The organism is Niveispirillum fermenti (assembly GCF_048066175.1).
GTDB lineage: Bacteria > Pseudomonadota > Alphaproteobacteria > Azospirillales > Azospirillaceae > Niveispirillum > Niveispirillum fermenti.
Map to the genome: position 1 here is coordinate 1 of NZ_JBLTXA010000024.1, position 57,671 is coordinate 57,671.

The following is a 57,671-nucleotide window of genomic DNA, read 5'->3' on the forward strand; positions in this document are numbered from 1 at the left end:
ATAAAGCCCGCTGATCAGGCCCAGCTGACCATCCGTGACGCCCAGATCGTCCTGGATGGGCTTGGCCAGGATCGACAGCAACTGCCGGTCCAGGAAGTTCAGCACATAGACGAAACACAGCATGCCCAGAACATACCAGGCGCGGGCATCAGGGGGCGGGGCCGTGGCGGACGGCGGCGAGGTCGGGGAGACGGTGGTCATGGCTTGACGCTCTTGGCTGCTGCGGAGATCCGGGGTCCCGGCCGCTTCCCATCCCCCATGCGGAAAGACGGGTAGCAGCCGGTGTCCCCGACATAAGACCAGAAATCCGGTCAGAAGGATTTGCGCAGGTTGAGGGCCACGAACCGGCCGATGGGATTATAGGTGCCGCCGATCCCGTCGGTGGCGGGGAAGAAGGGTGGCTTCTTGTCGAAAAGATCGTTCACCTGCAAGGTCAACTGCGTGCCCGCGGTCATGCCGTCGTCCGGCAAGGTCCAGGACACCCGCAGATCGACCGTGGTATAGGGATCGGCCTTGTATTCGCCGAAGCCCGTGGGGGTATTGTAGGTGCTTCGGACACCGGCGCGGTGATTGACGAAGCCGATCACACCGACCGGCCCGGCCGAAGCGCCCAGCGATGCCCGCGCCGTGTAGCGCGGCAGGCCCAGATGCAGGCTGTCCGCCACGGGTGCGCCCGGCGACAATTGCGTGTCGAACTTCAGGATGTAATTGCCGGCCAGACCCGCGAACACCGCACCGAAATCGGTCGCCCGCCGCCAGCCGAGATCGAAATCCAGGCCATTGGTCTCACGGATGCCGAAATTGCCCAGGCGCTGATCCAGCACGTTGCCGATCGACGGCAGTGGCGTGGGCAGGTTGACCGGCGTCGCCTGCGCCAGCAGGGCGGCAAGCTGCGCCGCGGACGGATTGCGATAGACGATCGAGGCGAGCGTCGGATCGGTGAACATGAGATCGGCGGCGGGAACCCCGATCGCGTCGGTGAAACGGATGTCATAGAAGGTGGCGCTGGCACGCATATCCGGCAGGAAATCGGGCAGCCAGTCCACGCCGACCGAGTATGTCCGGGCCTTTTCAGGCTGCAGGCCGCGATTGCCGCCCCGGAAATAGATGGTGTTCACCTGGCCGGCACCGCGCGTCGGATCGCGGGCGACCACGGCCGCCGACGCCGCGTCGAGATAGTAGGCGCCAACGGTCGCCCCGACCTGACGCATGCCCGGCGCCCGGAACGAACGGCCATAGGTGCCGCGGATGGTCAGCCCCGCAACCGGGTCCCAGTTGAAGCCGACCTTCGGATTGGTCGTGGACCCGAAATCACTGTAATGGTCATAGCGCCCGGACAGGGACAGCGACAGGCGATGCAGCAAGGGCGCCTCGTTCTCCGGTCCGACGATCGGCGCGAAGATCTCGCCGAACACCGACTGGATATTGCGGCCCAGATCCTCGGGCACAGGGAACGATCCGACAAAGCCCTGCTGTTCGAACGTCTCCCGGCGATATTCCGCACCGACCGCGAATTTCAGTTCACCGCCCGGCAGGTCGAACAGCGGCCCGTCGATCTTCAGCGCCCCCAGCGATGTCCGCTGCTTGACCGTGACGCTGGTCGAATAATCGGTGATGGCCGCGGCGACCGCCGGTGCCGTGCGCGTACCGAACGGATCGAGCGCCGTGGCCGGCGTGGTCCCGGCCGCCGCAATGGCCAACGCCACAGGGTTGATGTCGGGTATGAAGGCGGTATTGGTCGTCCAGCCGAACGTGCCATAAGCGCTCAGATTGAGCCCCCGCGGCAGTTCCACATCGGCGCCGATCGACGAATTGCCCACCTTCGCCCGGTCGCGGTTGATCACATGGTCGCTGCCATAGAGATTGTCGGTGCGGAACAGAACCGTCGCCTGGGTCGCACCCGTGCCGGCCGGCGCCACGAAGAACGGATTGGTATTGTTGATCGTCACCGCCTGGATGGCCGGCGCGGCCTGGATCTTGTCCTTGCGGTCCGAATAGAGCAGTTCGCCCCATACCGTGACCAGTTCGCCCAGCCTTTGCCGGCCGGTCACGAAGCCGCTATGCATGCGGGTCCTGGGGAACAGGTCGACCGTCGCCCCATTGTCGCAATAATTCGTGGTGTTCGGCGCGAAGCCCGGCGCGGCATAGGTGACGGCACCGGTCTGCGGGATCACCAGATTGGGCGACGGGCAATTGATCAGCCTGCTGTCGACGCCGCCGAAGGGCCGGAAATCCTGGACCCGGTAGTCCCGGTCACTGCCGGTGATGTTGTCGTTCTGAGTATATTGATAGGCTGCCAGGATGGACCCGCTGCCCCAATCCTCCCCGATCAGGCCGCCGGCATACGTGGAATGGTAGCCATCGCCCACACCATAGCGCACATCGGCTTCCGCACCGGAAAAGCGTTGACGGGTGACGAAGTTGACCACGCCCGCGATGGCGTCGGAGCCATAGACCGACGACGCCCCGTCGGCCACAACCTCCACACGCTCGATCGCCAGGCCCGGAATATGGGGATAATCGGGGTTGGTGTCATTGGCGGCGGCGCCGACCAGCCGGTGCCCGTTCATCAGTACCAGGGTCGCGCTTGCCGGCAGGGCGCGCAGGCCCGGCGCGAAGGGGCCGAAGCCGGCACTGCTGGCCCGCGGTGCCGTGTTGAAGCTGTTCAGTTGCGGCACGCTGGCCAGCAGGTCCGGTGTGGTGGCCGCACCGACGGCGTCGATATCGGCCCGCGAGACATTGATGAGATTCGAACCCGTCGGCGGCACGCCCCGGATTCTCGACCCCGTCACGATGATTTCTTCCAGCAGCTCGCCCGATGCCACCGGCGCCTGCACCTGCGCCGATGCCGGCCCGGCCACGGCGAGCATCACCGCCACAAGCGACGTTCCGGACAGCGCGAGCCGCCTCGCGGTCTGCAAGGTCTTCAGCATTCAACTTCCTCCCTGGGGTTTATTTCTGGCTTTCTCAAAGCGATACCGCGGGTCGGACCGCCCGTCAAGTTCATTCATTTAGCAGTAAATGAAAATTCTGCACACGGAACCTCCTCACTTGACCGGACGGGGCCGACGCCCCATCGTCCCTGCTGAATGATCGGATGGGGCGTCCTGCCCGGACGCTTTCGATCGGGAAGGCCGGAGGTTATGGCAGCGAAGCCGAAAATCGAGGGGCGCCGCACGCGCGCGGAGCAGCGGGCGGCAACCGTGAAACTGATCCTCGACACGAGCGAAGACCTGTTCTCGCAGCTCGGTTATTTCGGGGTGACGATCAAGGACGTCGCCGACAAGATGGGCATCCACCCTGCCCTGATCCATTATTATTTCGACGGCAAGCAGGCGCTGTTCGATGCCGTCTTCGAACGCCGCGTCGAATATGCGGTCACCACCCGGACCGCGGCCCTGGATGAATATGAGGCGGCGGTCGGGGATCACCCGACGGTCGAGGGGGTGCTGCGCGCCTTTTACGAGGGGGCGTTCGACATCTACATCAATGGTGGTGACGGCTGGCGCAATTTCGGCCGCATCTTCGCACAGGTGAACAACGCGCCCGGCTATGGCGCGGAGAAGATGGACACCTATTTCGACCCACTGGTCCTGCGCCTGCTGAAGATCCTGAACAAGGCGTTGCCCGACGCGACGCAGGAGGATCTCTTCTGGTGTTTCCAGTTCACGTCAGGCGCTTATACACTGATCCTGTCCCGCACGGGCCGCATCGACCGGCTGTCGGACAACCTGTGCTCGTCCGATGATTTCGAGGCGGCGCGCCAACGGTTCGTGACCTTCATGGCGGGCGGGTTCGAGGCGTTGTACAGGCATCGCAAGCAACAGGCCGGATAGGACCCGGCCTGTTTGTGTTGATCATGCCCGTGGAACCGGTGGCCGGCGCTGTCCGTTGCCGGTCCGGTCCCATGGAGATGGATGGCAGTGTTCCCCTATCTCTTCCTATTCTTCCCTTCTTCCCGTAGTGCAGGAGCACAGGCATGACAGACCAGAGCCAGCGCGGCCCCACCCTGGCACGCACCGTCAACCTGCCGCAGCTGGCGCTCTATGGCCTGGGCAGCATGCTGGGTGCGGGCATTTACGGGCTGATCGGCAAGGCCGCGGGGGAGATGGGCAATGCGGTCTGGCTGGCCTTCCTGGTCTCCATGGTCGCGGCCCTGCTGACCGGCCTGTCCTATGCCTCGCTGGGATCACGCTATCCGCGGGCCGGCGGGGCGGCCTATGTCACCCAGCGGGCCTATGGGCTGCCGCTGCTCACATATCTGGTGGGGTTGACGGTGATGGCATCGGGCCTGACCTCCGTGGCCACGCAAAGCCGGGTGGTGGCGGAAGCCCTGACCCGGCTGCCGCTGTTCGACGGCACGCCCGTGCTGCCCCTGGCGCTTGGCTTCCTGCTGCTGATTGCCGGCATCGTCTATCGCGGCATCAGGGAGAGCATGTGGGTCAACATTCTGTGTACGGTGATGGAGGCGGGCGGCCTGCTGATCGTCATTGCCGTCGGCCTGCCCTATTGGGGCGGGGTGAACCTGCTGGAGGTGCCGCCCGCGTCGGGCGGCATCGGCCCCACCCTGCTTCTGCAGGGTGCCGTGCTGACCTTCTTCAGCTTCATCGGGTTCGAGGATACGTACAATGTGGCCGAGGAGGTGAAGGACCCGCAGCGCACCCTGCCCTGGGCCATCATCATCGCCATGGCCTGCGCCACCGTCATCTATCTGGCCGTGGCCGTCACTGCCGTGTCCGTGGTGCCCTGGCAGGAACTGGCAACGGCGTCGGCACCACTGGTGGAAGTGGCGCATCGCGCCGCCCCGTGGATACCGGGTGCCGTCTTCGTCGTCATCACCGTCTTCGCAGTGTCCAATACGGCCCTGCTGAATTACATCATGGCCTCGCGCCTGGCCTATGGCATGGCGCGGCTGGACCTGCTGCCCCGCGCGCTGGGCCGGGTGCATGCCCGGCGGCGCACGCCGCACGTGGCCATCGCGGTCCTGTTGGCCATCGTGACGGCGCTGATGCTGTCGGGTGACATCGCCCAGTTGGCGTCGGCCACCGTGCTGCTGCTGCTGGCCGTCTTCACCATCGTCAATGTGGCGCTGCTGGTGCTGCAGCGACGCACGGCGGAGGTCAAGGGCGCCTTCGAGGTGCCGTCCTTCGTGCCGGCGGCTGGTGCCGCCATCTGCGCGCTGCTGTTCTGCAACCGGCTTTTCACCGGCGACTGGCAGGCCCCGGCGCTTGCCATCGGGCTGCTGGCCGGTATCGTCGTGCTGTATCTGGTCATGCGCCCGAAATGCGTCGACAAGCTGGACGAGGCCGAAAGCCTGCCGCTGGAATGAAGCAACACCCCGTTCCAGCGGCGTCCGGTCATCCCCGCCCCGTGGCCAGCGCGGCCGGGTCGGCCGTCATCAGGAAGGCGGTCAACTGGACGAACATGGCCACCTGCCGGCAGAACGATCGGGCATCGAACCGGTCCAGCCGTCCGGAAAAGGCCCAATAGGCACCCAGGTCGCCCTGCACGCCGTATGTCGGCAGGCCCAATGCCGGCCCCTCCTTGGACATGCCGTACCATCGCCCCTGCGAGGCGCCGCGCCGGCCAGGCCGGCCGGGCGAGCGGATCACGGCCGAGCGCACCTGGTTTTCCGCCGCGGCCCGGCAAGCCTGATCGATCATGGTCCGGTTGGCGCTGGCATAGATCCAGGTGGGCAGCGACCGGCCGCTGGGCCGGATCTCCTCCCCGTCGGCCACATATTCGATCTGGCCCATATGCTCCATGGCGACCAGTGCCATGACCTTGTCGCGGGCACCGGGATTCTTCACGAAATAATCCTGCTGTTCCCAGCGCTTTTCCGCCCCCGGCATGAAGTGCCGGCAGTCAAGCTCCAGGAAAAGCGTCCGGGGCCGGTCCTGCCGGGGAATGTTCGCCATATAGCCGACAACGCCCAGCAACCCCAGCGCCCCGTCATCCTGGCTGATCGACGGGCCGTCGGTATGGGTGCGGAACTGGATTTGCTGGTCCCGGCCGGTGCCATAATCCCGGCCCGGCAGGAAGGCGACGAGCTGATAGGCCTCCGATTGCTGCTCCACGCCTTCCACCCGGACCGTCGCCGCCCGGTTCGCCCGCGCCGCAGCGACAAGCGCGTCGCCGTTGGCGCGATCCAGATAGATCGCCGGGAAATCATAATGGTCGGGCACGGGAAAGGTGTGCAGGCCGGCCGTCGCCGCCCGGTTCAGGTTCATGGCGAAGACCACACCGGCCGGCCGGCCGGTGGCGATCTCGGCGATGAAGGCCGAGGTCGCGGTCATCTCATCCCATACAGCGGCGGAGATGGACCCGGTTCCATCCTGGGCCTGCGGTACCGGCTGCCCTTCGACCGGGTGGCTGTCAAAGGGGGTCGCGCATTCGTAATCGCTATCGACGAAGGCGGATCGCAATTCCGCCCGCGGCACGGGGCGGAAAACCACGATCCGGCCCGTCACGTCCGGCCGGGCCACGGGGTCCCACAGGACCAGCGGAGCCGTGACACCCTGCGGCCCGGTGAGGGCACAACTGGCACCGACACTGGCCACCGGCACGGGCCGGCCGTCCAGGACCAGTCCCCATTTGGAGGTATCCGGCCAGATCCCGCTCTCCCGCCGCGCGAAGTGCCAGGAAGAGCGATGGATATCGACACAGCCAAGCCCTTCCAGCGCCGTTTCCAGAAAGCCCATGAAATGGTGCCAGGAGGCGTTGCCGGTCAGGGCCGGTCCCGGCTCATCCTTGATCCGGTGCCAGCGGGTGGCTTCGGCTTCCGAAACGATCCAGTCCCGCCTGACCCGGTCCAGCCCGGCGACAGCACCGGCACCGGCTCCGGCGGGAAAGACCGGAAGGGCGGCGGCACCCAGACCCAGCATGAGGCCCCGTCTCGTCGGCCCTCTCATGCCCCGTGCTCCACCGGCATATGCCGGGATCGCCGGCTCAAGGCCACGATGCTGAAGAAGGAAACGGCGCACATGGCGAACAGATACCAGGAGATCGACAGAGTCGACTGATAGTGCGCATAAAGCGCCGTGGCGATGATGGGGGCGAAACCGCCACCAACCACGGAGCCGACCTGATAGCCCAGCGATGCCCCGGAATAGCGGACATCCGCCGGGAAAAGCTCGGCGAACAGCGCCGCCTGCGGCCCGTACATCATGCTGATGAACAGCATCTTGACGGCGATGGCCAGGGTGATGAGCAGCGGCGACCCGGTCTCCACCAACGGGAACAGCGCGAAGGCCCACAGCCCGCTCAACACGGCGCCGATCATGAAGATGCCCCGCCGGCCGTACCGGTCGGAAATGCCGCCGCAGATGATCAGAACCGGCAGCATCATGCCACTGGCAGTCATCACTGCCATCAGCATCGTTTCCTGCGCGATGCCCAGCGTGGCCGTGCCATAGGCGACGATATAGGTGATGGCGATGTAAAAGCAGGTATTGTTGGCGACGAAGGCGCCACCGGCCAGCAGCACATCCGCCCAATGCTCCCGCAGGACCTTGGTCAGCGGCAACTCCCTGGCCTTGCCAGCCGCCTCCGGCTTGGCCCCCACCGCCCCCGGCTTGGGCCCCACCGCCTCCGGCTTGGCCCCCACCGCCTCCGGCTTGGGCCCGAACGCCTCGGGCCGCACCTTCCTGAACTCTTCCGGTTCTTCCAGGCGGCGATGCACATAGGAGCCGATCAGGACCAGGACCACGGAAAGCAGGAAGGGAACCCGCCAGCCCCAGGATTGGAATGCCGCCGGCGAAACCGCCTCGCTGACCAGCAGGAAGACGGTATTGGCCAGGACAAGGCCGACCGGCACGCCGATCTGGACGAAGCTGCCGTAATAGCCGCGCCTGTTTGCGGGCGCACTTTCGATGGCCATCAGCGCGGCCCCACCCCACTGCCCGCCCACGGCCAGCCCCTGGGCGAAGCGCAGCAGCACCAGGGCCAGCGGCGCCAGCAGCCCCGCCTGATCATAGGTCGGCAACAGGCCGATACAGGTCGTGGATATCCCCATGATCAGCAGCGCGGTCGACAGGGCCCGCTTGCGGCCGAACATGTCACCCAGATGGCCGAACAGGATGCCACCCAGCGGCCGGACGATGAAGCCGACAGCAAAGGTGCTGAAGGCCGCGATCTGCGCCATGAGGGGCGGCAGGTCTGCCGGGAAGAACTTGGCCGGGAACACCAGTGCCGCAGCCGTACCGTAGATGAAGAAATCATACCACTCTATGGCCGCCGCGGCCCCTGCCGTGGTCGCCACCTTGGTGGTGGACGCCGTTTTTTTCCCCGCCGTCATGGCTGGTCCCCTTCAATTCTTCCGCATCCGCGGCAAAGGCTCAACGCTGCGCGGCGACGTAGGCCGCACCCTGGCGGCCGACGATCCCGACCAGGTCACCGATGGCCAGGTGCATGTCGATGCGATGCAGGCCCCAATCGGAAAACCGGCGCCCGTTCACGACCACGTCGCCGGGAATGTCGTGCGTGCGCACATCATCCGGTGCCGCGTGTATATGCACGGCAAGGTAGCTGCCATCCGCCGTCGTCACGCATTGGGCGCTGAGCATGCCGGGCATGGACACGAAAGGCGTGTCGATATGCTGCCCGTTGCGTGTCCAGGCAAAGCCGGCATCCGCCCAGGGCCCGAGATCGGTCTGGAAATAGCTGTCCAGCGGCGCCGGGCCACCGGCCAGGCTGGCGGGATTGGTGCAGAGGCCACGGGCATCGGGGAAGGCGCGCATCGTCGTCGGCTCCACCCCCCGGCCGAACAGGCTGCTGTCCGACGGCGGGGCCGTGTCCCGGAACGCCGCATAGGAGATGACGCAGCCCGTCTGGTCCGCTGCGCGGCAGGCCGGAATATGCTTCAGCGAAGCGCCGACATCGGCCCCTTTCGGCACGACGATGTTGGTGCCCGGCAGGATGGCCGACACAAGCTGCTTCTGCACCGGCTTGCCATCGATTTCCGCCTGGATCAGGGCCAGCAGCACGGCCGCCCCCTGGCTGTGGCCGATCAGCACGACGCCGCGGCCCTTATTGTCATGCGCCATGTAGTGGCGCCAGGCCGCCAGGACATCGCCATAGGCCAGGTCACGGTCGGCCACGGGTCCGGCCCTGCCGCCCATGCGGGCATGCAGCGAGGTCAGCGTCGCCTGCCGGTAGAGCGGTGCGAAGGTCCGGCACTGCGCCCCGAAACGGGCGAACTGCACCTGCGCCACGAATGTTTCCTCGCGCCCCGCCACCAGATCGCTGTTGCCGCCGGGATCGGTCGATACGGTGGGATAGACATAGAAGCAGTCCACGGCCGGGTCGGTGGCCGGGACGAAGGCTTCCCGCGTCACCGTCCCGTCGGCGGCAATGGAAGTGCTGGTCAGGTCGTGGGCGCAGGCATCATCGCGGCCGGGACGGCACAGCCAGTTGGCATCGATGCTGTAATCGGCCGCCGGCACCGCCTCCTGGGCCTGTACCGGCAGCGGAAGCCAGAGTGCGGCCGCCAGCAGCCCCCCTTTCCACAATCCAGTCATGTCATCCTCCCTCGTTCTTGTCGTTACGGCCGATGGTGCCGACGGGCAATCGCCGTTCCTCTCCCGTCGGGACGGGAGAGGAACGGCGCCGATGGTCAGCGGGACGGAGCGGCGCCGGTGCCGATATCTGCTCGCACCGGGACCTCTGCAACGCCGCCGTACTCCGCGTGCAGCCGCGCCTTGTCGATCTTGCCCGTGGCCGCCACGGGCATGGCGGGCACCCGCACCACGGCGTCGGGCAGCCACCAGGAGGGGACACGGGCACGCAGCGTATCCAGCAAGGCCGCGTCGGCGATATCCGCCCCCATGCTGGCCTCGATGATCAGAATGGGCCGCTCACCCCATTTGGGATCGGCCCGGCCCACGACGGCCACCTGGGCCACCTGCGGCAGGGCGCCCACGATGGCTTCGATCTCGCCGGGATTGATCCACTCGCCACCCGATTTGATCAGGTCCTTGGCACGGCCCGTGATGGTGATGTTGCCCTGGGCGTCGATGCTGGCCAGGTCGCCCGTATCGAACCAGCCATCGGCATCCACGGCCGGTTCCTCCCGCCCGAAATAACGCTGGACGACGGCGGCGCCCCGCACCCGCAGCCTTCCTTCCCGGTCCCGCTGTTCGGGCAGCGGCACCCCGTCGGCATCGGTCAGAAGCAGGTCGACGCCGATGGGCGGGCGGCCGGATTGAGAGGCCCTGCGCACCGCCGCCGTCGGGGGAGAGGCGGTGCCCAGCGGCGACAGTTCCGTCATGCCCCAACTGGTCTGGATAATGACGCCCAGCCGCCGTTCCAGCCGCTCCATCAGCGCCTGCGGCACCGACGCGCCGCCGATCATCACCCGCCGCAGCGATGGCGTCTCACCACCCGTCCGGTCGAGATGGTCGGCCAGCCCCAGCCAGACCGTCGCCACGCCGGCCGCCACGGTCACGCCCTCCCGGTTGATCAGGTGGGCCAGGCTGGCCCCGTCCTGGTAGCGGCCGGGCAGCACCAGTGCCGCCCCCGCCGCCGGCGCGGAAAAGGGAAAGCCCCAGCCATTGGCATGGAACATGGGCACGGCGACCAGGACGCGGTCGGCGGATGTCAGGCCGCAGGCATCGGCCTGCAATTGATGGACAGTATGCAGATAATTGGACCGGTGGGTATAGGTGACCCCCTTGGGGGCGCCCGTGGTGCCCGAGGTGAAACAGAGGCCGGCGGGTGCATTCTCGTCGAACCCGCCCCAGCCGGCTGCCCGGCCATGGCTGGCCAGAAGATCCCCGTACCGCCAGACGCGGGCCGGACCGCAGTCGGAAAGGTCCGGTGCGTGGCCCGGCTCGTCCAGCACCACGACATGCCCGATGCCGGGACAGGCAGCCACCAGGGTCCGCGCCACCCCCACCAGATCGGGACTGACGGCCAGCACCCGGTTGCCGGCCTGACGGATCATCGCGGCCAGATGGTCCGGCGACAGGCGGGGGTTCAGCGTGTGGCAGACGATCCCGACGCCGACGGCCCCGTACCAGCATTCCATGTGCGTCTGGCTGTTCCAGGCGAGCAGGCCCAGATTGTCACCCGCCCGCAGGCCCAGCGCCTGCAGGGCGCCGGACAGAAGACGGGCACGGTCGCGCAGGTCCGCATAGCCGATCCGGCCGGTGACCCCGCCGCTGCCGGCCGTCACCACCTCGGTGGTGCCGTGCCATTTGGCTGCATGGTCGATGAAACGGTCCAGCGTCAGCGCATAGGGCTGCATGGCGCCGGCCGGCAAAGGCATGGTCATGTTGTTGCGTCACTCCCGCAGGACACTATGTGATTTCCTTCTGCCTAGTGGCCTTCGCCTCACGGCAGATCGCCTCGAAACCGGCGGCCATGAACTTCGCCATGTGCCGGCGGATGGAGACGAAATCGTCGGAGGAGCAGAGTCCGTGGGACAGTTCGTCCAGACGGCCCGTGCGCGCCATGTTGTGCGTCATGGCACCGGAGACGAAATGATAGCCCCAGAAGATCGTCTCCTCGTCGCAATCCGGCATCGCCTTCTTCAGCAGATCGATCAGGGCCAGGACGACGGGGTTGAAATATTTGGTCATTTTCTCGGCACCCCAGCCCGCGGCGCTGTTGGCCTGGGCCGCGATCTTGCCAAAGGCCCGCCACTGGTCCGTTTCCTCGATCTGCACATCCAGGTCGGCATCTATCCAGGCGGCCAGGGCCCCCTCCACCGTGATCCTGTCACCCGCCTCCTCGGCATAGCGGCGCATCGATTCCAGGCGGTTGCGGGCGGAGATGGGGGCCTTGCGGGCCCAGACCGCCTCGCAGATGCTGTCCTTGCCGCTGAAATGGTAATGGATCAGCGTGGAACTGACGCCGACACGGGCAGCGACATCCTTCAAGGTGAAACCGTGATAGCCGAATTCGGCAAAAAGCTGCTCGGCCGCATCCAGGATGCGTTCGATCGATGCCTCGCGGACACGGGCTTTATGGTTTCTGCCACGGACAGGTTGTTCAATGTCGCTCATGAATTCCAAACTCCCGAACTGGGGTCGCGGGGCGGAGGGCTGCCACGCCATCCGCCCTGCTTCGCCAGATACGGTTAAAAGGCTGAGAACCCGATGTCGAGACGCCAACCGCGCCCCTGCTGACGCCGGCTGGCGACCAGCGCATCTGCATAAGCGAAGGGACCGGCCTGCAGGCCGCTTCCCGCCACGGGACGCCCCGCGATATCCAGATAGGGGGCCTCCCGTGCGGCATAGCGGGGCCAGGCGGCCTCCCCCGGCGCGCGGGGGACGCCGTCACGCACGAAGGACAGCCAATATCCCATCATGGCGGCCGACAACCGGGTCTCGTCCGCCGTCAGGGGAGGCCGGGGCCAGTTGGGGCCCAGGGCGGCCTCCGGTCCGACCTGACCAAAGATGTAGGGGATCTCACTGGCATGAAAGGCCGCCAGACCCCGTTCCCGCTGTGCCGGCGTGCTGTGCCGGAAATAATAGAGATAGGCCGCCTGCCCCACTGCCGCCTGCTGGCGAGCCACATATTGCGCGGCCCAGCCATACAGCCCGTCACGGATGGAGGCCGCGGCATCCTCCCTGGGATCGTCACCGGGATAAAGGGACAGGAAAGCCGCCGCCCCATCGCCGAAGCGCCGCCGCACGTCCGCCTGATAGGCCGCCTTGGTGTCGGGCACATTCTTCGGCATCAGGAAGGGAAGCGACCGGATCTCCCCCTCGTTGAAGCCCGCCAGGACGGGAACCCTGGCCTGTTCCCCCAGCGCGAAGGTGTCGGCCAGTTGCCGCTTCAGCGTGACGCCGTCGATCACCGGCTCCGGCGCCCAGCCCGTTGCCATGCCAGCCCGGAACAGGCCCACCAGATCGGCGGCGCGCAGGGACGCGACATCGGTGGCACCCGCCGCCGCGCCCAGCGCCGCGCCCATCGCCTCGGCGGAGGCCAGGCCCAGCACCTCCTCCCGCAGGGCACGATAGGCCGGCATGTAGCCGCTCTGCGTGATCGCCGCGCGGAACAGGCCATGGGCCTGCGGGCTGGCCATCAGGGCGATGGTGCTGAGACCACCGGCGGATTCCCCGGCGATGGTGACCTTGGCCGGATCCCCGCCGAAGGCGGCGATATTATCGCGAACCCAGCGCAACGCCTCGATCTGGTCGAGAAGTCCGTAATTGCCGGAAAGCCCATCCGGGGCTTCCGCGCTCAGCGCCGGATGGGCCAGGAAGCCCAGCAATCCCACCCGGTAATTGATGGAGACGAAGACCACGCCCTGCTGCGCGATCTTCGTCCCATCATAAAGCGGCTCCGAGCTGCCGCCGCCCATCAGGGCGCCGCCATGGATCCAGACCATGACCGGCAATTCCCTGGCCCCGGCCGGAGCCCAGACATTCAGGGTCAGGCAATCCTCCCCCGACGGGGTCATGCCGCCATAATAGATGCTGGTGGGCACCGGTGGCGGCTGCAGGCAGGATTTTCCGAACGCCGTTGCATCGCGCACGCCCTGCCAGGACCCGGCCGGCACCGGCGGCCGCCAGCGGCGGTCCCCGGTCGGCGGCTCGGCATAGGGAATGCCCTTGTAGGACAGGATGGCAGCATCCGCCAGTGCCGTGCCCTGCAGCACGCCTCCGGCCACGCGCACCTGCGCCGCCAGCTCTCCCCGGGCCGGGACCGTGACGGTCCCGGCGGCGATGACCAGACAGAGACCGGCCGCCGCCAGCCATCCCCGGCGCAGCGTATCCTTCACCGCCGCCCTTACCACAGGCTGTACCCCAGCCGGACACCGACCGTCAGGGGCCGTGTGATGGTGTGGCGGCTATAGACGAAGGCTTCCGGATGAACATAGGTGACGGCCCGGCGGTTGGTCAGGTTCTCGCCATAGAGCGTCATGGTGACGTCGCCGAAGGTGGCGCCCGTCTGCAGGTTGAAAAGCGTGTAGGCGTCGGTGCGCGCATAGGTCGGCCGGGGCACGCCCGCCGAGCCGGGGGTGTTGGGGAAACCGACGGGGAAGGACCCGACATGCTGGATCTGGAAACTGGTGAAGGCCGGCGTGTCGGCGAACAGGGTGTAGCCATAGCTGCCGAAGAACGACCCCTGGACATGCGGCGAGGCCAGCCGGACACCCTTCACCGCACCGGAAATCTGGGCCTCCTGCGGGGACAGCTTTGTCACCTTCGCATCATTCAACGCGGCGTTCAGCCCCAGGGTCAGCCGGGGGATCGGCCGCAACGTCACCTCCGCCTCCAGCCCCTTGCTGACCGCGCCGCCGATATTGGTGGCGAACTGGACACTGTCCGACACACGGTTGGCCTGCACCTGAAGGTTCTTCCAGTCGATGTAGTAGGCGGCCAGATTGGCGGTCAGCTTGCCACCCAGCCAATAACCCTTCACGCCGGCCTCATAATTGGTCAGGTCGTCGGAACTGGCGCCGGAGGGAATGACGAGGTCGTTGGGGTTGAGGGTGCTGACACTGCCGGCACGCACATTGTAGACGGGCGTGCGATAGCCAGTGGATACCGTCGCATAAAGGGTCAGGTCGCGCGACGGCTCATAGCTCAGGCTGGCCTTCCAGGACCCCTTTTCCGCCGACGGGTTCTCCCGGGTGACCGGGGTGGTGGGCACCACGGCCAGCGGCCCGCTGAAACCGCCCAGGGCATAGGTGAAATAGGCCGAATTGAAGCCCGACAGCACATCCACCTTGGTCTTGTACTTGCCATACCGCAGGCCGCCGATGGCGGACAGCTTGTCGGTGATGCGATAGGTCAGTTCCCCGAAACCAGCCAGTTCATAGGAACTGGCATCGGTCACGTTGGACATGAAGGTGCCATCGGCCCGCAAACCCGTGATCCCGCGCGCAGCCAGGAATTCCGGCGTTGATGCCTGGCGCGCATCCAGGAACTGGTCACGGTGCAGATAATAGGCACCCACCGTCCAGTCCAGCCTGCCACCCGTGTTGGAGACCAGCCGCGTTTCCTGGACGAAATTCTTCCAGGTCCCCGTATTGAACAGGTTGTAGGGAATGGCGAGGTTGAAGGTGCCGGACAGATCGACGTCGAAATGCCCCTTCTGGTGCCCATAGCTGCTCGAACTGGTCAGGTGCGCCCAGTCGAAATCATAATCCAGGGTCAGGTTGTAGAGCTGCGTTTCCGACGTATAGAGATCGGGCATCGTGGTGTAGCGCTTGCGCTTGCCCAGCGATGGCGTCACCAGCGAGGCATCCTGCGGCTGGCTGTCCTCGTAAAGACCCATCAGGCGCAGGCTGAGCCGGTCGGTCGGCTTCCACAGCAGGGTCGCCCGGCCACCCCAGCTTTCCAGCGTATTGGCATTCTTCACACCCGTGCCGACATTGTCGACATAGCCGTCCTCGTGACGATAGAAGCCGACCATGCGCAGGCCCAGCTTGTCCTCCACCAGCGGCACGTTCACCATGCCGTTATAGCGCTGGCGGATGCCCTCCGACGCGGGCGTATAGCCGCCATCCACGGACAGGGCCGTGTCGGTGCGCGTCAGGTCGGGATTCTTGGTCAGGATGCGCAAGGCGCCGGAGAGCGAACCCGATCCGAACAGCGTGCCCTGGGGACCGCGCAGGAATTCCACGCGCTCCACATCGAACAATGTGGGGTCGAGCGTCACCGAATTGCCGATGGTGGTCAGCGGCAGGTCGTCGAGATAGATGGTTGTGGTGCTTTGCAGCCCGGCATCATAGCCGTTTACGGAAATACCGCGGGTGGTGATGCTGAGATTGTTGCTGCTGCGATGGTCCATGACCACGCCGGGCGTTTCCCGCGTGATCCCCTCTACACTGACGATGCCCTTCTGGGTCAGGTCGGCCTGCGTGAACGCCGTGATGGAAAGGGGTACATCCTGCAGGCGTTCGGCGCGGCGGGTGGCCGTCACCACGATCTCCTCAAGCGCGAACCCCTCGTTCGACGGGGTCGTCTGCGCAATGGACGCGGGCACGCCGGTCAGCAGCGCCGCGACCGACGCCGTCCAAGCTAGATATCTCAATTTGTCCTCCCTTATGCGCCCGCGTCTTGGGTGACGCTGTTTCGCATGCAGGCAAACAGTGGCATGACCTGGCGCAGCCGTCAATACTGACTGATGTGTCAGTCAGTATTTATTGTCCAGGGACCCTCCCCCTGATCCGGGATTGCTGGCGCCCCCCACCCCGCCTATACCAGTAACAGTCATTCTCACCAGCCTGGGGCCAGCGACCTGCGGCCCTGGATACGATGGACGGCACAGCCGGAAGGGGGCCGGATTGGCAAACGACTTCATTGATACCGCCCTGGTGGAACTTGCCGGCCTGTCGGCCGATCCGACCCAGCGGCACGAGGCGCTGACCGCCATCGGCGCCGCCCTGCTGCGCCGTCCGGCGCTGGGCGGGCAGCTCGTGGCCCGTTTCTGCGCGGCGCCGCAGGACGCGCCAGCCATGCAGGATCTGGGCGACCTTCTCGACCATGCGCTGGAAAACGCGCGGATGGCCCAGGAAGGGGGACTGAAGCGCGGCCGGGATTTCCTGCGGGCCGTGGACGACGCGATCATCCTGGCCGACGGCCAGGGCCGGTTGGGGTCGACGCACCGGCTCATGCTGGCCGGTCTCTGGGCCCGCAACGGATTGCCGGCCCCGGACGTGCTGGCGATCAATGACACGGATGAAGAGATGGCGGAACTCCTGTCGCAGGCATCGCTGGGGCAGGACGGCGATGCCATTGTCGGCAGCCTGTTCGACAGCCTGATCGAACAGGCCGACGGTGATGTCGGGGAACTGCACGCCGCGCTGCAGGAAAGCTTTCCCGCCATGCCGCCGGGGATGCGGGAACATCTGGTCGCCTATATCCTGACACGCCCGGGTGCCATCAATCTGCGGCTGGCCTGCTTCTGGCTGCTCGACGCAGCGGCGGACCTGCGCCTCGACGCCGCGGAAGGGCTGGCGGCCCGTCTGGCCCGCGGCGAGTTGCCCGGCGACATCATGCCCACGCTGGTGATCCTGCGGAGCTGGATGCCGGAGGATGCGGCGCGGGCCGCCGTCGACCGGCTGCTGCGCGACGCCATGCGGGCCGGTATCGCCACCCCCGCCGCCACCCCGGCCACCTGGACATGCCACCGCATTCAGGCAACCCTGCCCGATGGCGGCGGCGCCCAAAGCATCGCCGTGGCGCTGCAGCTCGGCCGGGAACGCAAGATGGGCATGGTGCTGCTGAAGCAGGGCTTCGGGATCAAGGACGCCTTCGTCCTTCCCTGCACCTCGGCCAGCGAACAGAAGCGCATGACCCGGCAGATGGCAGAGGATACGGGCGCCCAGGATATTCCCCCGCCCGTGCTGGCGCGACTATTGTCGCAGGCGCTGGCGGACGGGCTTGCCCGGAACCTTCCCCCCGCCCCCGGCCTGATCGAGGTGGCGGCCCTCTGCGGCCTGACAAACCTGCGCCCCGAGCCGCTGGAAACAGAGGCCATGATCGCGGCCCTGGGTCCGGCTGCCACCATCCCCACCCTGCCGGCGGCCCTGCGCGACCAACTGGTCAGCGCCAGCGGTCAATGGTGGCAACGCCATCCAATCGCCCAGAGCTGGTTCGAGGAGAATGACGAGGCGCATGCGGCGCTGGAGGGCGCCAAGACCGCGCGGGCCAGGAACAGCGCGCTCTGGAAATGGCTGGAATTGCGGCGCGTCTGGTGGACGCGGATCATCGCGCAGGCCGCCATGGTGCTGGATGCGGCGGGCCATCCGGACGCCAACAGCTTCACCGCCACGGCGCTGGCCCTGCAGGGTGGCCAGAAGCTGAAGGACATTCCCGTAATGTCCTATATACATGAGCAGACGGTGCAGGCCTGGCTGCATGACGGTCCGGACGACGGCGATATCGACGAAGACCCGCTGACGTCCGCCAACATGGATATGTCGGACCCAAAGCCGGAACGCGAGGGGGAGCTTTCGCGACTGCTGAAGGGGAAAGGCGTTTCCGGTGACTGGATCGACGGGTATCTCGTGGGCATCGTGATCGCACCGAAGGGCGTGCCACCGAACCGCTGGATCGCCCCGATAATGGAGAAGGTGGTCAACGTCCTGGACCCGGCCAGTCTCCAGCGCTTCCTGGACATCATCCTTCTGCGCTTCAACATGAGCGCGGAACTGGCCGATGACGGCACCAGAATGGAAAAGGCTTTGTCGGTACGGACGGGACAGGCGCAGCGCGAATGGGCGGCCGGCTTTACCGCGGCCCAGGCCAGCTTCAAATCGGCCTGGTCGGGCAAATCGCTGGCGCCGGACGACAAGGCGATGGGCCGCACGGTCAGCGCCGCCGCCCAGAGCGGGTTCCAACCCGGCGAGGTGGAAATCCTCGCCCGGTGGATCAACGCCCGCTTCGTGCGCAGTATGGGATAGCACCGGTAGCACCAGCGACACTGCCGCCGGTGGAACGCTCACGGGAAAAGGGCCGGGGATGCATCCGCATCCCCGGCCCTTTGTTCTGGCGGTGATCCCCGCACCGTCCGGGCCAGCCCATCACCCCGGCGGGACGGCAGGCCGATAACCGGTTATGCCATTTACGCGCGCTTGGCCACGCGATCGATCAGACCGGCCCAGTTGCTGAACGAGATGAAGTGGCAATAGACCAGGTGCAGCCAGCCGCGCTCGCGCCAGCGCAGGAATTCCTCGGCCGGCAGGGCATTGAACTTGGCCTCGTCGATCACCTTGAAGCCGTTCAGGCTCAACTTGCCGCCATTCACCAGCGTGATGTCGGCACGATTGTCGACCAGAAGATCATGCTCGGCCAGGGCCTTGGCAAATTCAACCGTGGCGGCGTGCTGGGCCTGGAACTGCTGGCAGAAATCCAGGGCGCGCTGAGCCAGTTCCGTCGGCTTGCCATCCTTGAACAGCGGATTGCTGTCATCCTTGACGATGGCCGGGCTCGCCTCATCCAGGCACAGAACGAACTCGCCCCGGTCCTTGTCCTCCAGGAAGATGAAGGGATAGCGACGGATATAGGCCGGGACATAGAAATCCTGCTCCCACTGACCATCAGCCCCCACAAACAGGTTCTCTCCATCCCGGAGACCCAGCAGCACCACAGGCTGGGCGGCCTCCCCTTCGGTGAACAGGATGGGGAAATGCTTGCAGGCCAGCGTGAACTCCGTGCCGATCACCGGCACGGAATTGGTCTGAGCGGCGAAGCTGAAATCATTGCTGCTGACCAGGGACGTATCGGCATCACGGCCCGCCAGAACGGGGCGGGGCGTCTTGTACAGGACGGGAAGGGTGGGCTCGCTCATCTTCCGGGACTTTCTGAGATGGTGTGAATGCCGGGCCGGCAAGAAAATGGGCCGGGCCCGGCCAGTTTCGCACAAGGTATCGGGGCGATTTCAAGGAAAACCGATCAATTGCGGGGACGCCCCTCTTCCTCCTCGCTATTTGCAGTGCCCTGGCCATCGGACGTGGCTTCGGACGAGGGCTGGCTGCCGGCCCCGGCGGGGGCCGTCCCATCCGGCGCAGCCAGGACCGACGGGCTGCTGCTGCCCGCCGCACCACTGCCGACGCCACCCGCCGCACCGGCAGCCGGTGAGGTTTGCAGGACCGACACCGACCCGCCGGTCTCCAGCAAGCCGACATTGGTCAGGACCTGCGGAGCCTGATAGGCGGACAGCGCGTTCGGGGTCACACCGCTGCTGGTCACGGTGCCCGTGAACAGCGACGCGACGGTCGGCGTGCTGGGCACCGGATTGCGCGGCACGATGGTGGACACGACCTGCGTCACATCCTCCACCGGACCCCAGGCGACATTGTTCAGGAAGTAGGGCGCCCCGCGATAGGAGCTGTCCACCGCCTTGGCCGCCGCGGCACCTGCGTTGGTGCCGATGGTGCCGAACATGCTGGCCGACCCCGCCGTGGGAACGGTCAGCGTCAGGACCTGCAGGGTCTGCGCCGCCGCACCCCCGCTGACGCCGATCTTCAGGGCACCGGTTCCCGCCGACAGCGTCAGGTTGGTGCCGGGACCAACCAGGCCTGCCATCGTGATGTTGCCGCTGGTGCTGATCGATGCGGCACCGGCCGGCAGTTCGGCCGGTGCCTCCAGCGTAATGTCGCCCAGCGTCACCGTTACCGTGGTCGGCAGCAGCACGCGGGCGCCACCGGCCTGCGTGAAGCCGCTAGCCGCCTGCACATGCGCCGATCCGGCGAATGTGATCGTGCCGCTGGCATTGTTGCTGGTGAGGCTGATGCGGCCGCTGCTGGTGACCGCCCCGTTGAAGGTCATGTCGCGGCCCGTGACCGTCATGTCCGCGGCGGTGATGGCACCGCTGAAGGTCACATTGTGCCCGGTCACCACCAGATTTCCGGTGGTGACCGTACCGCCGAAGGTGGTGTCCTGCCCCGTGACCGCCAGCGCGCCGGTGTTGACAGCACCATTGAAGGCAACCGCGCCACCGGCGGTGATCGTCAGGCTGGCGCCGCCATTGCTGTCCACCGTGCCGCCGAAGGTCATGGACCCGCCGCTGCTGGTGAGACCGGCATTGGCGAGCAGGGTGACCGGCCCGGTATAGGATTGCGCCCCGGTGGTGGCGACGGAACCATTCAGTTGCGTGCGGCCGCCGACACTGAACGAGGTCAGGGCGGCCGTGCCACCGACGGCACCGTTGATCACGCCGTCACCCGTGATGGACAGGGCATGCGCACCGTCCACCCCGCCGGCAAGCGTGACGAGACCGCCGGTCAGCAGCATGTCGGACCCCAGCACGGCGCGCTCGCCGAAGGTCTGGTTGCCGCTGGTGGTGATGCTGCCCCCCGTCAGCGTGAGCGAGCCGGCGGCATCGGTCACGATGCTGGCAACGGACACCGCCCCGCCAAGGCGGGTCAGGCCGCTGCTGTCGATCGACAGGGCAAAGGCACCATCGATCGTGCCATCGAACAGGGCGTCACCGCCGGCCGTACCGAACCGGGTGTCCCGGCCCAGCGTCACCGCCCCTTCCCAATGCTGGGTGCCCGTGGTGTCGATGGCACCGCCATCGACGCGGGCAGCCCCCCGCACGACGAGACCGGACAGCGCCTGCTGCCCGCCGACCACGCCGGCAAAGCCGACCGGACCGGTGACGGACAGGGCATGCGCCCCGTCGATGGTGCCGTTGAAGGCGACAGTGCCGCCCGACAGGGCCACGTCGTCACCCAGCGTGACGGCACCGGCATAGGTCTGGGCCCCGGTGCTGGTTACATTGGCCGACAACAGTGTGGTGCCGCCGACCGACAGGCCCGCCAGCGCCGTGCCGGCACCGACCGCCCCGGCGATCACGGCATCACCCGTGATGGCAAGGGCATGGGCACCATCGGCACCATTCAGGCTGACCAGGCTGCCCGTCAGCACCGCATCACGGCCCAGGGTGACCAGACCGGCATAGGTCTGCCCGCCAAGGGTCGCAACGTCGCTGTTCAGCAGCGTGGTGCCGCTGACATTCAGACCGGCCAGCGACACGATGCCATTGATGGCCGCATCGCCGGCGATGGTCAGGCCATGGCCGCTGCCGGCACCGTTGATGGTGACCAACCCACCGGTCAGTCGCGTGTCGCCGGCCAGGGTCAGCGCGCCACCATAGGTCTGGTCGCCCGTCGTGGTGACATCGCCGCCCAGCACGGTGCTGCCCGACACAGCAAGGCTTTCCAGCGCGGTCACGCCGCCGACAGCGCCGCCAGTGACCAGATCGCCGGTGACGACAAGGGCATAGCGGCCGGGCGCCGCCAGGGCACCCGCCGGTGCGGCCGCGGCGGCATCGCTGCCATCCGCGCCCTGCGACAGGGTGATGGTGCTGCCGGTCAGGACGATATTGCCGCCGATCAGCGCCCGCTCGCCATAGGTCTGCGCGCCCGTCGTCGTGACGGAACCGCCCAGCAGCAGCGAGCCCGCCGCATCCGTGGCCAGCGATGCCAGATCGACCGCCCCGCCGAAGCGGGTCAGGCCGGCCGCATCGACCGTCAGGGCATGGGCCCCGGTGACCGTGCCGGCGAACAGGACATCGCCCCCCGCCGCCAGGACGGCGGCAGAGCCCAGACGGGCGGCGCCATAGGATTGGTCACCCGTTGTGGTCACCGCGCCGCCATTCAGGTCGGCCGTGCCGCTGACAGCGACGGAACCCAGGGAAACGGTGCCGCCGAACACGGCATCACCCTCCACGGACAGGCCATGATCGCCTTCCGCCCCCTGGGCCAGCGTCACGCTGGAGCCGGTCAGGACGGTATCCGCCGTCAGGAGCAGACGCTCCCCGTAATTCTGGGCCCCGGTGGTGGTGACGCTGTTGGCGGCCATGGACAGGCTGCCACCGGCATCGGTGGTCAGCGAGCCCAGCGTGACCGTACCACCGAAGCGGGTCAGCCCGTCGCTGTTGACCGTCAGGCCGGCGGGGCCGGTGACCGCGCCCTGGAAATCGACCGAGCCGCCGGTCAGGACGGTGGAGCCGTTCAATGTCACAGCCCCGCCATAGGCCTGGCTGCCGCTGGTGGTGATGCTGCCGCCGGACAGGACGGTCCCCCCGCTGACATCCACGCGGGTCAGGGCCTGTTCGGCACCCAGCGCGCCGCCGAACCCGGCATCGCCCCGGATGGTCAGCGCAAAGGCACCGTCAGCCCCCTGGTTCAGGGTCACCGAGCTGCCCGTCAGGACCGTGTCGGCGACCAGGGTCAGACGCTCGCCGTAATTCTGGGCGCCGGTGGTCGTGATGGCGCTGCTGGCGAGCGAGAGGCTGCCGGCCCCATCCGTGGTCAGGGACCCGACATTGATGGTGCCGCCGAACCGGGTCAGGCCGGGGCTGTTGACGGTCAGGCCCGCCGGTCCTTCGACCGCACCCTGGAAATCGACCGACCCGCCGGTCAGCGTGGCGTCGCCGCCCAGCGTGACCGTGCCGGTGAAGCTTTGCGCGCCGCTGGTGGTGATGCTGCCGCCATTCAGCAGCGTGTCACCCGCAATATCGAGGCTTGCCAGCGGAGTGCCGGCACCCGGCGCGCCGCCGAAGGCGGCATTGCCCCGGATAGTCAGCGCGAAGGCACCATCGACCCCCTGATCAACCGTGATCAGCGCGCCCTCCAGCACCGTGTCGCTGGCCAGGGTCAGGCCACCGCCATAGGTCTGGGTGCCGCTTGTCTTCACCGCCCCGCTGCGCAGCAGCGTGTTGCCGCTGATCGCCAGGGCGGCGACATCGATGCTGCCTGCCAGATCCGCATCACCATTGATGGTCAGCACACGACCACCCGTGGCCCCCTGCCCCAGCGTGACGCTGGAACCGGTCAGGACGGTATCGATGGTCAGCGTCACCGCCTCGCCATAGGACTGGGCGCCGACGGTCGTGATGGCGCCGCCATTAAGGTTCAGCGTGCCCGCCGCATCGGTGACCACGGACGTCATGTTCATGCCGGCCGCCGCGAAGCTGGTCAGCCCCGCGCTGTTGATGGTCAGCGTGCCCAACCGCGTCGTGCTGCCGACCGCCCCGGTGAAGATGACATCGGAGGCGCCGGCATTGATGGTGAGATCGGCCGCGCCATCGATGGTGCCGCCGAAATCGATATGGCCGCTGCTGGTCGTCAGGATCTGGTCGCCCGTCAAGGTCACGGCCCCGCCATAGGTCTGCGACCCGGTCGTAGCCATGGTGCCGCCATCCAGCAGCGTGGCACCAGTGACGGACAGGCTGTCCAGGGTCACACCCTGGCCGCCCTGCAGCACCGCATTGCCCTGGATGGTCAAGCCGCCGCCCGTGGCGCCGTCGCCCAGCGTGACGCTGGTGCCGGACAGGGTCGTGTCGCCGGACAGGGTCAGCAGACCGCCATATTGCTGGTCGCCGCTGGTCCGCACCGTGCCACCGCCCAGCCGCGTGCCGCCGCTCACCGAGAGCGATGCCAGCGCCGTCTGGGCACCGACATCGCCGGCAATGTCGGCATCGCCGTTGATGGTCAGGCTGGAACTGCCCTCCGCCCCGGCGGACAGGGTGACGGTGGAACCCGTCAGCACGGTCTCATCGTCGATCCGGAGCTGCTCGCCATAGGTCTGGGCGCCGCTGGTGGTGACCGCGCCGCTCAACACCACGGTGCCGCCGGCATCGGTCGTCAGCGACCCCAGCCGCACCGTGCCGCCGAAGCGCGTGGTATCGGCGCTGTTGACGGTCAGCGCACCGTCACCATCGACCGAACCGCCGAAATCGACGCCGCCGCCAGCATTCAGTTCCAGATCACCCGTGATCAGGGCGCCGCCCTTGTAATCCTGCTTGCCGGAGGTGTTGACGCCGCCGTTGATGCTGGTCAGGCCACTGACCGTCAGGCTGTTGATGCTGGCCCCGGCGCCCAGCGTCAGGTCGCTGTTGACCGTCAGCGCATGGGAACCCTGCGCCCCCTGCGACAGGGTGACCGCACTGGCCGTCAGCACCGTGTCGCCGGTAAGGTTCAGCACCTCGCCATAGCTTTGCGCGCCCGTGGTGGTGACCGTGGTGGCGCCGCCAAGATCAAGCGAGCCGGCACCATCCGTCACGATGGAGAAGGCGCTGACCCCCGCGGAGGAGAATTTCGTCAACCCGCCGGAATTGACCGCCAGCGCCCCGAGCCCGTTCACCGCGCCGTTGAAGCTCACATCGCTGGAACCGGCATTGACCGTCAGGTCGAAGCCGCCGCCGATGCCACCATTGAACGTCGCGCCGCTGTCGATGGTGGTGGCACCAGCCAGCGTCGCCCCCGCATTGGCCACCAGCCCGCCGGCGGCAAAGCTGCCGGACAGCGTGACCGCGTCGTTGAAGGTCTGGGCCCCGCTGGTGCTGACGCCGACGAAGCTGCTGGTGCCGCCACTGTCGGTGGTCAGGCTGCCAAGAGCCTGCGAGCCCCCCAGAGCCGCGCTGACATTGGTGGCGCCGCTGCTGTTCAGCGTCAGGTCGCTGCCGCCATCGATCGTGGCGCTGATGGTGATGGACCCGGCCGAAACGGTCGTGTTGCCCGCCAGCGACACCGCACTGGTCAGCGTGAAGCTGCCGGCGCCGTAGGTGCCGTTCAGCGACCCGCCGGAGCCGCCCAGGGACTGCGCTCCGGTCGTGGTGACCGACTGGAGGTTGATCGCCCCACCGCTGGTCGTCAGGCTGGCCAGCGCCGTACCCTCGCCGATCGCGGCATTGGCCGTCGTGGCACCGGTGCTGCTGATGGTCAGGGCATGGGCGCCATCGACATTGCTGCTGAACGTCACGTTGCCACCCGTAATGGTGACATCGCCCGCCAGGGTCAGCCCGCCGCTGGTCAGGAACGCGCCACCGGCCAGGCTGTAGGTGCCGTTCAGGGTGGCGTTGCCGGCATAGGTCTGGTCGCCGCTGGTATAGACGGATATCGCCGTGACATTGCCCGAACCGGTGGTGGTCAGGCTGGCCAGCGCCGTCGTGCCGCCGACGACCGCGTTGAACTTCGTGTCACCGCTGGTGGTGATGGTCAGCGCATGGCCGCCGTTCACCGTGCCGGCGAATTCCAGGCCGGCGGTTCCGGTTTCCACTGTCGTGGCCCCGGCCAGGGTCACATTACCCTTGGCGTCGAAGGTCGCGTCGCTGGTCTGGAACAGCCCGCTCAGCGTCACATCGTCATTGTAGGTCTGTTCACCCGTCGTGATCACACCCGTCAGGATGGCGCTGCCCCCGGCATTGGTGGTGATGCTGGTCAGCGCCGTCGTGCCGCCGGCCACACCGGACAGCGTCGTCACGCCCGTGCTGTTCAGCACCAGGGCATGCGCCCCGTCGATTGTGCCGCCAAAGGTGATGGCGCCGCTGCCGGCCGCAACCGTGGTATCGGCCGTCAGGGTGACCGGCCCGGCGAAGCTGATCGTCCAATTGTTGTTGGACGTATAGGTGCCGCCGATGGTGGCGGCATCACCGATGGTGATGACACCGTTGGTGGTGACATTGCCCAGCGTCGTCGTGCCGCCGGCATCGGTGATCAGGCTGGCCAGCGCCGTCGTGCCACCCACGACACCGCTGAACAACGTCGCCCCCTGGCTGTTGACGGTCAGGGCGTGGGTGCCGTCGACGGTCCCCTGGAAGGTGACGCCACCGGTGCCCGCACTGACCGTGACATTGCCGCCCAGTGTCAGGGCCTGTGCGGTCAGGAAGTCGCCATTGCCCGTGGTGTAGGTGCCATTCAGTGTGACCGCGTCATTATAGGTCTGGCCACCGGCCGTCGTGACCGACCGCAGGCTGCTGGTGCCGCCGGCATTGGTCGTCAGGCTGGCCAGCGCCGTCGTGCCGCCCACGGCGCCGGTCAGCGTCGTCGCCCCCGTGCTGTTCAGCGCCAGGGCATGGGCACCGTTGATGGTGCCCGTCAGGTTGATGGCATTGGCGCCGGCGTTGATCGTGGTGTCGCCGGCCAGGATGAAGTTGTTGCTTGCCGTGAAATCCACGGTTCCGACCGTATAGATACCGTCCAGCGTGACGCTGGTCTCACCATAGGTCTGCGCACCCGTCGTCGATACCGACTTCAGGGTGAGCGTGCCGCCGGCATTGGTCGTCAGGCTGGCCAGCGCCGTCGTGCCACCCACGGCGCCGCTGAGGGCCGTGGTGCCAGCGCTGTTCAGGGTCAGGGCGTGCGCCCCGTCGATGGTGCCCGTCACCTGGATGGCACCGCTGCCGGTGGCAATCGTCGTGGCTCCGCCAAGCTGGACCGCGCCGGCCAGGGTGACGGCGCCATTGGCCGTGGTGGTCAGGTTGCCGTTCAGCGTGGCGTTTTCGCCATAGGATTGCGACAGGGTCGTGGTGACAGCCTGCAGGGACACCGTGCCGCCGGCATCGGTGGTCAGGCTGCTGAGCGCCGTGGTGCCGCCGACCGCCGCGGCAAAGCTGGTGGCCCCGGTGCTGTTGACCGTCAGGGTACGGGCCCCGTCGACCGCGCCGGAGAAGGTGGCATTGCCGCTGCCGGTGCTGACCGTGGTGTTCCCGCCCAGCGTCACGGCACCGGAGAAGGTGACGGCGCTGTTGGTGGTCGCATAGGTGCCGTCCAGGGTAACGCCGCTGCCATAGGATTGCGTGCCCGTTGTCCGCACCGACTTGAAGGAGCCGGTGCCGCCGGTATCCGTGGTCAGGCTGGCCAGCGCCGTCGTGCCGCCGACCGCCCCGCCGACCGTCACGGCGCCCGTGCCGTTCAGCGCCAGCGCGTATGCACCATTGACGGTGCTGGACAGGTTGATCTGGTTGGCGCCCGCCCCGATGGTCGTGTCGCCGCCCAGGGTCAGGGCCCCGGTCACGCCGAAATTGCCTGTGCCGGTGATGGCATAGGTCCCCGACAATGTGGTGGCACCGGTATAGGCCTGGGCGCCGGTGCTGCTCGCACCGGCCGCACTGATGGTGCCGGCCGTGGCGGCCAGGCTGGCCAGGCCCGTCGCGGCTCCCCCCAGCGTGGCGGTGCCGGTGCCGGCCGTCAGGGTCAGGCCCTTGCCGCCACCGGTGATCGTGCCGCTGATGCCGATATCGCCGTTGAACGGGCTGGTGTTGATGGTGACGGCGCTGTTGCTGCCGCCCAGCGTGGCATTGCCCGTGATGGTGACGGACTTGCCGGTCAGGTCGCCGGTCAGCGTCGTATTGCCCTTATACTCCTGCGCACCGGCCGTACCGACAGCGGCCACGGTGATGCTGTTGGCTTCGATCGCCAGGCCGGCCTTGGTCGCATCGCTGCCGGTGGAGTTGAAGTCCTTGGTCAGGGTGACCGAGCCGCCGGTGGATTTCAGCGTGACATTGCCGCTGGTCCCGGCCGAGAAACCGTTGACCATGTTGGTGTCGGTGATGTTGCCCGTCGTCGTGACGACGATGTCACCATTGGTGGTGGTCAGGTCGCCAAGCTGGAAGCTGGTGCCCGACAGGTAGATCCCGCCGACACCCGTCACATTGGCCGAGATTTTCGTGAAGGTGGTATCGAAAGCCGCATCCGCCGAGCCCACGCCCGTGAAGGTGGTCAGATTCAGCGTCTCGCCCGTCAAGGTGGCGCCGCCATCCGCCGACAGGACGCTGCCGGTGGCCGCCAGCAATGTCAGCGTGCCCGTGGCACCGGCATTGATGGTATCCAGCGTCAGATCACCGGTCGTCGCCGTCAGGGTGATGGTGCGGTTGGCACCCGTGGCCGATATGTCGGTAGCCGTGAAGCCGACACTGTTGGTGAAGGTGACATCACCATTCGCCGCCAGCGTGAGGGAGGAAACCTCGCCGGTGTTGGTGACGATCAGGTTCTTGTCGTTGCCGGTCAGGCTGGCATCCAGCGTGTCGACCGTGGTGGTCAGCGTGGTGTCACCGCCGGCCGAACCGCTGACGAAGGTCAGCGCCGAGGCCGTCACCGACACGGTGCGGCCGCCGCCGCTGCTCACGATGTCGGTCGTGCCCTTCAGCGTCACAGCGCCGGTGGTGCTGAAGCTGCCCGAGGATGGCAGCGTCAGGGTGCCGCCGCTTTCCAGCAGCAGGTTGCCGCTGGAAAGCGACAGTCCTTCGACCGACAGATCGCCCGCCGTCTTGATATAGGCCGAAGCCCCCGTCCCCAGCGTCAGCGCGCCGCTGCCCAGCGTGGACGTGCCGGTGCCGCTGTTGGAGATGGAAACGACGGCCGCCGCCTTGGCCGCCGACAGGCCCGTGATGCTGGACACCTTCACCAGCACGGGCGTGCCGTCACCGGTGGCCATATTGGTGACCGCGCCGATATTTCCGTCATTGGCGGTCAGCGACAGCTTGCCTGCGATGATATGGGTATCGTTGCCGACGGTGGTGATGCCCCCGGCGGCCGTGACGCTGGCCTGGCTGCTGCTGGGGGCACCGGTGGAAACGCTGGCGCCGGCATACAGCTTGGTGATGGTGACATCGCCGCTGGTGGTGGACAGGGTGACGTCCTTGCCCGCGCCATCGGTCGATTGCACGACATTGACCACGGCCAGCGGTCCCGCCGCCGTCACGGTGAGCGAGCCGTCATTGACGGTCAGGCCCGTGCTGCTGTTGCCCAGGCTGACGCCCGCGCTGTTGCCATCGGCGAGATGGACAGAACCGGTGCCGCTGGTGCCGCCCAGCAGGGTGACAGCATGCGTATTGACGGCATGTGTGCTGGTCCCGATACCGGTGCCGGCCGTCAGCGTCACGGTGTTGCCCGTGATCCCGGTGCTGGACAGTTCATCATCCGTGATGCTGCCCGAACCCGCGGACAGGGTCACATTGCCGGTACCGCCGCCGCTGGCATCGACGATGCCCACCTGCAGGTTGGAAATGCCCGTGGCTTCGACATTGATGTCGCTGCCACCGGAGACGAGGCGGCCCAGTGAAATGGCCGTGTTGGCACCGGTAACACTGATCACGCCGCCATTGGTGACGATGTTGGACAGGCCCAGTTCCGTGCCCGTGGCCTTCAGATAGGTGCCGAGCCCGGCGGTGGACGATACGGCCGTCAGGTCGCGGCTGTTGACGCCCAGGGCCGCGCTGCTGGAACCGTAACCGGCGGTCGCATTCAGCGTGACGGTGCCGCCGCTGATGCTGCTGCCGTTATTGCCCTGCTGAATCCCGCCGGACAGCGCGGTCAGCACCACCTGACCCTCGCCCATGCCGGTACTGACGCTGCCGGCCGTCCCCGTGCTGCCGATGGTGATGCTGCCATTGGCCGTGACGCGGATATCATTGCCCGCGGCATCGTCCGTGATGGTCATGGTGCCGATCACCACCGTCCCGCCGGCCGTGACGATCGTGCTGCCATTCTTGACGGAGGTGCTGAGCCCGCCGTTCACACCACCGGTGAAGGCGAGATAGGCCGAACCATCACCCGTCACCGTGGCCGAGACGAGTGAACCAGTGCCACCGGCGTTAGATGCCGTGATCCGGAACACGTCACTGGCGGTGCCGATGCCGCTGCCGGCCTTCAGATTGATGCTGGCGCTGGTGCCGCCGGCGGTCAGGCCGATCCCGTTGGAGCGCAGGTGACCACCAGCCTCCAGTGTCAATGCGGCACTGGAACCCCAGCTTACCGCCCCGTCCAGAGTGAGATCGCCCGAACCGGTCTTGACGGACAATGCACCGTTGCTGGTCAATGCACCCGTGGTCAGCGCGCCGGCATTGGAGACATAGGCGCCACCGGAAGCGGTATTCAGCGTGAGGCGGGAAACGCTGGTCAGCACTGCCTGGCTGCTGGTGCCGATGCCGGCACCCGTATAGCTGTTGGTGGCCAGCGACAGGCTGCCGGCCGTGATCAGGCTGCTGCCATTGATGGCCGTGATGCTGGTGGCGGCATTCGTTGTCGTGAAGGCCGCCGTGTTCAGGTCCACGCTGCCGCTGCCGACCGAGATGGTGCCGACCGCGATGTTCCCCTTGGCCGAGATGGTCAGGTTGAGGCCCGTCGTGTCGGAGATGTTGGTCAGGGTCGTGGTTGTGCCATTGTCACTGGCCGTAAAGGTCAGATTGGTTGCGGTGACCGACAATGTACCGCTGCTGCTCGTGTTGTTCTGCGATGTCTTGCGGTCGATGGTCAGGTCGGTCAGGTCGCTGTTGCTGCCCACAACGATGTTGCCGCCGGTATTGATGGTCAGCTTCGTGGCGGTGGTCTTGACCCTGGTATTGGCGTTCGTGCTGGCGCCGATGGCGCCGGCGCCGGCATTGGCGCCGCCCATCGCCGTCAGCACCAGTTCGGCCGCGTCGATAACGGAACTGGTGTCGGACTTGATCGCCGCGTTGGCGGCTGTCAGCGTCACCTTGTGGCCCGTTGCCGTGATGGCGCCGGCAATGGTCAGGTCCTTCTGCTGCTGACCATTACCGGCAGCCACCACCACATCACCGGCCGCATTCATGCTGCTGATGGTCAGGGCTTGGGATTCAGTGAGATAGATGCCGCCCCCGGCTGCCGTCGCCGTCAGGGTCGTCGTGCCGTTGCTGGCGGCACTGATGCCCAATGCCTTGCCATCCGCACCGATGGCACCGGATGCCGTCAGGGTCAGGTCGCCGGAACCGGAAATGAAGCCACCGCCCAGGATGGAGCCATTGACCACATTGACCGTCACGGCGGCACCGTTCAACGACCAGCCTCCATCGGTATCATCGGGCGAACCGATATCCAGATCGCCGCTGCTGATCTGGAAAACGCTGGTGCCGGCCACGGTGATTCCCGCGACCTTGGCCTTCTGCTTCAGGTCGACAAGGGCGCCGTTGTTGGCAGAAATCTTCAGATAGCCGGTGGTGATATCCAGCAAGCCGCCGCCGGTGCCCGCCGTCTGACCAACCGCACCAGAGGAAGCGATCAAATGAACGACACCCGCCTTGATGTATGATGCATCGTCAAGTTCCTGAATACCGGAATTGCCTGACAGTGTCAGTCTGTTGGCAGCACCGATTTCGACACTGTCCACAGTGACCAAACGGTCACCGGTAAAGCTGAAATCCATCCCGGATGTGTCGGTGATCTGGCTGAACACTGTGCCGCCGGTATTGGTGTGGGTCGCCTGGACCTGCACGGTCCCCGCCGTTCCATCCAGCCCCGCGCTGACAATGTCGAACGTGCGGTCCGCGGTGCTGCTAGAACTGGAGTTGGTCAGCGACAATTTGTCGATATGGGTGCTGGACGTGACATAAACGTCACCCTGCGCCTTCAGCGTCACCACAGGGGCGTCGATATAGAACCTGGCGCCAGTCGACCCGAGAAGCATGGCATCCAGGGACAGCGAACCCGCCGTGATGCGGGAGAGGCTGCTGTTGGCGCCGCCGAAAAGCGACGCTTCGGATTTAAGCGTCAGAGTCCCGGCCTTGGTCAGGTCGACAATGCCGACAATCTGCGAGATCTTGGTTTCGAAGGTGAAGTCGAGGCCGGTCGTGTCGGTCACGGCGAGCGCATAGGAGCTGGAGCCCGAGATCGAAATGGTCGCATTACCGGACAGCAGGCTGTAGGCGGCGGCGCCATCGCCCGATGTCCGGCTGTTCTTGATGGACAGGGTCTGCAGGTCGGCAGCGCTGTTATTGATATAAACATCGTCCACGGTGTTGATGAACAACGCCTCGGTATGGGTCCTCAGCGTACTGGCACTCGTACCGGCCGATCCGGTTGCCGTCAGGTTGATCCTGCCGGCCCGCATGGTCATCCCACCACCCAGCGTGGAAATGCTCTTGGCGGTGCCCGTCGTCGTCAGGCTGAGTGACCGCCCCTTCTGGACGTCGATGTTACCCACGACCAGGGATGTATCGGTGCTGATGCTGAGATCAAGACCCGACGTGTCGGTGAACGTATTGATCGTGGTGCTGCCCGACGCAAGGCTGGCAGGCATGTTCACCGTAAGGTTCACGCCGGTAATGCTATATTGGTTGATCGCACTGGAATGCCTCAATGTCCAATCGAACTTGTCCAGATCGGCCAGATTATTCAAATAGACATTCAGGCCGCTTGTCAGCGTCAGGCTTTCCGCCTCGATCAGCAGCGATGTTTCACTAGTGCCGATACTGCCGTTCTCGACCTTCAATGTCAGATCATTGGTGAACAGCCCCCCCGTACTACCGACGGCCTGGGTCAGGTTCCCGTTGGTGACAGCCAATGTGATTGAACGTCCGTCGGAGGTGGTGCGATTGCTTACACCATCCAGTACAAGGTCACCCGCATTCTGGTAATTCACGTCACCCGTAGCATTGATTTTCAACGTGCCGACTGTACCGAAGAACGTCGATTGTCCGCTCTGTGAATTGCCAACGGAGCTGGCCATGATTTCCAGGCGGCCAGCGGTGATCACACTGGTTGACCGACTGGCGTTAACGGTGGCACCGCTGAAGGTATCACCGGACGTCGTGCCGGCCTGCAGCTTCACCGTTCCGGTGCCGACATTGATTCCCGAAACATTGATCTGCTTGGTTGAAAGAACAGTCAGATTGAGGGGGGACGAGGTCTGCGAGATATTCTGAATATTCAGGCCCGATACACTATTGTTTAAAACAGCAACATTCAGACTGAGCGAAGGGTTATTGCTACCATACACTTCATATGTATAGGATCCGCTATTAACCGAACCGGTCGTCTCAAAAGAAAGATCCAGCGTCAGATCGGTCAGGGTTGTTGCGTTGTCCCAACGGACACTGCCACCAGACTTGATGTAAAGTTTCTTCGTATCCACGAAGAACATTGCATCGTTGTTGCCGATACCGCCCGTGTTCGATCCCGTGGCCGTCAGCGAAACCTCACCAGCGGTAATGGTACCGTCTTGATTGTTGCCAGTGATGAAGCTGTAAACGGTGGAGCCGCCGGACCCGGCGCTCCCCGTGCTCTTCAAAGTCACCTTGCCAGTGGTGGACGTCCCGGCATCGATCGAAGAGACACGGATCGCCCGATCGACGCTGTAGCTGAAATCCATGATGCCGGCGCCGCTATTGGCACCCACCGTGGTCACGCCACCCGCTTCGGTGACGGTAACACTCCGCCCCGAGCCGACATTGATGAAGCTGATGGTATTGATGTCTGTGAGAGACGTGGTCTTGTGCGTATTGGTGACCGCCAGTGTGGTCAGGGCCGTATTGCTGTTGTTGATATAGATATTGCCGTTATTGGTGACGCTCAGCGACGCCGCGCTGGTCTTGAAGGCCCGGCTGGAGGAGCCGATGGCACCGCCATCGCTGCCGGTGCCGGTGGCAACCAACGTGACGCTGCTGGCAATGACCGTACCCCCGCCCGAAAGCGACAGGCTGGAATTGGCCCCACCGCCTTCCGTCTTCAGTGTGACCGCGCCGGAGACGACGATTTCGCTGACGGCGATGTTCTTGCTCGCGCTCAGGCCGAAATCAGTCAGCCCGGCGCTGCCAACCACATCGACGGTCAGCGTCGTCCCGTTATCCGTCAGGGCAACCACTTCCCCTGCCGGGCCCGTGATGCCGAAAAGGCTTGCCGTGTTGCTCGCGGTCGTGCTGTTGGTGCTGGCGATGGTCAGATGGGTCAGTCCCACATCGCTGCCAACATAGATGTCGCGGCCGGCCGACACGTCCAGCTTGGTACTGCTGATCAGGATGGGGCTGCTGGACGATCCGATGGACGAACTGGTCCCGGCCGTCAGGCTGACCGATCCGGCGACGATGCGGTCACTGCCCCCGCCGGTCTTGGTGATGGCGCCATCGCCGACGACCACGAACTTGCCGGCCCCCACATTGGCCGCCCCCAGACCGACGGTCCCACCCTTGACCGTCAGCGAGAAATCCAGATCGGTGGCGCTGGTCAATGTCGCAAGGCTGCCGGCACCGCTGATGCTGACCGTCTGACCAGTGCCACTGATCGACACGCTGCCGCTGCCGCTGTCGCGGATGATATCCAGGCTGGTAAGGGCCTGGTCATTATCGATGTCGATGGTGCTCTTACCCTCGACCGTGAGTTTCCCGGTCTTCAGCTTGAGCTGCCGGCTGCTGCCGATGCTGTTGCTGCTGCTGGCCCGCAGGCTGATGGAACCGCCTTCGACCCGCGCATCGGTTTCGCTGTCATCGTTGATGGCACCGCTGGCGGTGATACTGATCGCCCCGGTGCCGCCGCCGGCCTTGATCTCTCCCAGGTCCAGCGCGCCGCTGCTGCTCAGCGTGAGGCTGTCGCCACCGGCCACCACCTTGGTCAGGGTCAGCGTGTCGCCGCCAGTGAAGGCGTTGGCCCGGACATTGATGATACCGGCCGTTGCTTCCGCAACAAGTTCGCCAGCATCCACCTGGAGCAAAGTGGCACTGGTGCCGATGTTCTGCGACGCCTTCAATTCCATCTTGCCGGTGGAACGGATGGTGTTGCTGCTCGTGGAGGAGAGGATGGAGCCCGAAAGGGCCTCCATCGTGAGCGCACCCTTGGTCGTGCCGACAGTACTGGAAGAAATCTCGATGTCGCCCGCAAGCAGCCTCAGCACGATATCGCCATTGCTGGTACGGAAATTATCGGTGAAGGCGCCGCCTTTGCCGACCAGGAGAGCACTATCGGCGTTGGTCGGATTGACAATCGAACTGGCCGTGACGTAGATGCCGGCCTCTCCGTCCGCAAGCCCGCTGCCCGTACCGGCATAGACGGCGATCGCGCGGGCCACGATATCAATGTCCATACCAGCATCGGACGCACCGACACTCTTGGCTGCCTGCAGGTTGACAGCCCCCGCCAGGACGCGGGTGCTGTCACTGCCATCATCCTTGATGGCACCCGTGGTGGACTTGAACAGGACGGTGTTGAGGGTCTTCGTCGACGCCCCCCCCATCGGGGACGGCATGCTGAACTCAAGACTGCCGATATTCACTTCGCCCAGGGTGATGTCGCGGTCGCCGGTGAAGCTGAAGATGTTCAGGCCCCGACTTTCATCCCAACCGCCGTTGCTGATCAGTCGCGTGAAGAGGTAACCGTCCGGCCCGTCGGTCAGGGACACATCCAGGCTCTGACCCGTGATGCCGAACATGTAGTCCGCGTCGGCGTCCTTGTGGGTGCTGGCGATCACCAGCCGGTTGAAATAGCTTTCATTGGCGATGACCAGATCGCCGGCCGTGGTCACTTCCAGGTCTTGGGTACTGATACCCAACGCCGCCCCGTTGGCCCCCACACCTTCCGTCGCCGACAGCTTGAGCACACTGGCCGAAAGGAAGGTGTTGCGGTTGCCATCGTCCAGGATCGACCCTTCGGTCGTCGTGATGGATGCCGAGGGAGGCGCGGCGTTGCCGGTTGTCGAGTCCGCTATGCGCAACCGGCCCAGAACCAGGTTCTTGTCGCTGGTAAAGCTGAAGCTGGTCAGGAAGCTGTTGGAAATATCGCTGATCGTCACCGTGGTGCCATTGTCGGTAACGTCGAATGTCTGGCTCAGCGCGGTCAGCACGAAGCTGTTAGGGGTGGAGCCCGTATGCTTGTTGTTGATGGTCAGCCTGGTCAGGTGCGAATCATTATCAATAAAGAAGCTGCCCGTGTTTGTGACACTCAGCACCCCCGTCCGGGTGTCCAGGCGTGCGGCATCGGCACCGACATCGCCGCCCGCAGTGATCGTGACGCCCGTACCGCCCACCTTGTTGCCGGCCGCGGCAATGATCTTTCCCGATGTGGTCAGCGAAACCGTTCCCGAAAATGTGGCCGTACCCAGGGTGCCGACGGTGGTTTCCGCCCCGTCGCCTTCGACGGTAGCATTGATGGTTGCAGAGGCCAGACGCTTCAGCGTCACCGAACCCGTCTGCGTCAAGGTCAGCGATGAGGCGCTGACCGCGTCGATCTCATTGACCTGGGTCAGCAGGGTCATCGTATGGGTGGCGTTGGTCGCGACGACCTTCAGCTTGTCGCCCGTGATGCCCGTGCCGCCGCTTTGGCTGGTGGTGGTGCCGTCAACTGTCAGGGTGACGTTGCCGCTACCGGCATTGATGGTGCCGTAGCTCAGGTTGTTGGCAACGCTGACATCGATATTGCCGGCACCTGACGCTATGGCGATGTCATGGAGATTGGCGCTGCCCCGGGTCACCTTCAGGACGATGTCGCCATTATTGGCTCTGACTTCGGAGAATATGGTGTTGGCGCTGTCCGACGACCCGGCGTTCGTGAAATATACCCCGCCATTGCCGGCATTGGCCAGCAGGCTGGTCGCACCGACGGCCGTGATGGCGTCGGTGGGGGAACCGATGGCGCCGCCCGCCTGCAGAACCAGACCGCCGCTGCTCCTGATCAGAGTGGCGCTGTCACCATCGTCGATGATGGAGCCGGTGGTGCTTTGCAGGCTGAAATTGCCCGGGCTGAAAGCCTGATTCGTTATCGCGCCAACGGTGATCGTGCCGGTCGCCTTGATCGTGGACAGAACGGTGGAACCGGTGGTGACGCTGTTCAGCGAGAGGGCGCCGGTATTGTCGATATTGATAATACCGGAACCCGACGTGCTGGTCAGGCTGGTGACCGCGGTGGAGAGCGGCGAGCCGGTGGCGCCGATGGCACCGTTGGTCCCCGTCGTTCCCCGTGCGACCAGGGTCAGCGCGTTGCCGGTGATCAACGGGCTGGCGCCCGTGCTGGTGATGTCACCGCCATTGGCGGTCAGGGCCACATCGCCGGACCCGGCATTCAGGATGCCGATGGCCAGTCCCTTGTCGGACGTGAAGCTGAAATTCAGGTTGCCGGGCGAGGAGATGTTGGTCAGCGTCTGGCCATTCGCCCCGTCGGTGACGGTGAAGGCCAGGCCCGTGGCGCTGATGCTGTAGATGTTCGCATCACTGCTGGCCACATGGTTGGCCGTGATGGACAGGCCGGACAGGGCTGTGGCGTTGCTGACATGGATATTGCCGCCCGTGGCGACCGACAGCACGCCCGTGCTGGTGGAAATGGCGGCACCCGAGGCACCGACATGGCCGCCCAGCGCCGACAGGGACACGCTGCCGCCCGTCAGGACGGGGCTGCCGGCCACGTTTGTGATATTACCGGCCGAAGCGTCGATCTTGACAGCGCCGGCACCGGCATCGATGGCACCGGCAAGGCTGACCCTGTCGCCGGAGATCAGGGTGATGTTGCCGCCATTGCTGGTCAGCCGGCCGATATTGGTCAGGCTGGAACCCGCCAGCGAGGCGTCCAGTGTGATGCTGCCCCCGGCGGTCTTGATCTCGTGCGTGGCGCTGGTGAAGGTGATGCCGCCATTGACAGCCGTGGAGCGCAGCGTGAAGCTGTTCCCGGTGCCGGTCTGCAGGTCCAAACTGGTATCCACCGTGATCAGGCCGGTGGCCTCCAGCACGATGTTGGTGGTGGCGTTGATGGCCTCCAGCGTGGCGGCGGCGACCGTATTGTCGCCGGAATCCGCGTCGCCGGCCGCAATCGTGCCGTCACCGGCATTGCCGTTCAGGCTGCCGGTGCTGCCCGCCACAATCTTAAGGGTGGACGGGTCCAGCAGGAAGGTGCCGGTCTTGCCCTTCGCCGCCGTCAGGTCGACCCCGCCGGTCAGGGAGATGCGGTCACGGCTGGACACCTCGGCAAAGCCGCCATCGCCGCCTTCCGCCCCGCCCCTGGCCGTGATGGAGCCGGCGAACGCCGTGCGCATGTCGGACAGGACCGTCACGGTGCCGCCATCGCCGCGCGTGACGGCATCGGCAGCCAGCACGGCGCCGGCGCCGACCGTCACCTGACCGGCAGCCCAGGCACCGTCGCGGTCGCCAGCACTGCCGACGGCGATGGTGCCGCCGCCCAGGTCACCGGAAGCGTCGATGCGGGTGCCGGCCGCCACGGCGATATCGGCGGCATCCACGATCACCGTACCGCCCGACTGGCCGTCCTGGCGCCCGCTGGCATCCACGGTGCCGGCCACGGCGATCTTGCCATCACCGCCCGACAGGACGATGCGGCCATTGCTGCCGGAAATGCTGGTGGCCGTGATGATGCCGTCGGTGTTGACGACATTGTCGATCACACCCTTGACAGCACGGGCCGACAGCACGACGGTGCCGCCCTCCGCCGTGATCTGGCCGGAATTGACGACCAGCGCCTGGGCCTTGCCATCGGCACCCTGCGGCAGATCGGTAACGATGGAACCGGCATCGAAGCTGAGCAGCCCGTCGCCCTGGAAATCCAGCGTGAAGCGCTTGGCACCGCCCAGCGCCACCTTGCCCAGCCGGGCCTGGATGATACCGGAATTGCGGACCGAGGGCGCCACCAGCGCGGCCAGGCCGCTATCCTTGATGGAGATCAGCCCTTCATTGACGATGCCGGCATTCAGGTTGGCGGAAGCCTGGTTGAAGGCATAGTTGCCGGCCAGGAAATCCGCGTCGGTGATGTTGGCCGTGGTGGCGACCAGCCCGCCGACATCGACGCGCGAGCCCTTGCCGAACACCACACCATTGGGATTGACCAGCATCACCGTGCCATTGGCGGTGATCGAGCCGAAAATGGCCGAGGGGTCGTTGCCGACGACACGGTTGAGCGTGACCGACTGCGCCCCGGGCTGCAGGAAATTCACCGTCTCGCCGGCGGCGATGGAGAAGCCCTGCCAGTTGATGATGGCCTTGTCGGTGCCCTGGATGATGTTCAGCGTCTGCGGCGTGGCCGCCACGATGCTGGCCTGGCCGGCCACGACGGTGCCGCCCGTCGGGTTCGCCCAGGCCGCCTGGGTGAACAGTGATGACAGGGCATAGGCGAAGCCGCCCACGGCCACGGCCACGCCGGCCCGGCGCTGGCGACGGGTGCCCTTCGGCCCGCCACGTCCGCCGGGGCCCAGCAGGGCGGCGGCCGATGCCATCAGATTGTCCCGCAGATTGTGCCGCTGCCGACGGGAACCGGGCAGGCCGACCGAAACGGAGGGGGTGGAGTGAGTGCCGCGACGCTTGTCCATGATCAAATCCCCACCGCTCATCAATAATGCATCGTCAGGCTGAAGAAGGCGCGTGTCGGCTTGCCGTTCTCGGTCGCCACGTCCAGATTCAGCGGTTTGTTGACCTCGAAGGTCGCAAACAGGTTTTCATGCAGATTGGCCCGGACGCCACCGCCGGCGGAGGCCAGCGTCACATGGCCGGACGGCCTGGTGTTCGACAGGCTCCAGACCTGACCGCCATCATAGAAGGCGTAGAACTGCACACCGCGCGGCAACAGCGCCAGTTGCGGCGAATATCGCAGCTCGATGGAACCGGCCCAGCCATTGTCACCGGAAATCTCGCCATCATTGTAACCGCGGCCGAAATTCGGCCCGCCCAGCGCGATCTCCTCCGACGCCAGCAGCGGCGTCTTCGTGAACTGGCTGGTGAACGTCGCCAGCAGGCTGAAATTGTCAGAAATCTGCTGCACGCGGGTCAGGTCGGCCGTGACCTTCAGATACTCGGCATGGCCCGCGATGCGGGTCGCCAGCGGATAGCCATGGTCCGTGGCGCCGAAAATATCCAACCCCTGGTGAAGCGTGACGCGGGCCGCCGTGATGCCCTGCCAATTATCGGACCGGTCATAGGAGAAGCCCGCGCGCAGGATGCGCAGCCGGTCCTTGCTGAATGGCAGGTCGGTCAGGTCGGTCTTCACGTTGCGGTATTCGAACTCGCCCACCAGCCGCAAATTCTCCAGCCGCGACCGGATCAGCGGATAGGCGACGGTCGCCACTTCCGACACGACCTCGCTGGCGATATTCAGTGTGGCCAGTTCCCGGCCGGGCTCCGACTGTGAATAGGAAGACGAAAGGCCCACCGTCAGCCCGTTGCTACCCAGGTTGGCCTGATAGTTGCCCGCCACCATCCAGGAGCGCTTGGCCGGTGTCGACATCTTGCCCATCAGCCCCAGCCGGTCCGCGTTCCCGGCAATGGAATTGGCCGTGACGGACGCGATCAGTTCCGAACTGCCCAGATAAGGTGAATTGCGGTTGTCGAAAGTCAGTGACGCATCGACCAGCTTGCGGTCGGCCGTGACACGGATCACCGATCCGCCCACGACATCGGCGGAAGGCTCCAGACTGCCCCGCACGGTCAGGCCCGGCAGGTCGTTGGCCAGCAGCAGCCGGCGCTCGATGGCGGCGATGCTGATCGGCTTCACACCGCGCAGCGGCTCCAGCAGACGCTCCACGGTGGCCCGCGCCGGCCCGATATCCAGATCATAGACGATATCGGAAACCGAACCCTCAACGACGATGATACGGAAAGTCCCGTCCTCGATCGTCTGTTCGGGCACGATGACGCGGCTGGTGACATATCCTTCACCGCGATAACGCAGTTCGATCGCGTTGGCCACGCCGAACAGGTCGCGCACCGTCACCTCCCTGCCGATCATGTCGGCATAGAGGGGGCGCAGCGAGGCGGTGTCGAAGGCCGTATTGCCCTCCACCGTCACGGCATTGAGGGTCAGGCGGAAATTCTCGGCCCCGTCGGGCGCCTCGGCGGCAGAGCCCTGAGGAACGGTGATGGCCTGCCCCGGGGCGGACGGGGTGGGCATCACCGGGCGGGGCAACTCACGCCCCGGCTCCACCCCCGATGGCAGGGTTGGCTGGACCTGTTGCGCCTGGGCCGAGCCCAGGCATAGGCCGAAAGCCAGGGTAGCGACCCCCAGAAGCGCGCCCTTGCGAAGGGCGCCCCTGTCGTGGAAAGGCGGGCGGGAATAATGATTGGCACTACCATTGAATGAAGAAACCATACCCCGCCCCTGGCTTAGAGAAACCCAAATCAAACCGGCCCATAAATCGACCATGTTAATTTGTTAACATGTCCGAGCAAGAATCATACCCGGATATGCCCTTCTCATTCTATGGGCCCGCAAAGGAAGGATCAATAAAAAGCTGACCTCCTTTGGCTCATGTACCGGCCATTATGCGCCATTAACATCACATTAATGGAATGTGACAAAGAAAAATACAATGAAATGTAAAATAAAAAGATACGGAATATGAATAAAATCTTATATTTATCTGATTTTATTTAAAAAACTGTCTCGATTTCTTCTCACATCTTCAGATAATTATTTGAATAAATATCGAATCAGACTTCCCATACCTGCGAAACATCCCCACAATCACGGCAGTCCCCAGGTCAATGCATGCGGGTTTAGGCAGGTTCATTATTCCCGATCTTTCCTTCTTGGGCAAAGTCGAGATAGCCACTCGTCACGATGCCCACCCCCGCCCGCATCGCATGCCGGACCCGCAGAGCGCGCGCACCACACCATTCGGCTAAGCCGCTTGGGAGAGGGGCGGAAGTGAAGTGTGCATCACAGCACGCGGCCACGATGATCAAGAAGCAACCTGGAGAAGACGGCACGGCACCACGCCATCAAGGCGACGGCAGGCTGGCCGTCCGGGATGCGGGATGGTCGGCCGGCAGGACCCGCCGCAGGGCCAGCGTGCGTGTCAGCCTGTTGACCTTCGCGGCATCCATCTCCGCCAGGATGGGCGCGGACCGGCGCTCCTGCATCAGGTCCAGCAGGTCGACAAGGATTTCCGGATCGGTTTCGTTCAGAAGGCGGGCTGCATCCTTCGGCTTCATGTTTTCATAAATGGAAACCAGCCGCGTCAGATCGGCACGTGCCATGGAGGCACGGCGGTCCAGCAGGCCAGCGACGTCGCGCCGCGCCTGTTCAAGGCGGGCAATCTGCGCCGCGGCCTTCATTTCAGCCGCGGCCATCATCTGCGCGCGCAGTTCCAGTTCGGCCTCCCGGTCCGCCAGGGCCTGCCGTTCGGCTGCCAGCAGGTCTGCCAATGCCGGATCGCAGCGGGCCGTGGCCGGCGCTTCGGGTGCCGAGGCGACGGGACCGGCCAGCAGGTCGGTATAGCCCCGGGCCATGCCCGCCGCCTCGGGCGGGGCCGGTGCGGCGGGCATGGCCTGCGCCGGCTCGGCCACTTCCGCGGCGGCATCGCCGATGCGCACCATGATGGTGGCGGCATAGAGCGGGATGGCCAGCGCGGCGGCCGTGGCGGCCAGCGGCAGCAGACGGGGCCCCTGGGTCAGCATCTGCTTCAGTTTGGCAAGATCAAAGGCCACGGATGGTCTCCCGGAACAGGCGCATCGCCGCACGCTCCCCCCCGCCGCCGGTTGGCGTGGGTGAACCCGCCGGCAGCGGGGAAAAGCCGGGCGCGGCGGCAGGAATTGGCGGGGTGGCACCGGCATTGCCGGCCGTCAGCGGGCCAAGCCGTTCCAGCGCGCGGCGCGCGGCATCGCAGGTGCGGTCTATCTCCACCCGCAGCCTTTCGGCCTCTTCCATGCTGCGGTCCAGCTCGCCGGCCATGTCATGGGCCGCCTGGCGCAGGCCGGTGATCGACCGTTCAGCCCCGTCCACCGCGTCGGAGCAGGCCCGCAACAGGCCGCGCAGTTCCGACTGCGCACCCCGCATGGCCGCCACCCGTCCATGCAGGCGCGCCAGGAAGAACAGGGTTCCCGCGAACAGCACCGCCAGGCTCAGGCTGACCAGCGGGGCCAGCGTCTCAACGCTGAAGGAGACCATGGATCACCTCGTCCTGGGTGCCCAGGTCGCTTTCGATACGGATGGCGACCCGGCCGTTGCGCTGGCCCATCTCCCCCTGGAACATCGCCACATGGCCGCAATTCAGCGTGGCCCGCGCATCGGCGCGCACATCCAGCGTCAATTGCGTGCCCGGCTTCCAGGCCAGGATGTCGGCCAGGTCGACCGTGGTCTGTGCCAGCACGGCCGACAGATCGACATTGGTACGGCGCAACTCGCTTTTCAGGTGGTTCTCCCACATGCTGTCGCGGCCGAACTTTTCGCCCATGAACTGCTGCAACAGCACGTTGCGCACCGGTTCCAGCGCCGCATAGGGCACCAGCAGGCTGATGGAACCGCCACGCCCGTCGAGCTGGGCGTTGAAGGTGACGGCGATGGCGGCATTGTTGGACCGGGTGACGGTGGCGAACTGGGGATTGGTCTCGATCCGCTCCGCCGTGAAATGCACGTCGGTCAGCGGCGCGAAGGCCGTGCCCAAGTCGCGCAGCACCATCTTGATGATCCGTTCGGCCAGCGCCCGCTCGATCACCGTATAGGGGCGCCCGTCGATGGGCGCCGGCTCGCTGCGCCGCCCCCCCAGCAGGATATCGACGACGGAATAGATCAGCTCGCTATCCACCGTCAGCAGCAGGGTACTGTCCCATTCCTCGGCCTTCACGACGGTGATCAGCGAGGGCAGCGGGATGCTGGACAGGAAATCGCCAAAGCGCACGGCGGCCGGGACCACGCCCGTCACCTCCACATTGCCCGAGGTCAGGTTGCGGAAGCTGGAACTCATCATCCGCACCAGCCGGTCGAAGATCACGTCCAGCATGGGCAACCGGTCGTAATTCACGAAGGATGAGTTGACGATCTGGTCGATGACGCTGCGTGGCTGCCGGCCCTCACCCTCCTCGAACTGAAGAAGCTGGTCGATCTCTGACTGGTTCAGGGTCTTGTCGGCTTCCGCCGCCAGCATGCTTTCCCATACGGCATGGACATCCTCACCATCCACGCCCCCCATTTCCGGGTCGCTCATCGCTGGCCTCCTATTGCAGGATCAGGGTGCGCAACAGCACCGATTCAACCGGCACCGGATCGGCGACCGCCCGCAGGCGGCGCAGCAGTTCGGCTCGCAGCGTTTCCACGCCGATGCGGCCTTCCAGATCGTTCTCGTCCAGTGCGCGCAGATATTGCTGCATCTCGTCCAGCAACAGCGGCTCCAGTTCCGACAATTTGCGGTTCTGGTCCGGGGCAGTGGTCAGGGTGACGCCGATCTTCATCAGCTTCACCGACGCCGTTGACCGCAGGTTGACCGTCAGTTCCGGCAGCATGACGAAACGGTCGGCAGGCGTGGCGGGGCCGGCCGCTGCCGGCGGGGCGGGCACGGTGTTCATGCGCCCGGCCAGCAGGCCGCCGACCGCCCCCAACAGAAAGACGCCGACAACCACAAATAGATGTTTGCGGATATTGAGACCCGGTGGCGGCAATCTCTTCTCCAGCCGGTCAAATGTACTTTCAGTCATCCCATCCCCCGCCGCAGGACATGCTTCAAGAACGGAAGTATTTTTCCCTGTCTTTTACCATCCGAACTGCATCGCCGTTTTTACGCCCGTTAAAAGTGCGTCGGCTAAGGTGGCTTCCGGTCCACGGGTGAAACATACCGGGGCTGGTTTCCAGAAACGTTAAAGAGCCGAGGCACCAGGGTGGCGAACCTCCTTCAGAACCTGATGGCGCTTGGACCGCGGCGGCTGGTCATGCTGGGCGCGGTCGCGATGGCGGTCTTGGCATCGGTGGGCATCCTCGCCTACACCGTTTCCCGGCCGGCCATGGGCATCCTCTATGCCGGGCTGGACGACGCGGAGGCCGGGCGCATCCTGGCCCAGCTCCAGGCCATGAAAATCCCGCATGAGGTGGGGGGCGATGGCGGGGCGATCCGTGTAGCCGCCGACAGCATCCCCCGCGTGCGCATGCAACTGGCGCAGCAGGGCCTGCCCAGCGCCGGCGGCGTGGGGTACGAGCTGTTCGACAGCCAGGGTGCGCTGGGCCTCACCTCCTTCATGCAGAAGGTGAACCGGCTGCGCGCGACGGAGGGTGAACTGGTCCGCACCATCCAGACCCTGAACGGCGTCAGGTCGGCACGGGTTCACCTGTCCGTGCCCGATGGCGACAGTTTCCAGGCGCAGACGGCACCGCCGGCCGCCTCCGTCGTGGTGCGTACCGTGACGGCAGGGCTGGAACGCTCCCAGGCGCTGGCCGTCCGCCATCTGGTGGCCGCGGCCGTGCCGGGCATGCGGCCGGGCGCCGTGACCGTGATGGATGCCAACGGGGTGGTGCTGGCCGCCGAGGGGGAGGCCGCCGACGGCCTGGCCCTGGTGCGGGCCGAGGAACTGCGCGCCGCCACGGAACAAAGGCTGGCCCGCGCCGTGGAGGAGATCCTGGTACCGAAATTCGGACCTGGCAATGTCCGGGTGCGGGTGGCTGCCGAGATCGACCTGGGCCGGGAGACGCTGCGCGAGCAGATCTACGACCCCAACGGCCGCGTCGAACGTTCCATCCAGTCCGTGAACGAGCGGGAAAGCAGCAGCGACCGCGACCGGGACACGCCGACGACCGTGGAGCAGAACCTGCCGCTGGAGGATGTGAACCAGGGCACGGCTGCCGGTTCGCGCAGCGAGACGGCCAGGGACGAGGAAACCACCAACTACGAGATCAGCAGCCGCCAGCGCGAGCGGGTGCAGGATGCCGGCGACATCCGCCGGCTGGCCGTCGCGGTGGTGGTCAACGGCACCTATGCCGCGGCGGCCGATGGCACCAGCCAGTACCAGCCGCGCAGCGACGCCGAACTGCGCCAGGTGGAGAATGTCGTGCGCACGGCGATCGGCTTTTCCCAGGCGCGCGGCGATCAGGTGACGGTGGAGAACCTGCAATTCCTGGCCGAACCGCCCCCGCCGGGGGATGGCATGGTCCTGGCGGGAACGGGCACGGCCTGGCCTGCCTGGCTGCCCTGGACCATCGCGGCCATCGCGGCCACCCTGCTGGTCGTGCTGGCCCTGCGCCCCATGCTGGGCCGGGCCTTCCCGGGGCTTGTCCCCGAACCGGCGCTGGCCGGTGCCGGGCCCGGCGCACCGCAACTGCCAGCCGATCCGGACACCACACAGGCCCCCCTTCTCGGCCACGATGCCGTGCCGGGCACCGAACTGGCTGCCGGTTCCGCATCGGCCGATATCGACGAGGGTCCCGGCGAGGCCTTCGACGAACTGGTCGACCTGCGGTCGGTGGAGGGCGGCGTCAGCGCCGCGGCGCTGCGGCGTCTGGCGGCCATGGTCGATACCCACCCCGAGGACAGCATCAATGTGCTGCGGGCCTGGATCTATGAAGGGACGAACTGACCCATGCGCCCTTTCCTTTTCGACACCCATTTCCCCAACGACAGCGCCGGCGAGCCGGCCCCGCCGCCCGAACCCGCCTTCCAGACCGGCGGGTTCTCCGAGGAGGATCTGGCCGCCGTCCGCGATCGCGCCTACCGGCAGGGCATGGAGATCGGCGAGCGCGACGGCTTCGAGCGGGGCCAGCAGGCGGCCCGCCAGTCGGTGGAAGCCCAGCGCGCCCAATCCCTGGCCGCCATCGACAAGGCCGTGACGGAGGCGCTGGGCGAGCTGTCGGCCTTCCGGCAGCAGGTGGAGCGCGACGCGGTGCGCGTCGTGACGGCCCTGGTCGCACGGCTGGCCCCGCCCCTGCTGGACGCCGCCGCCGATGCCGAACTGGACGTGCTGGTGAAGGACATCCTGCACGCCGCCATCGGCAGGCCCCGCCTGGATATCCGGCTGACCCCCGCCGCGGTGGAGCGGATGCGGCCGGACATCGACGCCATGGCCGCCCAGGCCGGTTTCCGCGGCGACATCCATCTTGTCCCCGACGCCGCCCTGCCGGCCGGTGCCGCCGCCGCCGACTGGGAGACGGGCGGGGCCGAACACGATCCCCGCACGCTTGAACGGGCCCTGGGCGATGCCATCGCCATCGCCGTCAGCCGGCTGACCCTGGCCGGCCGTACCGCGCGCTGACCCTTCCCGAAACCTTCACGCCCCATTTCGCAAGGATACCAAGCCCATGGCAACGCAGCAGGCCACCTTCCCCGGCGCCAGCCCCGCCCCCGCGACGTCGGAGGAGGAAAGCGCCGCCCCGCAGGAGCGGGAGGAGTTGAAGGCCATCTTCAACGTGCCGGTCAATGTCCAGGTCGTGCTGGGCTGCACCACCATGCCCGTCAGCCAGTTGCTGAAACTGGGACGCGGTGCCGTGGTGGAGCTGAACCGCAAGGTCGGCGAGGCGGTGGATGTCTATGTCAACGACCGGCTGATCGCCCGCGGCGAGGTGGTGATCGTCGACAAGGGTCATCTCGGCGTGACCATGACCGAGATCGTCAAAAGCGAACTCCGGCTGGTGTGAGCCATGGCCACCCGTTCAGAAGGACGGTCCCGGATGCAATCCCCCTTCGCGGCCCGCCTGCTCCGTCTGTTCCTGCCCGTCCTGGCGGCCCTGCTGCTGGCCGCCACGCCGGCCCTGGCGCAATCCATCACGCTGGACGCGGGCCAGGGCGGTGCCTCCTTTTCCGGGCGGCTGGTGCAGATCATGGCGCTGGTCACCGTGCTGTCGGTGGCGCCCGGCCTGCTGGTGATGGTGACCAGCTTCACGCGCATCGTGGTCGTGCTGTCGCTGCTGCGGTCCGCCCTGGGCCTGCAGCAGACACCGCCCAACATGGTGCTGGTGGGGCTTGGCCTGCTGCTGACCGCCTATATCATGGGACCGACCATGGATCAGGCCTGGCGTGACGGGGTCCAGCCGCTGGTCGATGGCCAGATCACCGAGGAACAGGCCCTTGAGCGCACGGTGGAACCGTTCCGCGCCTTCATGAAGGCGCATGTGCGGCCCAAGGATCTGGCCGCCTTCCAGTCGCTGGCCGGCATCGCCGGTGTTCCGCCGGGACAGGCACCACCGCCGGCACAGGCAGCACCGTCCGAGCCCGACCTGCGCACGCTGATCGCCGCCTTCGTCATTTCCGAACTGCGGCGGGCGTTCGAGATCGGGTTCATGCTGTTCCTGCCCTTCCTGGTGGTCGACATGATCGTCGCGGCGGTGCTGATGGCCATGGGCATGATGATGCTGCCGCCCGTGATCATCTCCCTGCCCTTCAAGATCATCTTCTTCGTGCTGGTCGATGGCTGGCTGCTGGTGGCGCAGAGCCTGATCCGTTCCTATGGGGGGACGGGATGAACGACCATCCCCGCCGCCCGCCGCCCGATCCCAATGCCCGCGCCGCAGCCCTGACCTGGCGCCGCGGCGACGACACGCTGCCCCGCCTGACGGCGGGCGGGCGGGGTGCGGTGGCGGAACGGATCGTGGCCCTGGCCTTCGCGCATGGCATCCCCGTGCGCGAGGATAGCGACCTGGCCACCCTGCTGGCCGCCGTGGAACCCGGCAGCGACATTCCCATGGAGGCGGTTCTGGCCGTGGCCGAGGTGCTGAGCCACATCTATCGCCTGAACAACCGGCTGGGCGGGGAGACGATAAAACCCGCCGGCCCCTTCCCTCCTGCCCCCTGACCTTCTTCACGCCCCTGCGGGAGATCATCCGATGCTGAAAGTGCGCACCGACCACAAGGGCCTGAACGGGCTGGAGAAGGCGGCCATCATCCTGCTGGCGCTTGGCGAGGAGCGCGGATCGCGCCTCATGGAACGGCTGGAGGATGACGAGATCCGCGAGGTCTCCTATGCCATGGCCGGCCTGGGCACCGTGTCGGGCAAGGTGGTGGAACGGCTGATCCGGGATTTCACCGAACGGTTCGCCGGCACGGGCGAACTGGCCGGCACCTTTGACACCACCGAACGGTTCCTGTCCAAGTTCCTGACGGGCGACCGGGTGCAGGAGATCATGGCCGACATCCGCGGTCCCGCGGGCCGGACCATGTGGGAGAAGATGAGCAATGTGAACGAACAGGTGCTGGCAACATATCTGCGCAACGAGCACCCGCAGACCATCGCCGTGGTCCTGACCAAGATCCGGCCGGAACATGCGGCCAAGGTGCTGGGCCTGCTGCCGCCCAGCCTGGTGCAGATGATCGTATCGCGCATCATCAAGATGGAAGCCGTGTCCCGCGATGTGCTGGAGGATGTGGAAAAGACCCTGCGCAGCGAGTTCATGGCCAACTATGTCCGCACGCTGGGCCATGACAGCCATGCCATCATGGCGGAAATCCTGAACCGCACCGACAAGACCCTGTTCGACACGATCATGGAACCGCTGGAGCGCCGCCTGCCGGAAAGCGCCCAGCGCATCAAGCAACTGATGTTCACCTTCGAGGATCTGACCATGCTGGAGCCGCAGGCCATCCAGGTGCTGATCCGAAATTGCGACACCGGCGAACTGGCCCTGGCGCTGAAGGGGCTGGACGAGCCCCTTCAGATGCGTTTCCTGACCAACATGTCCGAACGCGCCGGCAACCTGATCCGCGACGAGATCGACCTGATGGGTGCCGTCCGCATCGCCGACGTGGAGCAGGCCCGGCTGTCCATCCTGCGCACCGCAAAGCAACTGGCGGAGGAAGGGGAAATCCTGATCACCGACCGCAGCGACCCGAACAATTCCCTGATCTACTGACCGGCCGGCGGGGAAGGCGAGGATGAGCACGGACAGGTTCGGCGGCCCTTCTTCCATCGCCGCCATCAAGGCGGCGGGTGCCGGCCAGCAGGCGGCCCAGGCCGGGTTGGGGGCAACCCCGCGCCCGCCTGCCGCCATGGCCATGCAGGCCGGTGTCCTGGCCCGCCCGCCCGATATGCCGCTTCACAATGCCGTCACCGTGACGGGGGTGCTGGGGGCCGCCACACCCGATGGCGACCTGCCCCTGACCACCAGCAGCGGCACCCTGCTGTTGCGGCCCGTGCAGGGGGCCTGGCCGTCGGACCTGCCGGCGGGCAGCACGCTGTCCGTCACCGTCGGCCCCGGCGCGCGGGCCGGCAATGTGCAGGCGCAGGCCATGGCCGCGCCCGAACGCACAGGACAGGCCGCCAGCCCCGGCGCCCGTCCCCCCGCCATCGGTGCCGAACAGGCGTTGCGCGGTCTGCTGGCGGCCGGTGGGGATGCCATCATCCGCACGGGTGCCGCGGCGCGGCCCGCCGCCGCCGGCACCGCTGCCGCAGGCGCCACCCCCGTCGCGGCGCCTGCGCAGGTCGCCGCGGCCCCGGCCAGCAATCCGCAACTGGTGGCCAGTGCCGGGGCCGTGCTGCCGCCCCGGGTCGGGCCGGTCATCGCCGCGGCGGCAACGGCCGCGCCCGATGCGCCGCGTGCCGCCGCCGCGGCCCAGAGCGCGCAGGCCGTAGCCGATATCGGCAAGGGCGCCCGCGCGGGGACACAAGACCTTCAGCAGCAGGCGGCCCTGCAGCCGCAGAACGATGCGACCGGCCCCCGCCGGCCCGCCGCACCACTGGCGTCCCCGCCGCTGCCCGACCTGCCCGCGATGGCCGGCGCCCAGGCCGCGCGGCCGGACCTGATCCTGGCCCAGTCCCTGGCCCATCCGGGGATGGTGGCCCGCATGGCCGCCTTCCTGCCGCGTCCCGACCGGCTGGGGGGCGTGGCCCTGCTCCTCTATCTGTTCGGCGCCCGCAATGGGGGGGTGCGGGCCTGGCTGGGGGAGGAGCAGGTGCGCCACCTGACCCGCAGCGAGGCCAAGGCCCTGGCCGGGATCGAGGAGGCGATGACCCCCGCCCCGCGTCTGGCGTCCGACGGGTCGGTCTGGTCCACCCTGCTGGTTCCCTTCATGGATGGCGACCGCCCATCCGTCCTGCTGCTGGCCACCATGCCGGATGTCACCCTGCCCCGCGACCCGGAAACGCAACAGCCGGAGCCGGGAACGGAGGAGCCCACCGCCACGCTCTTCACCCTGGGGCTGGATCTGAGCACCCTGGGCCCGGTGCAGCTTCGCGGGCTGTGCCTGCCGGGCCGGCTGGTCATGGACCTGTCGGTCGCCAGCCTGCCCGACCCGGACCAGCGCGCCCATTTCCAGCGGGTGGTGGACGAGGCGCTGGCCGGGCTGGCGGTCCCGGCCAGCCTGCGCCTGCATTGGGGACGATCCCCCTTCATGGCCGACCTGATGCCCGACGGGGCTGCTGTGACATGCGATGCGCGCGCGTGACTTTTAACGTGGCTTTAAACCGGTTCGTATCAAATTTTAGAAAAATCCAGACCGGAAGAGAGAGCGCCTTCCGCCTTCGTCCCGCCATGGAGGAACCGATGTCCACCGCCGCTTCGCTTGAAATCGAACTGCACCACCTGCTCGACCGGGCCGCCCAGCTTGGCGACGAGCAGGGACTGGCCCGCCTGCATCAGATGCTGACCTGCCTGGCCGAGGGGGCAAGTCTGGTCAGCTACGAACTGGACGTGCCGGACGGGCTGGGCCATGTGCCGGCCCTGCAGCGCACCCTGCTGACCCAGAGCCTGCTGACCGCCACGGCCGCCGGCCGCTGCTGATCCGCAAGGTCGGCCGCCGCCGGGCGGGCGGGCCTGTCAGACCACCGTATTGCGGGCCTTCAGGTTCAGGACATAGGCGATCAGTTCGGCCACAGCGACATAATGCTCGGGCTGCACCTCGTCGCCGATCTCCACACCCGCGTGCAGCGCACGGGCCAGCGGCGGATTTTCCACCACGGGAACCGCATGCGTGGCGGCGACCTCCCGGATGCGAAGCGCAACAAGGTCGCGGCCCTTGGCCACGCAGACGGGCGCCGGCGCCTTGTCCAGATCATAGCGCAGCGCCACGGCATAATGGGTGGGGTTGGTGATGACCACGGTGGCATTGGGCAGTTCGGCGAACATGCGGTTGCGCGCCCGGTCGCGGCGCAATTGCTTGATCTTCGCCTTCAGGTGCGGATCACCCTCCGCCTGACGGAACTCCTCCTTCAGTTCCTGCATGCTCATCCGCTGCTGCCGGCGCCAGGACAGGCGCTGCCACAGAAGGTCCAGCACGGCGATGATGATGCTGGCCGCCAGCACAGCCAGCAGCAATTGCACCGTCACATCGACCAGCAGCAGCGGCAGCGCCGCCGGCGGCCCCAGGGCCATGGCCTCGGCCTGGTCCAGCATCGGGGCGACGACCAGCAGGAAGGCCAGGGTGACGGCGGCCACCTTGCCCAGCCCCTTCAGGAACTCCACCAGGTTGCGCAAGGAGAACAGGCGTTTCAGGCCGCCCAGCGGCGACAGCCGGTTGAGCTTGGGCTGGATGCGCTCGGCGGCGATGACGACGCTCCCCTGCCCCACCGCCCCCAGGAAGCCGGCCGCCAGCAGCAGGCCGGCGACCGGCAGCAGGACAAGCCCGACCCCGGCCGCCACCTCCGCCATCAGGGCAAAGGCATCGGGCGGGCTGGCCAGCACGATATCGCCGGGATTTTCCACCAGGGGCAGGAACGCCGCCGCCAGGCCCGCACCGATGGACGGGCCCAGCCCCCCCACCATGATCAGCGCGGCCAGCACCACCATGGCGGCTCCCGCCTCCCGGCTGACCGGCAGGTCGCCGCGCCGGCGCGCCTCGTCCAGCTTGCGCTGGGTGGGTTCCTCCGTCTTCTGGCTGTCATCGGTCTGTTCGCTCATCTCACCCGCCGAACCGCAGCAGCCAGCCCGCGAAGCCGTCCAGGAAGCCCGTCAGGATGGCGGCGATGGTGACAGCCAGGATGAACAGCCCGCCCAGGATGGAAATGGGCAGGCCGATGAAGAACACCGCGAATTGCGGCATGGCCCGGTTGATCAGCCCCAGCCCGGCATTATAGACGAAGCCCAGCACCAGGAAGGGCCCCGCGAACTGGGCCGCCATCCTGAAGGACAGGGCCACCGCCTCCGACGTCATCCGGGCCAGCATGCCCATGTCGGGCAGCGTGGCGGCCGGCATCAGGCGGTAGCTGTCGACCAGCGCGCGGATGACGGCATGATGCAGGTCGGTGACGAAGATCAGCACCAGCCCGCCCAGCATCAGGTAGGAGCCGGCCACCGACCCGCCCTCGAACCCCGTGCCGGGCAGGGCGAAGATGTTGGACAGGCCCATGGACTGGGAGATGACCTGACCCGCCATCTGCAGGCAGGCGAACAGGATGCGGGCGCAGACGCCCAGCACGGCCCCGGCGATCAGTTCGGCGAAGACATGGCGCAGCAGGTCGGTAACGGCGTCGGGTGCGGCGGCCGGCAGGCCCGGCACGATGGCGGCCAGCGCCAGCGACAGGCCCAGCGCCGCCGCCAGCCGCGTCTGCACGGGCACCGCCATCTCCCCGAATCCGGGCAGCATGGACAGCGCCGCCCCCACCCGGACCAGCACCAGCAACAGGCCGTAGATCTCGGCCGTCAGCAATTGGACAAGGGGCAGGGTCATATCTGGTCGATGGTGGTGACGGGGGCCTTGCGGTGCAGTTCGGAATGGCAGATCACGGGCGTGGACGGGCTGACCCGTTCCAGCAGCGACCGCACGAAGGGCCGCGCCGCCGGCGTGACCAGCACGGCCGGCCAGTAATCCGACGTGGCATGGGCCTGGATGCGCGTGCGCGCCGCCAGCAGGAAATCCTGCACGGTGGAAGGCGGCATCACGAACTGCCGGTCCTCCCCCTGTTCGATGATGTTGTCCAGGAAGGCCTGTTCCCATTCCGGGCCGACGGTGATGACGGGGATCGACCCGTCCGGCATGGCCAGGGCCTGGCATATCTGCAGCGAAAGGCGGGAGCGGACATGCTCGGTCATCAGCGTGACGTTGCGGGTCCAGGCCGCCGCCTCGGAAATGCCTTCCAGGATCAGGGGCAGGTTGCGGATGGATACCCGCTCGGCCAGCAGCGCCTGCAGCACACGCTGCACGACCGACAGGCTGACCTGACCGGGGATCAGGTCGGCCACCAGCTTCTGATGCTCACGGTCCATCTCGTCCAGCAGCCGCCGCGTGGCGGCATAGCCCAGCAGGGTGGGCATATGCTCCTTGATCACTTCGGCCAGGTGGGTGGTGATGACGCTGTCGGGATCGACGACGGTGAAGCCCTTCAACTCCGCCTCCTCCGCCTGCACCGGCTCGATCCAGCGGGCCGGCAGGCCGAAAGTGGGTTCGCGCGTGTCGGTGCCGGGAATGTCGATGCCCTGGTTGCGCGGGTCGATGGCCAGCATCTTGCGCACCTGCACCTCTCCCTTGGCCACCACCACGCCCTGAATGGAAATCTCGTAGATGTTCATGGCCACGGCCGCGCTGTCACGCAGGCGCACCGACGGCAGCAGGAAGCCGAATTCGGTGGCGAAGCGCTTGCGCAGCCTTCGCACCTTGGCCGACAGCCCGATGGCCGGATCCAGAATCAGGGAGATCAGGCCGCTGCCCAGTTCCACGCGGATATCATCCACGCGCAGCATGTCGGCCACCGGCTCCTCTGCCGTCGGCGCCTTGGCGGCCAGCAGCTCGTCATGGCGCTTCTGTTCGGCCAGGCGCGCGGCATTGCGCGGCAGATACCAGGCCAGCCCCCCGGCCAGCGCCGCCAGCACGAAGAAGGGCAGGAACGGCAGGCCCGGCGCCAGCCCCAGGAACAGCAGCAGCCCGCCGGCCACGCCCAGCGCCTTGGGATAGCCACCCAACTGGTTCAGCAGCGCCTGATCGATGGACCCCTGGTTGCCGCCCTTGGACACCAGCAGGCCGGCGGCCAGCGACACGATCAGCGCCGGGATCTGGGTCACCAGACCGTCGCCGATGGTCAGGACGGTGTAATTGTGGGCCGCATCCCCGAACGCCATGTCATGCTGGGCGACACCGATGATCAGGCCGCCCAGCACATTGATGGCCGTGATGATCAGGCCGGCAATGGCATCGCCCCGCACGAATTTGGAAGCGCCGTCCATGGCGCCGAAGAACTGGCTTTCCTGTTCCAGTTCCGAGCGCCGCCGCCGCGCCTCCGTCTCGTCGATCAGGCCCGACGACAGGTCGGCATCAATGGCCATCTGCTTGCCGGGCATCGCATCCAGCGCGAAGCGCGCGCCCACCTCCGCGATGCGGCTGGCGCCCTTCGTGATGACGATGAAATTCACCAGCATCAGGATGCAGAAGACGATCAGGCCGATGATGAAATTGCCGCCCATCACGAAATCGGCGAAACCCATGATAACATGGCCGGCCGCATCGGTGCCCGTATGGCCTCCCGACAGGATCAGCCGGGTCGAAGCCATGTTGAGCGCCAGCCGCAGCATGGTGGCGACCAGCAGCACGGTCGGGAAGCTGGAGAAATCCAGCGGCTTGTTGATCCACAGCGCCACCATCAGGATCAGAACGCTGATCGCCATGGACAGCGCCAGCCCCCCATCCAGCATCCAGGTCGGAACCGGCAGGATCAGGACGGTAAGGATGAAGACCAGCCCCAGCGCGAAGAACACATCGCGGTGGCGCATGCCTTCGGGCAGGGCGGTGGCGGCAGACATCGGGCGGGCTTCTCCGGCTTTATGTCCGGCAACGTTACCGGCGCGCGGTAAAACTGGGGTTCAAGTCACCGCGTCCGGGCCGGCAGGGCCCAGGGTTCGCCGGCCGGTTCCGGCTTGCGGCTGCGGGGCGGCGGCATGTCGGCCAGGTCATTGCGGCGCAGCAGCACCAGCCGCAGGTTCGCGGCCACCCGGTCGAAATAGGCGCTGCCCCTGTCGGGTGTGCGCGAATGGTAGTGCTTGACCGACCGCGTCCAGTTGCGCAGGTCGCCATGGAAGGCCTTCAGCATCCCCGCCGCATAGGCCACGTTCGCCTGCGGGTCGAAGGCCGTTTCCAGGTCGGGGAAGGCCGCGGGATGCCAATGGAGATTGACCTGCATGCAGCCGACATCGATGGACCGCACGCCGCGCCGGCGCAGCGCCCGGACATGGGCCAGCGCCGCCTCCTTGCTGTCGAAATAGCGGCCCCTGCCCTCCGCGTTGACGGTCCAGGGCCAGACTGTCAAGCGGCCATCCACCTCCCGTCCGGATTCCGTGACGCCGATGGCGATCAGCAACCGGCCCGGCATGCGCATCTGGCGTTCCGCGTCGCGGATGGCGGACAGGCAGGCCACGGCATCGCCGGCCCCGGCGGCGGAAACCCCCGACAGCAGGGCCAGCATCAACAGGGCCGCCCGCCCCCTCATGGCGGCACGCCGCCGATGCGGGTGATGATCTCCTCCCAGAAGCCTGACAGCACATGGAACATGAAGGGCAGCGCCAGAACCACGGTGACCATGATGGCCACGATCTTGGGCACGAAGGACAGGGTCGCTTCCTGCACCTGGGTCAGTGCCTGCATCAGGGAGATGCCGAAGCCGACCACCAGGGCCACGACCAGCGGCGGCGTGGCTGCCCAGATCACGGCCCAGATGCCGCTGCGCAGCAGGTCCAGCACGTCCGCCTGGTTCATCGGCCCGCCCCCGTCATATCGGCATGCGCATGATGTCGAGATAGGCGTTCACCAGCTTGTCGCGCACGGTGGTGACGGCCTGCACCGTCAGTTCGGCCGACAGGGTGGCCTGTACGACATCCTGGGCACTGGCCTTGCCCTGCAGGCCGGCGGCGGCCACCTGCTCGCCGTTGCGCATGGTGGCGATGGCGTCCTTGACGGCCTTGCCGATGATTTCCGGAAAGGACCCTTGCGCCGGGGCGGCGACATCGCCGGCCCCGGCAATGCCGGGCATCTTGCCGGCGGCATAGGCGTTGGCAACGCCGGAAAGGGGGACGACGACCATGATCGGATCTCCTGTCGCTTGGCCGCGGTTCAGCCGCGCAGCATGTCGATGGTGCGGCCCAGCATGGAGCGGGCCTGCTGCATCACGTTCAGGTTGGCGTCATAGGAACGGCCGGCCTCCCGCATGTCCATGGCTTCGACCAGGCTGTTGACGTTGGGCATCTTGACATAGCCGTTGCCGTCGGCCGCAGGGTGACCGGGATTATATTCCAGGGTGAAATCGCCCATGTCGCGCCCCACGCGCTTCACCGCCACCAGATCGGCCTTCAGCGCCCGGTCCAGCGCGCTGGAAAAGACCACCGTCTTGCGCCGGTAGGGGTCGCCGCCGGCCACCTCGGATGTGGAATTGGCATTGGCCATGTTTTCCGCCACCACGCGCAGCCGTGTCGTCTGGGCCTTCATGCCGGACGCGGCAATACCGAAGGAAGCGGCGAGATTATCGATGCTCATGACGCGGGCCTCCCCCTCAACGGCCGGTGTAGGCGAAGCGCATCATGCCCACACCTTTCTGGAACAGGTTGGCCGCCAGATCATACTGCTGGCGGACCTCGGCGGTTTTGGTCATCTGCTCTTCCAGGATCACGCTGTTCCCGTCGGGTGCCGTCTCGTAGACGGCGGCGCGACGGTCATCGCGGAAGGCGGCGGCGGGGCGCAGGGGTTCCAGATGCGCCGCATCGGTGCGCACCGGACCGGCCCCCGCACCTTTCAGCGCCTCGGCAAAGGTGAACGGCTTCAGGTCGCGCGCCCTGGCGCCCGGCGTGTCGGCATTGGCAATATTCTCTGCCAGCACCTTGTGCCGGGCCGACAGGTAATCCATGCGGCGGCTTGCCAGGTTGAACAGGCCGATGGTTGACAGATCCATCTCGGCAAAACTCCCCTTCACAGGCGGGATGCAGCCGGGATGGTTCCATGCGGGGCTTAAAGCCGCGTTTAAGCGGAAGGGACGGCGATGGGGGCTTTTAACCGGCTTTAACCGCGCCGGCCAAGGATGGGGGCACAGCAGACCCACCACCGGGAAACAGCCCGCATGACCATCCTGGCCGGCCTTCTGGCCGATATCCAACAATTGCCCGGCCCGCGTTTCCATGGCCAGGTCGTCGCCTGTTCCGGCCTGTCGATGGAGGTGACGGGCGTGGAACGCCG

The 57,671-nt window shown here is 66.4% G+C and carries 35 protein-coding genes and 1 pseudogene (1 of these 36 running past the window's edge); 12 read left to right on the plus strand and 24 right to left on the minus strand.

Annotated elements, in window-relative coordinates; all coding sequences use genetic code 11:
• Positions 1–201: pseudogene (locus ACM9LZ_RS18930) on the minus strand (spinster family MFS transporter); the annotation flags it as partial.
• Positions 202–311: 110 nt separating this feature from the next.
• The gene (locus ACM9LZ_RS18935) at positions 312–2,933 is read right to left on the minus strand and encodes a TonB-dependent receptor plug domain-containing protein (protein WP_416621073.1); all 2,622 of its coding nucleotides are present in this window, start codon (positions 2,931–2,933) and stop codon (positions 312–314) included.
• 210 nt (positions 2,934–3,143) lie between these two features.
• On the opposite strand from ACM9LZ_RS18935, the gene ACM9LZ_RS18940 reads away from it, so the two are divergent.
• Together ACM9LZ_RS18940 and ACM9LZ_RS18945 are read left to right on the plus strand one after the other, a co-directional pair.
• Positions 3,144–3,836: a TetR/AcrR family transcriptional regulator gene (locus ACM9LZ_RS18940; RefSeq protein WP_416621074.1), complete on the plus strand. Its 693-nt coding sequence runs from the start codon at positions 3,144–3,146 to the stop codon at positions 3,834–3,836.
• A 143-nt stretch (positions 3,837–3,979) separates the two neighbouring features.
• Positions 3,980–5,329 (plus strand): APC family permease, encoded by a 1,350-nt coding sequence (locus ACM9LZ_RS18945; RefSeq protein ID WP_416621075.1) that lies wholly within the window; start codon positions 3,980–3,982, stop codon positions 5,327–5,329.
• Positions 5,330–5,357: 28 nt separating this feature from the next.
• Here the strand turns inward: ACM9LZ_RS18945 and ACM9LZ_RS18950 are convergent, their stop codons facing one another.
• The 7 genes from ACM9LZ_RS18950 to ACM9LZ_RS18980 form a co-directional block, all read right to left on the minus strand.
• Entirely contained in the window at positions 5,358–6,911 is a 1,554-nt protein-coding gene (locus tag ACM9LZ_RS18950) for a hypothetical protein (protein ID WP_416621076.1), read from the minus strand.
• Positions 6,908–8,296 carry an MFS transporter gene (locus ACM9LZ_RS18955; RefSeq protein ID WP_416621077.1) on the minus strand — a complete coding sequence of 463 codons (1,389 nt, stop codon included), beginning with the start codon at positions 8,294–8,296 and terminating at the stop codon, positions 6,908–6,910. Before ACM9LZ_RS18955 ends, ACM9LZ_RS18950 begins: the two co-directional genes overlap by 4 nt.
• A 40-nt stretch (positions 8,297–8,336) precedes the next feature.
• Positions 8,337–9,518, minus strand: coding sequence for a DUF3089 domain-containing protein (locus ACM9LZ_RS18960; protein WP_416621078.1), 1,182 nt, complete (start codon positions 9,516–9,518; stop codon positions 8,337–8,339).
• A gap of 95 nt (positions 9,519–9,613) precedes the next feature.
• A complete protein-coding gene (locus ACM9LZ_RS18965) occupies positions 9,614–11,272 on the minus strand; it encodes an AMP-binding protein (RefSeq protein ID WP_416621079.1) in 1,659 nt (552 codons plus the stop codon).
• 25 nt (positions 11,273–11,297) lie between these two features.
• A complete protein-coding gene (locus ACM9LZ_RS18970; RefSeq protein WP_416621080.1) occupies positions 11,298–12,005 on the minus strand; it encodes a TetR/AcrR family transcriptional regulator in 708 nt (235 codons plus the stop codon).
• Between the two features lie 74 nt (positions 12,006–12,079).
• Positions 12,080–13,729 (minus strand): carboxylesterase/lipase family protein, encoded by a 1,650-nt coding sequence (locus ACM9LZ_RS18975; RefSeq protein ID WP_416621081.1) that lies wholly within the window; start codon positions 13,727–13,729, stop codon positions 12,080–12,082.
• A gap of 8 nt (positions 13,730–13,737) precedes the next feature.
• A complete protein-coding gene (locus tag ACM9LZ_RS18980; protein WP_416621082.1) occupies positions 13,738–15,990 on the minus strand; it encodes a TonB-dependent receptor in 2,253 nt (750 codons plus the stop codon).
• Between the two features lie 253 nt (positions 15,991–16,243).
• Between ACM9LZ_RS18980 and ACM9LZ_RS18985 the strand changes: the two genes are divergently transcribed.
• Positions 16,244–18,364 carry a UPF0149 family protein gene (locus ACM9LZ_RS18985; protein ID WP_416621083.1) on the plus strand — a complete coding sequence of 707 codons (2,121 nt, stop codon included), beginning with the start codon at positions 16,244–16,246 and terminating at the stop codon, positions 18,362–18,364.
• Between the two features lie 161 nt (positions 18,365–18,525).
• Here ACM9LZ_RS18985 and ACM9LZ_RS18990 read toward each other — a convergent pair whose 3' ends face one another.
• From ACM9LZ_RS18990 to ACM9LZ_RS19020, 7 genes are all read right to left on the minus strand, one after another.
• The gene (locus tag ACM9LZ_RS18990; protein WP_416621084.1) at positions 18,526–19,251 is read right to left on the minus strand and encodes a SapC family protein; all 726 of its coding nucleotides are present in this window, start codon (positions 19,249–19,251) and stop codon (positions 18,526–18,528) included.
• A gap of 104 nt (positions 19,252–19,355) precedes the next feature.
• Entirely contained in the window at positions 19,356–39,218 is a 19,863-nt protein-coding gene (locus ACM9LZ_RS18995; protein ID WP_416621085.1) for a filamentous hemagglutinin N-terminal domain-containing protein, read from the minus strand.
• A 20-nt stretch (positions 39,219–39,238) separates the two neighbouring features.
• Positions 39,239–40,990 (minus strand): ShlB/FhaC/HecB family hemolysin secretion/activation protein, encoded by a 1,752-nt coding sequence (locus ACM9LZ_RS19000; RefSeq protein ID WP_416621086.1) that lies wholly within the window; start codon positions 40,988–40,990, stop codon positions 39,239–39,241.
• A 632-nt stretch (positions 40,991–41,622) separates the two neighbouring features.
• A complete protein-coding gene (locus ACM9LZ_RS19005; protein WP_416621087.1) occupies positions 41,623–42,330 on the minus strand; it encodes a MotE family protein in 708 nt (235 codons plus the stop codon).
• A complete protein-coding gene (locus ACM9LZ_RS19010; protein WP_416621088.1) occupies positions 42,320–42,790 on the minus strand; it encodes a DUF6468 domain-containing protein in 471 nt (156 codons plus the stop codon). The genes ACM9LZ_RS19005 and ACM9LZ_RS19010 overlap by 11 nt, the downstream gene beginning before the upstream one ends.
• Positions 42,771–43,826: a flagellar motor switch protein FliM gene (gene fliM, locus ACM9LZ_RS19015; RefSeq protein ID WP_416621089.1), complete on the minus strand. Its 1,056-nt coding sequence runs from the start codon at positions 43,824–43,826 to the stop codon at positions 42,771–42,773. The genes ACM9LZ_RS19010 and fliM overlap by 20 nt, the downstream gene beginning before the upstream one ends.
• Positions 43,827–43,836: 10 nt before the next feature.
• Entirely contained in the window at positions 43,837–44,313 is a 477-nt protein-coding gene (locus ACM9LZ_RS19020) for a flagellar basal body-associated FliL family protein (protein WP_416621090.1), read from the minus strand.
• Positions 44,314–44,493: 180 nt separating this feature from the next.
• On the opposite strand from ACM9LZ_RS19020, the gene fliF reads away from it, so the two are divergent.
• The 8 genes from fliF to ACM9LZ_RS19060 all read left to right on the plus strand — a co-directional run bounded on the left by fliF (position 44,494) and on the right by ACM9LZ_RS19060 (position 51,307).
• Complete coding sequence (gene fliF / locus ACM9LZ_RS19025) at positions 44,494–46,179, plus strand: flagellar basal-body MS-ring/collar protein FliF (RefSeq protein ID WP_416621091.1); 1,686 nt, start codon at positions 44,494–44,496, stop codon at positions 46,177–46,179.
• Between the two features lie 3 nt (positions 46,180–46,182).
• Entirely contained in the window at positions 46,183–46,851 is a 669-nt protein-coding gene (locus ACM9LZ_RS19030; RefSeq protein WP_416621092.1) for a FliH/SctL family protein, read from the plus strand.
• 46 nt (positions 46,852–46,897) lie between these two features.
• Complete coding sequence (gene fliN, locus ACM9LZ_RS19035; RefSeq protein ID WP_416621093.1) at positions 46,898–47,233, plus strand: flagellar motor switch protein FliN; 336 nt, start codon at positions 46,898–46,900, stop codon at positions 47,231–47,233.
• Between the two features lie 33 nt (positions 47,234–47,266).
• Complete coding sequence (gene fliP, locus ACM9LZ_RS19040; protein WP_416621094.1) at positions 47,267–48,058, plus strand: flagellar type III secretion system pore protein FliP; 792 nt, start codon at positions 47,267–47,269, stop codon at positions 48,056–48,058.
• Positions 48,055–48,387: an EscU/YscU/HrcU family type III secretion system export apparatus switch protein gene (locus ACM9LZ_RS19045; RefSeq protein ID WP_416621095.1), complete on the plus strand. Its 333-nt coding sequence runs from the start codon at positions 48,055–48,057 to the stop codon at positions 48,385–48,387. Before fliP ends, ACM9LZ_RS19045 begins: the two co-directional genes overlap by 4 nt.
• 31 nt (positions 48,388–48,418) lie before the next feature.
• Entirely contained in the window at positions 48,419–49,441 is a 1,023-nt protein-coding gene (locus tag ACM9LZ_RS19050) for a flagellar motor switch protein FliG (protein ID WP_416621096.1), read from the plus strand.
• Positions 49,442–49,463: 22 nt separating this feature from the next.
• Positions 49,464–50,972, plus strand: coding sequence for a hypothetical protein (locus ACM9LZ_RS19055; RefSeq protein WP_416621097.1), 1,509 nt, complete (start codon positions 49,464–49,466; stop codon positions 50,970–50,972).
• A gap of 98 nt (positions 50,973–51,070) precedes the next feature.
• Positions 51,071–51,307, plus strand: a complete 237-nt coding sequence (locus ACM9LZ_RS19060) for a hypothetical protein (protein ID WP_416621098.1) — start codon at positions 51,071–51,073, stop codon at positions 51,305–51,307.
• A gap of 36 nt (positions 51,308–51,343) precedes the next feature.
• On the opposite strand, the gene ACM9LZ_RS19065 is transcribed toward ACM9LZ_RS19060, so the two are convergent.
• The 8 genes from ACM9LZ_RS19065 to ACM9LZ_RS19100 form a co-directional block, all read right to left on the minus strand.
• Positions 51,344–52,423, minus strand: coding sequence for an EscU/YscU/HrcU family type III secretion system export apparatus switch protein (locus tag ACM9LZ_RS19065; protein WP_416621099.1), 1,080 nt, complete (start codon positions 52,421–52,423; stop codon positions 51,344–51,346).
• A gap of 1 nt (position 52,424) precedes the next feature.
• On the minus strand, positions 52,425–53,192 hold the full coding sequence (locus tag ACM9LZ_RS19070; RefSeq protein WP_416621100.1) for a flagellar biosynthetic protein FliR: 768 nt from the start codon (positions 53,190–53,192) through the stop codon (positions 52,425–52,427).
• Entirely contained in the window at positions 53,189–55,255 is a 2,067-nt protein-coding gene (gene flhA / locus ACM9LZ_RS19075) for a flagellar biosynthesis protein FlhA (protein WP_416621101.1), read from the minus strand. Before flhA ends, ACM9LZ_RS19070 begins: the two co-directional genes overlap by 4 nt.
• Positions 55,256–55,320: 65 nt before the next feature.
• The gene (locus tag ACM9LZ_RS19080) at positions 55,321–55,938 is read right to left on the minus strand and encodes a lysozyme family protein (RefSeq protein ID WP_416621102.1); all 618 of its coding nucleotides are present in this window, start codon (positions 55,936–55,938) and stop codon (positions 55,321–55,323) included.
• A complete protein-coding gene (fliQ, locus tag ACM9LZ_RS19085; RefSeq protein WP_416621103.1) occupies positions 55,935–56,204 on the minus strand; it encodes a flagellar biosynthesis protein FliQ in 270 nt (89 codons plus the stop codon). Before fliQ ends, ACM9LZ_RS19080 begins: the two co-directional genes overlap by 4 nt.
• Before the next feature lie 13 nt (positions 56,205–56,217).
• On the minus strand, positions 56,218–56,529 hold the full coding sequence (locus ACM9LZ_RS19090) for a flagellar hook-basal body complex protein FliE (RefSeq protein WP_416621104.1): 312 nt from the start codon (positions 56,527–56,529) through the stop codon (positions 56,218–56,220).
• Between the two features lie 29 nt (positions 56,530–56,558).
• Positions 56,559–56,978, minus strand: coding sequence for a flagellar basal body rod protein FlgC (gene flgC, locus ACM9LZ_RS19095; protein ID WP_416621105.1), 420 nt, complete (start codon positions 56,976–56,978; stop codon positions 56,559–56,561).
• Between the two features lie 16 nt (positions 56,979–56,994).
• Positions 56,995–57,390 (minus strand): flagellar basal body protein, encoded by a 396-nt coding sequence (locus ACM9LZ_RS19100; protein WP_416621106.1) that lies wholly within the window; start codon positions 57,388–57,390, stop codon positions 56,995–56,997.
• 165 nt (positions 57,391–57,555) lie between these two features.
• Here ACM9LZ_RS19100 and fliI point away from each other — a divergent pair, with 165 nt between their 5' ends.
• Positions 57,556–57,671, plus strand: partial view of a flagellar protein export ATPase FliI gene (gene fliI, locus ACM9LZ_RS19105; RefSeq protein ID WP_416621107.1) — the 5' end (the start) only. It continues 1,276 nt past the right edge of the window; 116 of the gene's 1,392 nt are visible here — the first part of the coding sequence; the start codon lies at positions 57,556–57,558; its stop codon lies beyond the right edge, outside the window.

Coding starts and splice junctions, on each gene's coding strand:
- ACM9LZ_RS18935 (WP_416621073.1), bottom strand. CDS start 2,933: ATGCTGAAGACCTTGCAGACCGCGAGGCGGCTCGCGCTGTCCGGAACG.
- flgC (WP_416621105.1), bottom strand. CDS start 56,978: ATGAGCATCGATAATCTCGCCGCTTCCTTCGGTATTGCCGCGTCCGGC.
- ACM9LZ_RS19070 (WP_416621100.1), bottom strand. CDS start 53,192: ATGACCCTGCCCCTTGTCCAATTGCTGACGGCCGAGATCTACGGCCTG.
- ACM9LZ_RS19090 (WP_416621104.1), bottom strand. CDS start 56,529: ATGGTCGTCGTCCCCCTTTCCGGCGTTGCCAACGCCTATGCCGCCGGC.
- ACM9LZ_RS18950 (WP_416621076.1), bottom strand. CDS start 6,911: ATGAGAGGGCCGACGAGACGGGGCCTCATGCTGGGTCTGGGTGCCGCC.
- ACM9LZ_RS19045 (WP_416621095.1), top strand. CDS start 48,055: ATGAACGACCATCCCCGCCGCCCGCCGCCCGATCCCAATGCCCGCGCC.
- ACM9LZ_RS18940 (WP_416621074.1), top strand. CDS start 3,144: ATGGCAGCGAAGCCGAAAATCGAGGGGCGCCGCACGCGCGCGGAGCAG.
- ACM9LZ_RS19080 (WP_416621102.1), bottom strand. CDS start 55,938: ATGAGGGGGCGGGCGGCCCTGTTGATGCTGGCCCTGCTGTCGGGGGTT.
- fliQ (WP_416621103.1), bottom strand. CDS start 56,204: ATGAACCAGGCGGACGTGCTGGACCTGCTGCGCAGCGGCATCTGGGCC.
- ACM9LZ_RS18990 (WP_416621084.1), bottom strand. CDS start 19,251: ATGAGCGAGCCCACCCTTCCCGTCCTGTACAAGACGCCCCGCCCCGTT.
- ACM9LZ_RS18945 (WP_416621075.1), top strand. CDS start 3,980: ATGACAGACCAGAGCCAGCGCGGCCCCACCCTGGCACGCACCGTCAAC.
- ACM9LZ_RS19010 (WP_416621088.1), bottom strand. CDS start 42,790: ATGGTCTCCTTCAGCGTTGAGACGCTGGCCCCGCTGGTCAGCCTGAGC.
- ACM9LZ_RS19000 (WP_416621086.1), bottom strand. CDS start 40,990: ATGGTTTCTTCATTCAATGGTAGTGCCAATCATTATTCCCGCCCGCCT.
- ACM9LZ_RS18965 (WP_416621079.1), bottom strand. CDS start 11,272: ATGACCATGCCTTTGCCGGCCGGCGCCATGCAGCCCTATGCGCTGACG.
- ACM9LZ_RS19055 (WP_416621097.1), top strand. CDS start 49,464: ATGAGCACGGACAGGTTCGGCGGCCCTTCTTCCATCGCCGCCATCAAG.
- ACM9LZ_RS19050 (WP_416621096.1), top strand. CDS start 48,419: ATGCTGAAAGTGCGCACCGACCACAAGGGCCTGAACGGGCTGGAGAAG.
- ACM9LZ_RS19100 (WP_416621106.1), bottom strand. CDS start 57,390: ATGGATCTGTCAACCATCGGCCTGTTCAACCTGGCAAGCCGCCGCATG.
- ACM9LZ_RS19030 (WP_416621092.1), top strand. CDS start 46,183: ATGCGCCCTTTCCTTTTCGACACCCATTTCCCCAACGACAGCGCCGGC.
- ACM9LZ_RS19065 (WP_416621099.1), bottom strand. CDS start 52,423: ATGAGCGAACAGACCGATGACAGCCAGAAGACGGAGGAACCCACCCAG.
- fliN (WP_416621093.1), top strand. CDS start 46,898: ATGGCAACGCAGCAGGCCACCTTCCCCGGCGCCAGCCCCGCCCCCGCG.
- fliP (WP_416621094.1), top strand. CDS start 47,267: ATGCAATCCCCCTTCGCGGCCCGCCTGCTCCGTCTGTTCCTGCCCGTC.
- ACM9LZ_RS19060 (WP_416621098.1), top strand. CDS start 51,071: ATGTCCACCGCCGCTTCGCTTGAAATCGAACTGCACCACCTGCTCGAC.
- ACM9LZ_RS18955 (WP_416621077.1), bottom strand. CDS start 8,296: ATGACGGCGGGGAAAAAAACGGCGTCCACCACCAAGGTGGCGACCACG.
- ACM9LZ_RS19020 (WP_416621090.1), bottom strand. CDS start 44,313: ATGACTGAAAGTACATTTGACCGGCTGGAGAAGAGATTGCCGCCACCG.
- ACM9LZ_RS18960 (WP_416621078.1), bottom strand. CDS start 9,518: ATGACTGGATTGTGGAAAGGGGGGCTGCTGGCGGCCGCACTCTGGCTT.
- flhA (WP_416621101.1), bottom strand. CDS start 55,255: ATGTCTGCCGCCACCGCCCTGCCCGAAGGCATGCGCCACCGCGATGTG.
- fliM (WP_416621089.1), bottom strand. CDS start 43,826: ATGAGCGACCCGGAAATGGGGGGCGTGGATGGTGAGGATGTCCATGCC.
- ACM9LZ_RS18995 (WP_416621085.1), bottom strand. CDS start 39,218: ATGGACAAGCGTCGCGGCACTCACTCCACCCCCTCCGTTTCGGTCGGC.
- ACM9LZ_RS18970 (WP_416621080.1), bottom strand. CDS start 12,005: ATGAGCGACATTGAACAACCTGTCCGTGGCAGAAACCATAAAGCCCGT.